General features: G+C 62.6%; 45 protein-coding genes and 1 pseudogene (1 of these 46 running past the window's edge). 27 read left to right on the forward strand and 19 right to left on the reverse strand.

Features of this window, described 5'->3' with window-relative positions:
- The 3 genes in view from rfbB to rfbA are tightly spaced (at most 19 nt apart) and all read left to right on the forward strand, a layout consistent with a single transcriptional unit that may run on beyond the window.
- Positions 1-416 carry the final stretch of a dTDP-glucose 4,6-dehydratase gene (gene rfbB / locus ASG25_RS15425; RefSeq protein ID WP_062475541.1) on the forward strand. The gene continues 649 nt to the left of window position 1, outside the view, so the window shows 416 of its 1,065 coding nt (coding positions 650-1,065); the start codon falls outside the window, past its left edge; the stop codon is at positions 414-416.
- Between the two features lie 5 nt (positions 417-421).
- Positions 422-1,306 (forward strand): dTDP-4-dehydrorhamnose reductase, encoded by an 885-nt coding sequence (gene rfbD / locus ASG25_RS15430; RefSeq protein ID WP_156379874.1) that lies wholly within the window; start codon positions 422-424, stop codon positions 1,304-1,306.
- 19 nt (positions 1,307-1,325) lie between these two features.
- On the forward strand, positions 1,326-2,201 hold the full coding sequence (gene rfbA / locus ASG25_RS15435; RefSeq protein ID WP_062475547.1) for a glucose-1-phosphate thymidylyltransferase RfbA: 876 nt from the start codon (positions 1,326-1,328) through the stop codon (positions 2,199-2,201).
- Between the two features lie 99 nt (positions 2,202-2,300).
- Here rfbA and ASG25_RS15440 read toward each other — a convergent pair whose 3' ends face one another.
- A complete protein-coding gene (locus ASG25_RS15440) occupies positions 2,301-2,822 on the reverse strand; it encodes a DNA starvation/stationary phase protection protein (RefSeq protein ID WP_062475550.1) in 522 nt (173 codons plus the stop codon).
- A gap of 386 nt (positions 2,823-3,208) precedes the next feature.
- On the opposite strand from ASG25_RS15440, the gene ASG25_RS15445 reads away from it, so the two are divergent.
- The 13 genes and pseudogenes from ASG25_RS15445 to ASG25_RS15500 all read left to right on the forward strand — a co-directional run bounded on the left by ASG25_RS15445 (position 3,209) and on the right by ASG25_RS15500 (position 24,300).
- Positions 3,209-3,448, forward strand: a complete 240-nt coding sequence (locus tag ASG25_RS15445; RefSeq protein WP_062475554.1) for a hypothetical protein — start codon at positions 3,209-3,211, stop codon at positions 3,446-3,448.
- Positions 3,449-3,456: 8 nt separating this feature from the next.
- Positions 3,457-3,639 carry a hypothetical protein gene (locus ASG25_RS15450; RefSeq protein ID WP_062475557.1) on the forward strand — a complete coding sequence of 61 codons (183 nt, stop codon included), beginning with the start codon at positions 3,457-3,459 and terminating at the stop codon, positions 3,637-3,639.
- Positions 3,640-3,739: 100 nt separating this feature from the next.
- Positions 3,740-4,252, forward strand: coding sequence for a ferritin-like domain-containing protein (locus ASG25_RS15455; protein ID WP_062475560.1), 513 nt, complete (start codon positions 3,740-3,742; stop codon positions 4,250-4,252).
- A gap of 184 nt (positions 4,253-4,436) precedes the next feature.
- A complete protein-coding gene (malQ, locus tag ASG25_RS15460; RefSeq protein ID WP_062475562.1) occupies positions 4,437-6,293 on the forward strand; it encodes a 4-alpha-glucanotransferase in 1,857 nt (618 codons plus the stop codon).
- A gap of 107 nt (positions 6,294-6,400) precedes the next feature.
- Positions 6,401-9,649 carry a maltotransferase domain-containing protein gene (locus ASG25_RS15465; RefSeq protein ID WP_062475565.1) on the forward strand — a complete coding sequence of 1,083 codons (3,249 nt, stop codon included), beginning with the start codon at positions 6,401-6,403 and terminating at the stop codon, positions 9,647-9,649.
- Positions 9,650-9,682: 33 nt separating this feature from the next.
- Complete coding sequence (treS, locus tag ASG25_RS15470) at positions 9,683-12,997, forward strand: maltose alpha-D-glucosyltransferase (RefSeq protein ID WP_062475869.1); 3,315 nt, start codon at positions 9,683-9,685, stop codon at positions 12,995-12,997.
- Complete coding sequence (glgB, locus tag ASG25_RS15475) at positions 12,994-15,204, forward strand: 1,4-alpha-glucan branching protein GlgB (protein ID WP_062475568.1); 2,211 nt, start codon at positions 12,994-12,996, stop codon at positions 15,202-15,204. Before treS ends, glgB begins: the two co-directional genes overlap by 4 nt.
- Positions 15,205-15,295: 91 nt before the next feature.
- Complete coding sequence (locus ASG25_RS22820) at positions 15,296-15,436, forward strand: hypothetical protein (protein ID WP_156379868.1); 141 nt, start codon at positions 15,296-15,298, stop codon at positions 15,434-15,436.
- A 179-nt stretch (positions 15,437-15,615) separates the two neighbouring features.
- On the forward strand, positions 15,616-16,236 hold the full coding sequence (locus ASG25_RS15480; protein ID WP_062475571.1) for a BA14K family protein: 621 nt from the start codon (positions 15,616-15,618) through the stop codon (positions 16,234-16,236).
- Between the two features lie 45 nt (positions 16,237-16,281).
- Positions 16,282-17,424, forward strand: coding sequence for a glycosyltransferase (locus ASG25_RS15485; RefSeq protein WP_082480233.1), 1,143 nt, complete (start codon positions 16,282-16,284; stop codon positions 17,422-17,424).
- A gap of 72 nt (positions 17,425-17,496) precedes the next feature.
- A pseudogene (locus ASG25_RS15490) lies at positions 17,497-18,609 on the forward strand (glycosyltransferase family 1 protein); the annotation flags it as partial.
- 109 nt (positions 18,610-18,718) lie between these two features.
- A complete protein-coding gene (locus ASG25_RS15495; RefSeq protein WP_062475574.1) occupies positions 18,719-21,973 on the forward strand; it encodes a glycosyltransferase in 3,255 nt (1,084 codons plus the stop codon).
- Positions 21,974-22,011: 38 nt separating this feature from the next.
- The gene (locus ASG25_RS15500; protein ID WP_244479419.1) at positions 22,012-24,300 is read left to right on the forward strand and encodes a glycosyltransferase family 4 protein; all 2,289 of its coding nucleotides are present in this window, start codon (positions 22,012-22,014) and stop codon (positions 24,298-24,300) included.
- A 106-nt stretch (positions 24,301-24,406) separates the two neighbouring features.
- Here the strand turns inward: ASG25_RS15500 and ASG25_RS15505 are convergent, their stop codons facing one another.
- From ASG25_RS15505 to ASG25_RS15530, 6 genes are all read right to left on the reverse strand, one after another.
- Complete coding sequence (locus tag ASG25_RS15505) at positions 24,407-24,718, reverse strand: Dabb family protein (RefSeq protein ID WP_062475577.1); 312 nt, start codon at positions 24,716-24,718, stop codon at positions 24,407-24,409.
- Positions 24,719-24,834: 116 nt separating this feature from the next.
- On the reverse strand, positions 24,835-27,033 hold the full coding sequence (gene paoC, locus ASG25_RS15510) for an aldehyde oxidoreductase molybdenum-binding subunit PaoC (protein ID WP_062475583.1): 2,199 nt from the start codon (positions 27,031-27,033) through the stop codon (positions 24,835-24,837).
- A 4-nt stretch (positions 27,034-27,037) separates the two neighbouring features.
- Positions 27,038-27,988 carry a xanthine dehydrogenase family protein subunit M gene (locus tag ASG25_RS15515; RefSeq protein ID WP_062475588.1) on the reverse strand — a complete coding sequence of 317 codons (951 nt, stop codon included), beginning with the start codon at positions 27,986-27,988 and terminating at the stop codon, positions 27,038-27,040.
- Positions 27,985-28,656, reverse strand: a complete 672-nt coding sequence (gene paoA / locus ASG25_RS15520) for an aldehyde dehydrogenase iron-sulfur subunit PaoA (RefSeq protein ID WP_200942815.1) — start codon at positions 28,654-28,656, stop codon at positions 27,985-27,987. Before paoA ends, ASG25_RS15515 begins: the two co-directional genes overlap by 4 nt.
- A 135-nt stretch (positions 28,657-28,791) precedes the next feature.
- Positions 28,792-29,736, reverse strand: a complete 945-nt coding sequence (locus tag ASG25_RS15525; RefSeq protein ID WP_062475881.1) for a DMT family transporter — start codon at positions 29,734-29,736, stop codon at positions 28,792-28,794.
- A gap of 91 nt (positions 29,737-29,827) precedes the next feature.
- Complete coding sequence (locus ASG25_RS15530) at positions 29,828-30,406, reverse strand: TetR/AcrR family transcriptional regulator (protein ID WP_062475591.1); 579 nt, start codon at positions 30,404-30,406, stop codon at positions 29,828-29,830.
- A 218-nt stretch (positions 30,407-30,624) separates the two neighbouring features.
- On the opposite strand from ASG25_RS15530, the gene ASG25_RS15535 reads away from it, so the two are divergent.
- The 3 genes from ASG25_RS15535 to ASG25_RS15545 are packed head-to-tail and all read left to right on the forward strand — an operon-like array spanning position 30,625 to position 34,482.
- Complete coding sequence (locus ASG25_RS15535) at positions 30,625-31,152, forward strand: (2Fe-2S)-binding protein (RefSeq protein WP_062475594.1); 528 nt, start codon at positions 30,625-30,627, stop codon at positions 31,150-31,152.
- Entirely contained in the window at positions 31,149-32,219 is a 1,071-nt protein-coding gene (locus ASG25_RS15540; RefSeq protein ID WP_062475598.1) for a xanthine dehydrogenase family protein subunit M, read from the forward strand. Before ASG25_RS15535 ends, ASG25_RS15540 begins: the two co-directional genes overlap by 4 nt.
- Complete coding sequence (locus ASG25_RS15545) at positions 32,209-34,482, forward strand: xanthine dehydrogenase family protein molybdopterin-binding subunit (RefSeq protein WP_062475602.1); 2,274 nt, start codon at positions 32,209-32,211, stop codon at positions 34,480-34,482. The genes ASG25_RS15540 and ASG25_RS15545 overlap by 11 nt, the downstream gene beginning before the upstream one ends.
- Before the next feature lie 190 nt (positions 34,483-34,672).
- On the opposite strand, the gene ASG25_RS15550 is transcribed toward ASG25_RS15545, so the two are convergent.
- Positions 34,673-35,176, reverse strand: coding sequence for a cytochrome b/b6 domain-containing protein (locus ASG25_RS15550; protein ID WP_062475604.1), 504 nt, complete (start codon positions 35,174-35,176; stop codon positions 34,673-34,675).
- 364 nt (positions 35,177-35,540) lie between these two features.
- Here ASG25_RS15550 and ASG25_RS15555 point away from each other — a divergent pair, with 364 nt between their 5' ends.
- Both ASG25_RS15555 and ASG25_RS15560 read left to right on the forward strand, forming a co-directional pair.
- Positions 35,541-36,002, forward strand: a complete 462-nt coding sequence (locus tag ASG25_RS15555; protein ID WP_062475606.1) for a hypothetical protein — start codon at positions 35,541-35,543, stop codon at positions 36,000-36,002.
- 87 nt (positions 36,003-36,089) lie between these two features.
- Positions 36,090-36,560 (forward strand): hypothetical protein, encoded by a 471-nt coding sequence (locus ASG25_RS15560; protein WP_062475608.1) that lies wholly within the window; start codon positions 36,090-36,092, stop codon positions 36,558-36,560.
- A gap of 81 nt (positions 36,561-36,641) precedes the next feature.
- Here ASG25_RS15560 and ASG25_RS15565 read toward each other — a convergent pair whose 3' ends face one another.
- Together ASG25_RS15565 and ASG25_RS15570 are read right to left on the reverse strand one after the other, a co-directional pair.
- Complete coding sequence (locus ASG25_RS15565) at positions 36,642-37,310, reverse strand: response regulator transcription factor (protein ID WP_062475610.1); 669 nt, start codon at positions 37,308-37,310, stop codon at positions 36,642-36,644.
- On the reverse strand, positions 37,307-38,707 hold the full coding sequence (locus tag ASG25_RS15570) for a sensor histidine kinase (RefSeq protein ID WP_062475612.1): 1,401 nt from the start codon (positions 38,705-38,707) through the stop codon (positions 37,307-37,309). Before ASG25_RS15570 ends, ASG25_RS15565 begins: the two co-directional genes overlap by 4 nt.
- Positions 38,708-39,038: 331 nt before the next feature.
- On the opposite strand from ASG25_RS15570, the gene ASG25_RS15580 reads away from it, so the two are divergent.
- On the forward strand, positions 39,039-39,896 hold the full coding sequence (locus tag ASG25_RS15580; RefSeq protein WP_062475618.1) for an AraC family transcriptional regulator: 858 nt from the start codon (positions 39,039-39,041) through the stop codon (positions 39,894-39,896).
- Positions 39,897-40,119: 223 nt separating this feature from the next.
- Positions 40,120-40,533, forward strand: a complete 414-nt coding sequence (locus ASG25_RS15585) for a helix-turn-helix transcriptional regulator (RefSeq protein ID WP_062475622.1) — start codon at positions 40,120-40,122, stop codon at positions 40,531-40,533.
- Between the two features lie 328 nt (positions 40,534-40,861).
- On the opposite strand, the gene lhgO is transcribed toward ASG25_RS15585, so the two are convergent.
- Positions 40,862-42,103 (reverse strand): L-2-hydroxyglutarate oxidase, encoded by a 1,242-nt coding sequence (gene lhgO / locus ASG25_RS15590; protein WP_062475625.1) that lies wholly within the window; start codon positions 42,101-42,103, stop codon positions 40,862-40,864.
- A 301-nt stretch (positions 42,104-42,404) separates the two neighbouring features.
- Between lhgO and gmd the strand changes: the two genes are divergently transcribed.
- The 3 genes from gmd to ASG25_RS15605 all read left to right on the forward strand — a co-directional run bounded on the left by gmd (position 42,405) and on the right by ASG25_RS15605 (position 46,957).
- A complete protein-coding gene (gene gmd, locus ASG25_RS15595; protein ID WP_062475629.1) occupies positions 42,405-43,475 on the forward strand; it encodes a GDP-mannose 4,6-dehydratase in 1,071 nt (356 codons plus the stop codon).
- Complete coding sequence (locus tag ASG25_RS15600; RefSeq protein ID WP_062475632.1) at positions 43,462-44,433, forward strand: GDP-L-fucose synthase; 972 nt, start codon at positions 43,462-43,464, stop codon at positions 44,431-44,433. The genes gmd and ASG25_RS15600 overlap by 14 nt, the downstream gene beginning before the upstream one ends.
- Before the next feature lie 73 nt (positions 44,434-44,506).
- Positions 44,507-46,957 carry a glycosyl hydrolase family 28-related protein gene (locus tag ASG25_RS15605; protein ID WP_244479420.1) on the forward strand — a complete coding sequence of 817 codons (2,451 nt, stop codon included), beginning with the start codon at positions 44,507-44,509 and terminating at the stop codon, positions 46,955-46,957.
- A gap of 91 nt (positions 46,958-47,048) precedes the next feature.
- Here ASG25_RS15605 and ASG25_RS15610 read toward each other — a convergent pair whose 3' ends face one another.
- The 6 genes from ASG25_RS15610 to ASG25_RS15635 form a co-directional block, all read right to left on the reverse strand.
- A complete protein-coding gene (locus tag ASG25_RS15610; RefSeq protein ID WP_062475636.1) occupies positions 47,049-48,329 on the reverse strand; it encodes a polysaccharide biosynthesis/export family protein in 1,281 nt (426 codons plus the stop codon).
- Positions 48,330-48,331: 2 nt separating this feature from the next.
- The gene (locus tag ASG25_RS15615; protein WP_062475639.1) at positions 48,332-50,482 is read right to left on the reverse strand and encodes a polysaccharide biosynthesis tyrosine autokinase; all 2,151 of its coding nucleotides are present in this window, start codon (positions 50,480-50,482) and stop codon (positions 48,332-48,334) included.
- Positions 50,483-50,520: 38 nt separating this feature from the next.
- Positions 50,521-51,285, reverse strand: coding sequence for a response regulator transcription factor (locus ASG25_RS15620; protein ID WP_082475644.1), 765 nt, complete (start codon positions 51,283-51,285; stop codon positions 50,521-50,523).
- 69 nt (positions 51,286-51,354) lie between these two features.
- Positions 51,355-52,008, reverse strand: a complete 654-nt coding sequence (locus ASG25_RS15625) for a PIG-L deacetylase family protein (protein ID WP_062475642.1) — start codon at positions 52,006-52,008, stop codon at positions 51,355-51,357.
- Positions 52,005-52,817, reverse strand: a complete 813-nt coding sequence (locus tag ASG25_RS15630; protein ID WP_062475644.1) for a glucose-1-phosphate cytidylyltransferase — start codon at positions 52,815-52,817, stop codon at positions 52,005-52,007. Before ASG25_RS15630 ends, ASG25_RS15625 begins: the two co-directional genes overlap by 4 nt.
- Positions 52,814-54,106, reverse strand: coding sequence for a class I SAM-dependent methyltransferase (locus ASG25_RS15635; protein WP_062475648.1), 1,293 nt, complete (start codon positions 54,104-54,106; stop codon positions 52,814-52,816). The genes ASG25_RS15630 and ASG25_RS15635 overlap by 4 nt, the downstream gene beginning before the upstream one ends.
- A gap of 319 nt (positions 54,107-54,425) precedes the next feature.
- Here ASG25_RS15635 and rfbC point away from each other — a divergent pair, with 319 nt between their 5' ends.
- Entirely contained in the window at positions 54,426-54,983 is a 558-nt protein-coding gene (rfbC, locus tag ASG25_RS15640; protein WP_062475651.1) for a dTDP-4-dehydrorhamnose 3,5-epimerase, read from the forward strand.
- Here rfbC and ASG25_RS15645 read toward each other — a convergent pair.
- A complete protein-coding gene (locus ASG25_RS15645) occupies positions 54,963-56,300 on the reverse strand; it encodes a DUF4910 domain-containing protein (protein ID WP_062475656.1) in 1,338 nt (445 codons plus the stop codon). The genes rfbC and ASG25_RS15645 overlap by 21 nt on opposite strands.
- Positions 56,301-56,303: 3 nt before the next feature.
- On the reverse strand, positions 56,304-57,371 hold the full coding sequence (locus tag ASG25_RS15650) for an SDR family oxidoreductase (RefSeq protein ID WP_062475659.1): 1,068 nt from the start codon (positions 57,369-57,371) through the stop codon (positions 56,304-56,306).
- Positions 57,372-57,671: the final 300 nt, after the last annotated feature.

Consider the following 57,671-nt stretch of genomic DNA (forward strand, 5'->3'; position numbering starts at 1 on the left):
GCGGCGCCAATATCCGCGACTGGCTGTATGTGGAGGATCACGCCCGCGCGCTGGATCTGATCGCCGAACGCGGCCAGGTCGGCGAGACCTACAATGTCGGCGGCCGGAACGAGCGGCGCAACATTGACGTCGTGCATCGCGTTTGCGAACTCATGGACACGCTACGTCCGCAGGGCGCGCCGCACGCCAAGCTGATCGAGCACGTCACCGACCGTCCGGGACACGACGCCCGCTATGCGATCGATGCGACGCGCCTGGAAACGGAGTTGGGCTGGAAGGCCCTCGAAAACTTCGACACCGGAATCGAGAAGACCGTGCGCTGGTATCTGGAAAACGAGTGGTGGTGGAAGCCGCTGCGCGATGGCTATGACGGCGGCCGTCTCGGTCTCATCCAGACGCAGACGAAGGCCTCCTGATGGCCCTGACCTATCTCGTTACCGGCAAGGAAGGGCAGGTCGTCCGCTCGATCATCGAGCGGGCCGCCGATCGTCCCGATATCGCCATCGTCACGTTCGGACGGCCGGAGGTAGACTTCGGTGCCCCCGAGACCCTCGGCGCCGCGATTGCCGCCATCCGACCGGACATCATCATCTCCGCGGCCGCCTATACGGCCGTGGACCAGGCAGAGACCGAGGAAGACCTGGCGACAAAGGTCAATGGCGAGGCTCCAGGCGCGCTGGCACGGGCGGCCGCCGGCCTTGACATTCCGATCGTTCACATCTCGACCGATTATGTCTTTGATGGCACCAAGACAGGCGCCTATGTCGAGACGGATCCAGTCGCGCCGATCGGCGCCTATGGCCGCTCGAAGCTCGCCGGCGAAAAGGCTGTTGCGTCTGCAACGCCGAACCACGCCATTCTGCGCACCGCGTGGGTTCACAGCCCCTATGGCAAAAACTTCGTGAAGACGATGCTGCGTCTGGCGGTCGACCGCGACGAACTGAACGTGGTTGCCGACCAGGTCGGTTGCCCGACATCTGCACTCGATATCGCGGACGCCGTGCTCAAGGTCGCCGACAACCTACTGAAGAGCAAGGATGCAGCCCTGCGCGGCACGTTCCACCTGACCAATGCCGGTCAGGCCAACTGGGCGGAGTTCGCAACCGAAATCTTCCGCCTATCGGCGGAACGCGATGGCCCATCCGCGACGGTCAATCCCATCCCGTCCAGCGCCTATCCGACGCCGGCGAAACGTCCTGCCAATTCACAGCTCGACGGCACCAAGCTGTCATCCATCCATGGCGTCGTCCTTCAGGATTGGCGCCCGGCAACCGAAATCGTCGTCGCCCGCATCCTCGAGGCATGATTTTATCAGGAGTAATTCGATGAAGGGTATCATTCTCGCCGGCGGCAGCGGCACGCGACTGCATCCGATGACGCTCGTCACATCCAAGCAGCTGATGCCGGTCTACGACAAGCCGATGATCTACTATCCGCTGTCCACGCTGATGCTGGCCGGCATCAGGGACATCCTGATCATCTCGACACCCGTCGACCTGCCGAACTTCCAGCGCCTTCTGGGCGACGGCAGCGCCTGGGGCATCAACCTGACCTATGCCGAACAACCGTCTCCCGACGGTCTCGCGCAGGCCTACATCATCGGCGCGGATTTCGTCGGGTCCGATCCATCCTGCCTCATCCTCGGCGACAACATCTTCTACGGTCACGGTATCACCGACCTTTTCGCCCGCGCCAGCGCGCGTACCAAGGGGGCCACCGTCTTCGCCTATCACGTCGCCGACCCGGAACGCTATGGCGTGGTCGAGTTCGACAAGGGCATGAAGGCGCTCTCGATCGAAGAGAAGCCCGAGGCGGCGAAGTCCAACTGGGCCGTCACCGGCCTCTATTTCTATGACAGCGACGTCATCGACATCGCCGCCAATCTCAAGCCTTCGCCGCGCGGCGAGCTGGAGATCACCGACGTCAACAAGGCGTATCTCGAACGCGGTGACCTGAACGTTGAACTCATGGGCCGCGGCTATGCATGGCTCGATACGGGAACGCCCGACAGCCTGCTGGATGCCGGTGACTTCGTCGCGACGCTGGAACGTCGCCAAGGGTTCAAGATCGCCTGCCCGGAAGAAATTGCCTATCTCAGCGGCTTCATCGATGCCAACCAGCTGGAAGTTCTTGGCAAGAAGCTCGGCAAGAGCACCTATGGCAAGTATCTCCTGTCGCGCCTGAAGGACGGCAGGATCTGAGGGCTACGCCCCAGCCTTGCCGGCGATAACGCCGGATCATACGAAAAAGGCGCAGGCTGAACGGCCTGCGCCTTTTTAAGTTTTTGGCTCAACGGCCTCTTAACGCGCGTTGGTGCCCCGAAGGATCTCGAACAGGAACCAGACCCGCTTCTCCCCTTCATCGATCCAGTTTTCCAGCAGACTTGCCGTTGCAACATCACCATGTTCGTCACAGGTATCGTGCAGCTCCCGCATGCTCTGGACCAAGGCGCCATTGTCGTCGCGCAATTCGGCCAGCATCTCGTGCGGATGAACGAAATCGGCGTCGTTGTCCTTGATGCGCTGCTGGCGGGAGATATCGCCGATCGACTTCAGGGTCGAGCCACCCAATTTGCGGACGCGTTCAGCCAGAGGGTCGGTCATCGCCAGCAGTTCCGCACCGTGGTCGTCGAGCAGCAGATGATAGTCCCGGAAATTTGCGCCGGACATGTGCCAGTGAAAGTTTTTCGTCTTGAGATACAGGGCAAAGACATCGGCAAGCAGGGCCGAAGCACCGCCCGAGATATCTTTCACGCCCTCCTGCGAAAGGCCCGTTGGGGTTTTCAGGTCAGCCTTGCGGCGCGATTTTACGGACTGGTCCATTTGTCCTGTTCCTTGTCTGTGTATTGAGAGGATCTGAGCTTGGTCCATCGAGATGTCCTGTCGATCGACCGATGTCAGGGATCGGCAGATGTGATCCTTTTCGACGGCACGGCGCAGTGCTCGGGACATGACAGCCTTCACACTCTGCCAAGGCGCGCTGGCTGAGGTCGGTAAGACGCTCACGCGGTAACAGATTTCCGCTGCAAAAGTTCCCAGGCGCGAGAGGAATCTTTGTTCTGGTTTTTTGCGGTCTGGCACGCTGCCGCCGCAGCCGAAAGGTTCATGCTTCAACTTCCGAACAGCAACATGGAGGAGGCGTCGAAAGAGATCATTTGACTTTCGCGCCAAAACAGAACATACAGAGAACAAATCAGGAGATGATCGAGATGGCAACAGCAGAGAAGTTCATCGTCATGCCCTTCAAGAAGGTTCGCGGCGGCGTCGCTCCCGGCGAAATGCGACAGGCATCGAACGCTGTCAGTGCGGAGAAGATCGCCACCTCCATGTCCGCGCGCTTCCCCGGCGTAGCGGCCTATGCGGTCAAGGTGGACGAAGAATCGGGGGATATGAGCGAGCCCCGTTTGATCATCCAGTTCGGCGAGGTTGCCGATCTTGCAGCAGCATGAGGTATGCGATGGATAAGCAGATCGAATTGCGGGAAAGTGTGCGGATTCTGATTGCGCAAGGCGAAGCTGCCCGTCAGCGTGCAGAAGCCCACCGCGAACAAACCCGTATCAAGGTCGCCGCCATGGCCTCTCGTCCCGGCGAGAAATATCTGGCCGCAATGCGCCAGGCCAAGGCGGCAACCAGCCATTAAGCTCTCACTCTGACGTAGCGGACGGCTTTCCCGTGTCATCTGCGGGAACTTACCGCGTGTCCCACGGTTCGGCGGCTCTTTATTCGAGAAGGAGCACGGCATGGCCGACACCGATATCCGTACAATTTTCGTCACGGGCCTTAAGAATGCCCATGCGATGGAGAACCAGGCGCTCTCCATCATGAAACCCCAGGTCTCCCGGATCGAAAACTATCCTCAGGTCGCCGATCGGCTTCAACAGCACATCCGCGAAACGGAAGGTCAGATCACTCGGATCGAGACCCTTCTCGACGAGCTTGCCGAAAGCCATTCGGCTCTGAAAGACATGGCGCTTTCCTTCACGGGCGCGATGGCAGCTCTTGGCCATTCGGTTGCCGGCGACGAGATCCTGAAGAATTCCTTTGCCAACTTTGCCTTCGAGAATTTTGAGATTGCAGCCTACAAGTCGCTCATTACGGTAGCGGAGCTTGGCGGCTTCCCCAATGCGGTCCCGGCATTGCGCAGCAATCTTGACGAAGAAATTGCGATGGCTGGCTGGCTCGATGCCAATCTGCGCGAGGTCACCGTCACCTTCGCCTCTCTGAAAGAGTCCGGGCAATCCGCAAAGATCTGATCGCGACCAACGGGAAAGGGCCTGCCGACGCGCGAACACGCGGTTTGCGCAGGCTCTGTCCTTGCGACGGAAATACAGCGGACACGTTGGCACGAAACAGCGGAACACCGTTTGCCATCCGGCGGGACCGCCTTAGGTCTCCTTCACACCCTACCAGGTCCACCGCGAGAGGCAGCGACATCCCATGAAGCCCGAGACCATCGACGAACTCGCACGCCAGTACGGTATCGGCGAGACGCGACCGAGCCCCGAAAAGAAGGACGTCGCCGTCTCGACCGAGACCAAAATCAAGATCCTCGCTGCACTGAACGTCGACATCGATGCTCTCGGGCAACCGGAGGTATCCCCACCCACGCAAACGTCGACAACACCAAAGAACCTCCCTGCGTCCTATCTACCCGCTTTCCTGGAGAGCACGCGCGTCTGGGGGATCACCCTGGAACCCTACAGCCTGCGTTCGTCGCGAAACTGGGGCATTGGGGACTTTCAGGACCTCTGTGATATCGCGGCCATCTTCGGACCGCTTGGCGCCGACTTTATCGGACTGACCCCGCTCCACGCGCCATTCCTCGCCGATCCCGAACGCTGCAGCCCCTATGAACCCTCCAGCCGTCAGCGACTCAATCCTCTCTATATCGCCGTTGACCAGGTTCCGGGCTATAAAGCCGATCCCGACATCGAGCGCATGGCAGCGGGCCTTAGGGACAAGGCCCACGTCGACTATGCCGGCGTCTGCCGCCTGAAACTGGAGGCCTTACGCAAGATCTGGGCCGATTGGACGCCGGACAGGAACGGGCAGGCAAAAGCGGAGGACTTCGAGACGTTCGTCGAGCGGGAGGGGGCCCCGCTCCGCCTTCATGCCCTTTTCGAGGCCTTGTCGTTCACCATGGCGGATCGTGGCATCGGCGCCGGATGGCATTCCTGGCCCGACAGCTACAAGAACCCCGAAAACCCTGATGTTGTCGCCTTCGCAGACACGCATGAGCACGAGATCCGCTTTCATATGTGGCTGCAATGGCTGGCACATTGCCAGCTTCATGTGGCGGCAAAAGCCGCCGAAGCCGCAGGCATGCGGGTCGGTCTGTATCTCGATCTCGCTGTTGGCGAAGCGCTTGATGGGTCGGCCACCTGGGGCGAGCGTGACCTCTACATCTCGACCGCCACCGTCGGAAGCCCACCAGATCCCTTCGCTGCGGATGGACAGGATTGGCGCCTCGCCGCATTCCAGCCTGCCGCCATGACCCAAGGCGATCCGTCGCCCTACCAACGCATGGTCGTCGCGGCCATGCGTTATGCAGGCGCCATTCGCATCGATCACGCCGCAGCGCTCCGCCGTCTGTTTCTGGTTCCGGTTGATCTCAAGCCGGATGGCGGAGCCTATGTCACCTATCCGGAGCGGGACCTTCTCGACATTCTGGCGAAGCAATCCCGCCGTCACGCGTGTCTCGTCATCGGCGAGGATCTCGGCGTGCTTCCAGACGGGCTGCAGGATGATCTCGCCGAAGCACGCATCCTCTCCTACCGCATTCTCTCCTATGAGCGCACGGAAGATGGCTTCAAACCGGCGGAGGCGTATCCAGCGCTGTCACTTGCCTGCATCTCCACCCATGATCACCAGACAATGGCGGGCTGGTGGCGCGGCGCCGATATTGCCACCCGTGCCGATCATGGCATCTTGTCGGCGGATATCACCCAGGCGCATCATGAAGAGCGGAAAGAAGAGCGCAAAGACCTCGTTCGCGCGCTGGACGAAGCCGGCATCGAGCAGCCGGCGCGCTTGCCATCGGATGCGGCACCCGATCAGGCCCTGACAGGACTTGTGGTCGATGCCCACCGTTTCATTGCCAGGACCGGATCGGCACTGGCAGCGGTGCGCCTTGCCGACATGACCGGCGAGAAGAAACCGACGAATGTTCCGGGAACGAGCGACAGCTATCCGAACTGGAAGCCCAAGCTGTCCGTCGCACTCGAAGCCCTGTCCCAGGCGCCCCTTCTTGTCGCGATTTCGGCCGTCATGCAGGAGGAACGTCCGCGCTCCTAGCGTCCGTTCGGCATAGGAAAGGCGCTGCGTTTCGCCATGTTCGGCAAGACGACGTGGAACAAGCTTAGGGCTTGCAAGGTTCTCGATGAAACAACGCGAGACAGCCCATGAATGTTCATTCGCTTGCCGAAGCACGCACATCTGTCGTCACCCCGCCGCGGATCTACTACGTCCACCCCCTGCATATGCGCGGGGCGGAGGCGTGGGACGCGGTCTTTGCCCATGCGGCAGACCTCGGTTTTGACACCGTTCTTTCGGCTCCTCTCTTCCAAAAGGGCGAAGCGACAAGCGTTTTCATGACCGCAAGCTACGAAGCTCTGAACCCGGAGCTCGGATTCGGCAACAGCGTCGCTGACGGTGTGTCCACTCTGGTCAAAGCGGCACGACGACATGGTCTGTCCCTGATGTTGGATATTGTCGTCGGGCACGACGCGGAACCGCATCCGGCACCCGGCGCCCCGGTCGATCCGCGCATCTCGCCAACCGTCTTCGGCGGCCGTCTGACGGGCACACAGGATGAGCATACGGAAGCGGCGCTGGTTGCGACATGGACGGATCGTCTTCTGGCGCTCGCCGAAGCTGGGATCGAGGGTTTCCGCTGCGTCGGAATAGCAGCCCTGTCGAAAGAAGCGTGGGCACAGCTTATCGCGAATGTCCATCAGCGCCAGTCGCAGGTCCGCTTTCTTGCCTGGACGCCGGGAACGTCGTTTGGGGACCGCAAGGGCCTCTCCGAAGCAGGTTTCGAAGGCGTTTTCTCGTCGCTGGCATGGTGGAACCTGCAGGATCGCTGGCTTCTCGACGAATACGAGTTGCAGCGCGACTTCGCCTATCAGATCGCCTTTCCGGAAGCCCCGTTCGCCAAGCGTATCGCACATGGTACGGAAAGCAGCGAGGTCCTGAAACGTCGGGCGATACGAACGCTTGCGCTCTCTGCCACCGTCGGCCGCGGCATCCTCATCCCCATGGGCTTTGAGTTCGGGGCAGCCACGCCCCTCGACCCGATGCATGGCCACGGGAGCGGCCTTCATGGCATGAAAGCCCAGGGCGCTTTCGACATGTCCTCCCATATTCGTGCCATCAACGAGGAACTGGCGGCGTCGACATTGTCGCGCACCACGCCAATGACGCTCATTTCCGGCAGCGCCACCCCTGTGAGTGCCCTCGTGCAAGGGGACCACGCAGACCTCCGCCAAGCGGAGAAGGTGCGCGTGATCGTCTGCAATCGCGATCTCCGTCGCAGCGCCACCGTTCCCTTCCATGCAATCCGGGAGGCGGCGTCCGCCTTTTTGCCGCTTTGCGACGTGGCGCGACCCGAACGCGCGCTCGATGCCGACATGCGGCTCGCGCCCGGCGAGCTCCGCATCTTCGAAGGCTCCGTGTCAAACCCGATTCTGATGCCGGGCGCCGCAATGGACGCGCGGGCGGCGGCAGCGACGGCGCGGCTGGCGATCGAAAAGGTTGTCCCCGCGGTCGACGAAGGCCGCTTCCCGGTGAAGCGCGTCGTCGGCGATATCGTGAAAGTGGAAGCCGACATCTTTGGCGACGGCCACGATCCCTTGGCAGCCGTTCTTCTCTGGCGTCCGGTCGACACGCAGGAGTGGACCGAAGTCCCGATGCAGTTCGTGGTCAACGACCGCTGGAAGGCGGAATTTACGCTGAAGCGGATGGGTCGGCACGAATATGTCCTGGAAGCCTGGCGCAATCCCTATGCAATCTTCCGCTACGAGCTCGGCAAGAAGCACGAGGTCAACCTCGATCTGACGCTCGAGATCCAGGAAGGCATCAACCTGATCAAGGCAGCGGCCGAAAACGGGCCGCAGCGGGTCCAACCGGAATTGAAAACGCTTCTGGCGACGCTTGCCGGAAGCGATGCTGAACAGAAGACACAGCTGCTGCTGTCGCCGGAGACCTTCGCGCTTCTGGCACGCGCCGATCGGCGGCCCTTCAGCGTTCGTTCCGCCGTTATCCCGGTGGACGCCGAACGCAAGGCTGCAGGCTTTGCCAGCTGGTTCCAGGTGTTTCCACGCTCGCAGAGCGGTGATGCCAATCGTCACGGCACGTTCGACGACGTCATCGGCCGGCTTCCCGCCATCCGCGACATGGGTTTCGACGTTCTCTATTTTCCGCCCATCCACCCGATCGGCACGACGAACCGCAAGGGTCGCAACAACACCCTGACACCCGGCCCGAACGATCCCGGAAGCCCCTACGCCATCGGATCCCCGGAGGGTGGCCATGACGCCATTCACCCGGAACTCGGCACTTTCGAGGATTTTCGGCGGCTTGTTTCGGCTGCGGCCGATCACGGCCTCGAAATCGCGCTCGACCTGGCGATCCAGGCCTCGCCGGACCATCCTTGGCTGAAGGGCCACCCCGGCTGGTTCGACTGGCGACCCGACGGCACCATCCGCTACGCCGAAAATCCTCCGAAGAAGTACGAGGATATCGTCAACGTCGATTTCTACGCGAAGGACGCGGTCCCTGCGCTATGGGAGACGTTGCGCGACGTGGTTCAGGTGTGGGTCGACCAGGGCGTCAAGCTCTTCCGCGTCGACAACCCCCACACGAAGCCGTTTCCGTTCTGGGAGTGGATGATCGCCGACATTCGCGGACGCCATCCGGACGTCGTTTTCCTTTCGGAAGCCTTTACCAAGCCCAAGGTCATGTACCGGCTGGCCAAGGTCGGTTTCTCGCAATCCTACACCTACTTCACCTGGCGAAACGCGAAGTGGGAACTCGAAGAATACATGCGGGAGATCACGACCGAGGCGCCGAAGGACTTCTTCCGTCCCCACTTCTTCGTCAACACGCACGATATCAACCCGGACTTCCTGCAGAACGCACCGCGTTCGGCCTATCTCATCCGCGCGGCGCTTGCCGCAACGCTGTCCGGTCTCTGGGGTGTGTATAACGGTTTCGAGCTCTGTGAAGGCCGGCCGGACGCCAAGCGCAAGGAATATGCCGACAGCGAGAAATACGAGATCCGCGCGTGGGATTATGACCGTCCGGGCCATATCAAGAACGAAATTGCCCTTCTGAACCGCATCCGCCGCGAAAACACGGCCTTGCACTCGCATCTTGGCCTGACGCTCCTGCCAGCTTTGAACGACAATATCCTGTTCTTCGAGAAAGCCAGCGCAGGCAGGGAAAACGTCCTTCTCGTCGCCATCAGCCTCGATCCCCACAATGTGCAGGAAGCCGATTGCGAGGTTCCCCTCTGGTCATGGAACCTTCCGGACAACGGATCGCTTCCCATGGAAGACGTCATCGCCAACCGGGCGTTCACCTGGACCGGCAAGATACAACGCATCCGTCTCGACCCCTCCATGCCGTTCGGCATTTGGCGCGTCCGATAGGGAGGAACGGCTATGGATATGCTGACAGATCAAATGCAAGACGAGGATGGCACCCGTCCGCAGACGCATGCCGAGAGCGGCTCCTCTGATCCGCTCTGGTATAAGGACGCGATCATCTACCAGCTGCATATCAAGTCGTTTCACGATGGAAACGGCGATGGTATCGGCGACTTCAAGGGCCTTCAGGAGAAGCTTGACCATATCGCGACGCTCGGCGTCACCGCGATCTGGCTTCTGCCGTTCTTCCCCTCCCCGCGTCGCGACGACGGCTATGACATCGCCGACTATGGCGACGTCAGTCCCGACTATGGGACAATGGAGGAATTCCGCGCCTTCGTGGACGCCGCCCACGAGCGGGGCATCCGCGTCATCATCGAACTGGTCATCAACCATACGTCCGACCAGCATCCGTGGTTTCAGCGCGCCCGCAACGCGCCGGTCGGTTCGCCCGAGCGCGACTTCTATGTCTGGTCCGACACGGACCAGAAATTCCCGGAAACCCGCATCATCTTTCTCGACACCGAGAAGTCCAACTGGACCTGGGATCCAGTCGCCGGCGCCTATTACTGGCACCGCTTCTATTCTCACCAGCCGGATCTGAATTTCGACAATCCCAAGGTCATGGAAGAGCTGCTGTCCGTCATGCGGTTCTGGCTGGAGACCGGCATCGACGGCTTCCGCCTGGATGCCATTCCCTATCTGATCGAGCGGGAGGGAACGAACAACGAGAACCTGCCGGAAACGCACGACATCCTGAAGCGCATCCGGGCCGCGCTCGATGCCAGCCACCCCGGCCGCATGCTTCTGGCCGAGGCCAACCAGTGGCCCGAGGATACCAACGAATATTTCGGCAGCGGCGATGAATGCCATATGGCGTTCCATTTCCCGTTGATGCCACGCATGTACATGGCGATCGCCAAGGAAGATCGATTCCCGATCACCGACATCATGCGCCAGACGCCGGACATTCCGGAAAATTGCCAGTGGGCCATCTTCCTTCGCAACCATGACGAACTGACGCTCGAAATGGTGACGGATGCAGAGCGGGATTATCTCTGGAACACCTACGCCGCGGACCGGCGAGCCCGCATCAATCTCGGCATCCGTCGTCGTCTCGCACCGCTGATGGAGCGCGATCGTCGCCGTGTCGAACTGATGAACGCGCTTCTTCTCTCCATGCCCGGAACACCCGTCATCTATTACGGCGACGAGATCGGCATGGGGGACAACATCTATCTCGGCGATCGCGATGGCGTGAGAACGCCGATGCAGTGGTCGCCGGATCGGAATGGCGGCTTTTCGCGCGCCGACCCCGCCCGTCTCGTTCTGCCGCCGGTCATGGACCCGCTCTATGGCTACGAGGCCGTGAACGTCGAGGCGCAAGCGGCCGATGCCCATTCGCTGCTGAACTGGACCCGGCACATGCTGGCGCTTCGCCGGCGCCACATTGCGTTCGGTCGCGGCACGCAACGTTTCCTGAAGCCGGGCAACCGCAAGATTCTCGCCTATCTTCGCGAGTATGAAGGCGACACGATCCTCTGCGTCTTCAATCTCTCGCGCCTGCCGCAGGCAGTGGAGCTTGATCTGTCCGAATTCGAGAACCGGGTACCGATCGAGATGACCGGCATGTCGCCGTTTCCGCCGATCGGCCAGCTGACATATCTTCTCACGCTACCGCCGTACGGGTTCTTTTGGTTCCAGCTCGTGGCCGAAGTCGATGGACCGATCTGGCGCAACGATCCGCCGGAGCAGTTGCCGGACTTTGCAACGATGGTTCTTCGTCGCGACCTCCTGGAGGTGGTGGACGAGCCGCGTTTGGCGCGCATTCTGTCGCGCGATGTGCTGCCATCCTATCTCGCTAAACGCCGTTGGTTCGGCTCGAAGGGCGAAACGCTGCACGGCGCAACGATCGTCAGCGCGATTCCCATGGGATTCCCGCACGATATCCTGCTTGGCGAACTTGAGGCCGAGCTTGAAGGGCACACCGAAACCTACATGCTGCCGCTCGCGATTTCCTGGGATGACACGAATCCGTCGGCCCTTGCCCAGCAACTGGCGCTGACACGCATTCGCCAGGGACGCCGCGTCGGCTTCCTGACCGACGGCTTTGCGGTCGACGCCTTTGCCCGCGGGGTTCTCAAGGGGCTGAGCGAGCGCACACAGATCTCCGGGCGCAGCGGCACATTGGAGTTTATCGGGTCCGACGAGCTTGACGGCATCGACGTTCCCGACGACCTGCCGATCCACTGGCTGTCGGCCGAGCAATCGAACAGCTCCCTGATCGTCGGGGATGTCGCGATGATCAAGCTCATCCGCCATATCTTCCCGGGCATCCACCCCGAAGTGGAAATGACGCGGTACCTGACCAGCGTCGGCTATGCAAACACGGCGCCCCTGCTCGGCGAAATCGCCCGTATCGCGCCCGATGGCGAGCGTTCGACGCTCATCATTATTCAGGGCGCCATCCGCAACCAGGGCGACGCCTGGAACTGGATGCTCGACACCTTGCGCCGCACGCTCGATGACGCCTTGGCCTCGACACCGGAAAGCGCTGGCACCGACGGTCAGGACGGCCTGTTCCTCCCGCTGATGGATTTCGTCAGCAATGTTGGCACGCGTCTTGGTGAACTTCACGTCGCCCTGGCGACGCCCACAGAGGATGAAGCCTTCTCGCCGCTTCATGCTGCAAAGACCGATGTCGAAGCTTTGCGGCACCAGGTGGTCGGCCAGATTTCCGAAGGTCTCGCCATCCTCGATCGTGCACGCGGCGATGTCGATCCGTCGCTCGGCGGCGACATCACGACGCTGGTCGATGGAAGGGAAACGCTGCTTGCCTCCATCGGGGCCCTTGCGGATGCCGCAGCGGACACGCTGATGATCCGCAATCATGGCGATTTCCACCTCGGTCAAATTCTGGTCGCGGATTCGGATGCCTTTATCATCGACTTCGAAGGAGAGCCGGCCCGCGGTCTCGACGAGCGCCGTGCGAAGACCAATCCTCTTCGCGACGTTGCAGGCTTGTTGCGATCCTTGAGCTATCTCGCCGCAACGGCGGAACGCGACCACAACGGCGCCTCCGACCAGAATGGCGATCGACGAACCCTGCTCATTCGGGCCTTCATCGAAAAGGCGGAGGACGCCTTCCTGTCGAGCTACTTCGCTGTCACCAAGATGTCCGACGATCTGCGCATGCCCGACACCGTCAGCACGCGCGTCCTCGACCTTTTCCTCCTGGAAAAGGCCGCCTACGAAATCGCCTACGAAGCTCGTAACCGGCCGAAATGGCTGCCCATCCCGCTCGCTGGCTTCTCGGCCATCGTCCGCAGACTTTCGGAAAGTAATTCCTGATGCTGGAACGCCTCGATCTTCTTCAGGGCATCGATCATGATGCCGTTACCGCTCTCGTCGAGGGCCGCCACGGCGACCCTTTCGCCGTGCTCGGCGCTCACCCCCACGCGGACCGAACCATCGTGCGTGTCTTGATGCCGGGTGCCGTCGGGATCGATCTCCTCGATCCGTCCAGCGGCGCGGTGACAGCCCACCTTGACCTGGTCCATCCCGGCGGACTTTTCGCTGTCTTGACCGACCAGCCCCGCTATCGCTTGCGGATCACCTGGCCAGACGCCGTGCAGGAAACCGAGGACCCATACGCCTTCGGTCCGCTGCTCGGGGATCTCGATCTGCATCTTTTCTCGCAGGGCACACACTACAGCCTTGGCCGGACCTTTGGCGCACGGGTCACCGAGGTCGACGGCATTCAGGGTGTGCGGTTTGCCGTCTGGGCGCCGAACGCGCGACGCGTCTCGGTCGTCGGCGATTTCAACGCTTGGGACGGTCGCCGCAATCCGATGCGGCTCCGCCCATCCGCCGGTGTCTGGGAAATCTTCATTCCGCGCCTCGGCAAGGGCGAACGTTACAAGTTCGAGATCATCGATGCGTCTGGCCATCTTCTGCCGCAGAAGGCGGACCCGGTGGCACGAGCAAGCGAGGCAGCCCCTGCCACCGCCTCCATCGTCGCCTCCGCCTCGCCCTATCCCTGGACCGACGACGACTGGATGCGCCGCAAGGCGGAAACACGCGATGGGGAAGCCGCCATATCGGTCTATGAGGTCCATCTGGAGTCCTGGCTCCGGATTGCCGAGGATGGAAACCGCTCGCTGGACTGGATCGAATTCAGCCAGCGCCTGATACCCTATGCCGCACGCCTGGGCTTCACCCATATCGAACTTCTGCCCATCATGGAGTATCCCTTCGGTGGATCCTGGGGCTATCAGCCGCTTGGCCTTTTCGCTCCGACAGGGCGCTATGGCACGCCGGAGGATTTTGCGTATTTCGTCGATCGATGCCACGCATCCGGGATCGGCGTCATCCTCGACTGGGTGCCGGCGCATTTCCCGACAGACGTCTGGGGCCTCGCCCGTTTTGACGGTACGGCGCTTTACGAGCACGAGGATCCCCGCGAAGGCTTCCACAAGGATTGGAACACGCTGATCTACAATTTCGGGCGCAATGAGGTAAAAGGCTTCCTGATCGCCAGCGCGCTCGAATGGCTGGAGGAGTATCACGTCGATGCCCTGCGCGTGGATGCCGTCGCCTCCATGCTCTACCGCGACTACAGCCGCGAGGCAGGCGAGTGGATCCCCAACCAGTATGGCGGGCGCGAGAACCTGGAAGCCGTCGAATTCTTCAAGCACCTCAACAGCATCGTCCATCAACGGTGCCCGAACGTGCTCATGATCGCCGAGGAATCAACCGCATGGCCGGGCGTGACGCAGCCTGTCGAACAGGGTGGCCTCGGATTCGATTTCAAATGGAACATGGGCTGGATGCACGACACGCTGCACTACGTGCAGGATGACCCCGTCTATCGTCGCTACAATCATGGGCAGATGACGTTCGGAATGGTCTACGCCTATTCCGAAAGGTTCATGCTCCCGCTCTCTCATGATGAAGTGGTTCACGGCAAGGGCTCGTTGCTCGGCAAGATGCCGGGCGACGCTTGGCAGAAACTCGCCAATCTTCGCGCCTACTTCGGCTTCATGTGGGCCCACCCAGGCAAGAAGCTTCTCTTCATGGGCGGGGAGATCGCGCAGGAGACCGAATGGAACCATGATGGTTCGATTGTCTGGGATTTGCTGGACCGGCCGGAGCATGCCGGCATTCAGCGGCTTGTCGGCGACCTGAACCGTCTGTACGCGGCAGAGCCGGCGCTCCAATACGGTGACCTGCATCCGCAAGGCTTCGACTGGGCGGTGTCGGATGATGCCGAGCACTCGGTCTTCGGCATGCTGCGTCTCAACGAAGACCGGACGTCCATGATCCTCGCCGTTTCCAACATGACGCCAGTGCCGCGTCATGGCTACAGGATCGGCGTCCCAGTCGACGGCTCTTGGGAAGAGGTCTTCAACAGCGATGCCGGGGTCTACGGAGGCTCCAACCTCGGGAATATCGAGGTCTGGACGGAGCCGCACCCCGCCCATGGCAAGCCGCAGTCCCTGTCGCTGACCCTTCCCCCGCTGTCGACAATCCTACTGCGCTGGCGATCGAAGGCCTGAACCGAGACCGGATGCGATGCGCCAATCGGTCGCGACACCAAGAGACCACCTGCCATTGACGGCAGGTGGCAAGACCGGCAAGAAGAGCGGCATGCCCCATCAAGATCTCGATCACGACGCTCCGCCCTCCCGCCGGGCGAAAATCATCTTCGGCATTCTTATCTGCATCGTCGTGCTTGCAACGGTGAGCAGCATGGCGACATCGGTCATCCTGTATCTGAAGAGCGTCTGACCTTCTGCACATGAACATCCAGCAGCGCATGCCGGCGCGACGACACTAGCAGATATGGCATACCACTAACATTTGATGTTTTCGGCACGCGAAAGCTGCGGAACTCTCCGCCACAACATGCGTTGACGGGCAGATTCCTTAACAGGACAGCACGTTTCTCGCATGTCAGGAGCATCATCATGAAAGCCACGGCCACGCTCGCTTTCTTCCTCACCGTCGCCATGACGCTCTTTATTGCCGGTTTTCTCAGTGCCTCAGCCCTGATGGCAAAGCCCGCAACCGAAGCGCTGGCCAATATCAATGCGCCTGATCTTTGGACCTCCGAGCCGAAGCGTGTCGAGGCAGCGGACCGCGGATTCGATCGTGCCCCTTCGGCGCCGCCTGTCGATCTCGCATCGTCGGAAACGCTCGCCGTTGCCCAACCGGTCGTGGCGGCAGACAACGCGTCCGCCGAAATCGACCAGACCCAGCCTGGCACACCCGTTGCCGATACGCAGAGCGCGATGGCCGAAAATCAAGCCGTGAGCAATCCCGAACGCCAAGCCTGGTGCGCGAGCCGGTACCGCTCCTACAGCGCCGACGACAACAGCTACAGCGCCTATAGCGGCGAGCGGAAGGCCTGTGTATCGCCTTACATGGATGTCGCCTCCACCGATGACATCGGCCGGATGTCGCCGTCCTCCGATCTCCAGACCAGCGACCACGTCCGCAAGTGTCAGGAGCGGTACTCCTCCTATCGGATTTCGGACAACACCTACCAGCCCTATGGCGGACCGCGACGCGCCTGCGTCATGAACTGACGCGATACCGGACCGGAACAGAAGTTGGAAAGATCGTCCTCGTTCATGACAGGCAGACGCATCGTCGTTATCAGCGACTTTCAAGATGGACAGCCCGACGACGGCCTTTTGCCAACGATCGAGGACGCATACCAAGACTGGATGTCGGGACGACGCGGGCAGGCCCCGGAGGTGGTTTCGGACCGCGAGACCGTCGCTGTCGATGGCGGCTACATCGAGCGTTTGCCGCTTGCCTGCTTGAGATCGGGCCTCGTCGACAGCGCCGAAATCTGGACGCACTGGCGCGGTAGCCACCCGCCGGAACCGCCTTATAGAGGGAGCCCGCACCTGAAACGCCGGGCGTTCCGCATGAACGGCCCGCACGCCCCCTTCGCCTCCAACGACATGCTCGGCCATATCGCAGCCTTCAGTGCGCCGGATATCCTCTGCGTCTGGGGTCTTGGCGTTAGCGAGGACATTCTTCTTGCCTGTCGCGACAGCTTCAAGATCTACAATTCCATCGACGCGCCAGCCCTGCGCATACCGCCCGAGGTCAGTCGGCATTTCGATCTCGTCCTGACCGGTGCAGAGTGGCAGTCGGACGTCGTGCGCGCGCGTCATCCGAATATGCTGACAGCCATTCTGCCGGTCGGCCCTGAGTTTGCTTCGGACACGACATTCTATCCGCTGGATCTGCCCAAAACCTACGACATCATCTATGTCGCCGCCGCCCAGGGCTACAAGCGCCACGACATCCTGTTTGACGCCATGGCCAGGCTACCGCGCTCTCTGCGCGCACTCTGCGTCTGTGGTTACGGCGACATGGTCGACGAGTTCCGGCATCAGATCGCGCAAAGGGACATCTCCGTCGACATCATCGACCCGCCCGGCGTCCCGTTCGAGGAGGTCAACCGCCTGATGAACACGGCGCGTCTCGGTGTCGTCTGCGGCGTCGATGACGGAGCGCCGGCTATCCTCACGGAATACATGCTGGCTGGGCTCCCGGTTCTGGCCAACAGTGCACTTTCCTGCGGTCGCCAGTACATCACGCCGGAAACCGGCCGGACGGCGACAGCGGAAAACTTCCATCTTGCCATCGCCGACATCCTGGAGAACCTGTCGGCGTTCACGCCGCGCCCGGTCGTTCGCGCCAACTGGACCTGGCCACATTCGGTCCAGAAACTGGAATCCCTGATGTCGAAGCCTTAAAAAAAGCGCACCGCACGACGGAACCTAGAGAGGCCCGCACAGTTCCCTGCAAGCTTGAAGGAAGGGAGCTCTATGAATCTACTGGGTGCGTTTTCGAAGGTTTCGGAGGGCATGTATTGCACCGACGCACCGATCGTCTGTTTTTCCCACCTGCGCTGGGACTTCGTTCTTCAGCGTCCGCAGCATCTGATGCAGCGGTTCTCTGCCGATCGGCAGGTCTTCTTCTTCGAGGAATACATCCCGACCGACCACCACTTGGCCTATCTCGAGATACATCCGTTTGCCGGCACCACCGTCAAGGCCATTCGCCCACGCGTGCCGCACGGATGGAGCGAACCGCAGCGGGAAGAGGCGCTGGCCCATCTGCTGGATGATCTCCTGGCGCTGCACGGCGGCCGACAGCCGATCCTCTGGTTCTACACGCCCCTGATGTTCGCCTTTGCGCGCCATGTGGACGCGGCAGCCGTCGTCTACGACTGCATGGACGAGCTTGCGAATTTCAAGTTTGCGCCGCCGCAATTGAAGGCCATGGAACAAGCCCTTCTCGACCGGGCCGATGTCGTCTTTACCGGCGGCTACAGTCTCTACGAGGCCAAGCGGGGCCGCCACGACAATCTGCATGCCTTCCCCTCGAGCGTGGACGCCCACCATTTCCGCACAGCCCGCAACGGGCATGCCTCACCCTCCGACCAGGCCGACATCCCGGGTCCGCGACTGGGCTACTACGGCGTTATCGACGAGCGGCTGGATCTGGGCCTCATCCGCGATATCGCTGCAGCACGTCCGGATTGGTCGTTCATCTTCCTCGGTCCCGTGGTGAAGATCTCGCACGACGAGCTGCCCCGTGCGCCGAACATCCATTATCTCGGACAGAAGAGCTACGCCGAGCTTCCGTCCTACTTGTCCGGCTGGGATGTCGCTCTGATGCCCTTTGCGCTGAACGAAGCGACGCGGTTCATCAGCCCCACCAAGACGCCGGAATATCTCGCCGCTGGCCGGCCGGTCGTCAGTACCCCCATCACCGACGTGGTTCGCAGCTATGGGGACGTTCCCGGTGTCTTCATTGGCGAAGATGCGGCACGCTTCGTCGACGCCTGCGCCGCGGCCCTTGCTCTGCAGCATGCCGCCGGCTCCTGGCTCGACACGGTGGATGCGCTTCTGGGTCGCTCCTCCTGGGACGACACGGCCCGGGAGATGCGCATGCTCATCGAGCATACCATGGGCGGGCCTGCGCCTTTTCCAGCCGAAGTCGCCGGGCAGCGAGCGGCACGGGCACAGGGTCAACCGACGCCTCATGCCTGAAAAACCCGCAAGACGCCCGCGCATCGTCCTCGCAACGGACAGCCGCGACCCATCGGGCCTGGGCGAACACATGCTGGCGCTTGCGCGCGGCCTGTCTGCTGATCATGAGGTCATTCTGCTTGCCGATCCAGCCAGCGCCGGTCCGTTTCTGGCCCGGGCCGCAAGACTGCGGCTCGCCGTCAAGGACATGCCGCTGGACGAAGATCTGGCAGCATGGCTCCAGCGCGCCAATATCGATCTGCTTCATGTCCACGCCGGCATTGGCTGGGAAGGACACGCGCTTGCAGCTGCGGGGATTGCCAGCGGCATTCCCGTGATCCGCACCGAACACCTGCCCTATCTCCTGACCGATGCGGCCCAGCAGACGCAGTACCGGACGGAAACCTCCCGTCTGTCCCATCATATCGTCGTCTCGGAAGCGTCTCGAAAGACATATGCCTGCGGTCATGTCGACCCGTCGCGCTTGACCGTCGTTCGAAACGGCATTTTCCCCTTGGAACCCGCCGCAGCGCCCGATCAGACCCGGGCCGCCCTTGGTCTTTCCGGCCGGACGGTTCTCCTCTCCGTCGCCCGCTTTTCCGCCCAAAAGGATCACGCCTCCCTTATCCGCGCCATGCCGGCGATCCTGCGCCAACATCCGTCCGCCATGCTTCTTCTGGTCGGCTCGGGGGAGGAGCGGCAGCGGGTCGAGGCTCTCGCGGCTGAGACAGGCGTTGCGGGCTCCGTGTGCTTTCTCGGCCAACGCGACGACGTGGCGGACCTCATGGCGATCGCCGATCTCTTCGTGCTCTCCTCCTTGTTCGAGGGCCTGCCGCTCGCTGTGCTGGAGGCCATGTCGGTCGGGGTGCCGGTGGTCGCCACGCGAATTGGTGGCACGGTGGAAGCGCTTGGCGACGAACATCCTTATTTCGCCGAACCGGGGCAGCCTGCCTCGCTCGCCGAAGCCATCATCGGGGCACTTGACGATCCCGCCGGACGTGCAGCCATCGGAGAGGCGGGACGAGCCCAATTTCGTCGCCATTTCTCCGCCGCGCGGATGGCTTCGGAAACCGCCTCCGTTTACCGGCCCTTCATTGCGCTGAACTCATCCCTGACAAAGGACCGCTCCATGCAGAAGACACGCCTTGGCTTCATCGGCGTCGGTGGCATCGCCCACCGCCACCTCGACATTCTCGCAACGTTCGAGGACGTCGAACTGGTCGCCTTCGCGGATCCGGACGCGGCCCGTGCGGACGCGGCAGCCCGCCGCTTCGGCGCTACGTCCTTTACCAGTCATCGCGACATGCTGGAAAGCGCGACGGTCGACGCCGTCTATATCTGCGTCCCGCCCTTCGCGCACGGTGAGCCAGAGCGCGATCTGATCGCCAAGGAAATTCCTTTCTTCGTCGAAAAGCCGGTCTCGCTGGACATTGCCCTGGCCGAGGAAATCGCCGCGGGCGTCGCCGAAAAGAACCTCGTCACGGCTGTCGGCTATCACTGGCGCTATCTCGATACCGTTGAGGAAGCCCGCGCCCTGCTCGCCGATAATCCTGCACAGTTGCTTTCCGGGTATTGGCTGGACTCGACCCCGCCGCCGCAATGGTGGTGGAAGGAAGATAAGTCCGGCGGGCAGATGGTAGAGCAGACGACGCACCTGCTCGATCTCGCGCGCTTCCTGATCGGCGAGGTCACGGAGGTCTATGGTCGTGCGGGCCATGCGGAGCGGCAGGACTTCCCGGGCCTCGACGTGCCGACCGTCAGCACTGCAAGCCTCACTTTCCAGTCCGGGGTCGTCGCCAACATCGCCTCCACCTGCCTGCTCGGCTGGAGCCATCGCGTGGGCCTGCATATCTTTGCCGACAAGCTGGCGATCGAACTGACCGACCGCGACATCATGGTCGATGTCGGCCGTGGTCGGCCCGTCCGCCAAGCCGACGGCGATCCCGTCTGGCGTGAGGATCGTGACTTCATCGATGCCGTCCGCGGCAGCGAGAACCGGATTCGCTGCCCTTATGCCGATGCCGTCGCCACCCATCGACTGGCTCTTGCCGTGGTTGCGTCGTCCCGCAGCGGCGAAGCGGTGCATCTCGACCTCCCCGCCCTTACCCGTGCGCCGCTGGCACCGCTGCAGTTCCAGCCGCGACCGGAAGAAGCGCCTCGCGGCATGCCGCCGGGCCACCGGAAGATCCGCTCGCTCGGCATCGAGGGGCCAGGCCGCGCCTATGTGTTCGAATATGAGGAGGGGCCGCCCGCCGACGGACAGGTCCGGCTGGAGACCCTCTACACCGGTCTTTCCGCCGGCACCGAGCTGACCTTCCTGAAGAACACCAATCCGTATTTTCGTTCGCGGTTCGATGCGGGTCGGGGCGTCTTCATCGAAAACGAACCGGATCTGCACTATCCCGTGCCTTTCCTCGGCTACATGGAAGTCGCGCGTGTCTCGGAGTCCCGCACGGGCGGCTATGCCGAGGGCGACGTGATTGCCACCACCTATGCGCACAAGACCGGCCACACGGCGGATCCCTATCACGACGTGCTCGTGCCCATGCCGGCCGAGGTGGACCCGCTCCTTGGCGTCTTTGTCGCGCAGATGGGGCCGATCGCAGCGAACGGCATCCTCCACGCCGATGCAGAAGCGATGGGGACCCAGGTTGCGGCGCTTGGGGCCGGTGTCGCCGGCAGGCCTGTGCTTGTGATCGGCGCCGGTACGGTGGGCCTCATGACCGCCTTGTTCGCCCGCAAGCTCGGCGCATCCGATGTCGTCATCACCGACCCGTCCGACTTCCGTCGGGCCAAGGCCGAAGCCATGGGCTTGACCGCCATGACGGAGGATCAGGCCTGGCAGCATGCGAAAGCGCGTTGGCACGATGGCGGGCTCGGTCGGGGCGCCGATCTCGTCTTCCAAACGCGCGCACATTCCGGCAGCCTGCAGACCGCCCTCAAGGCCTTGCGTCCTCAGGGCACGGTGATCGACCTTGCCTTTTATCAAGGCGGGGCAGATGCACTTCGTCTCGGCGAGGAGTTTCACCATAACGGCCTCAACATTCGCTGCGCGCAGATCAACCGCGTGCCGCGCGGCCTTTCGGCGATCTGGAACCGGCAGCGCCTTGCACGGGAAACGGTCGATCTCCTGCGCCACGACGGCGCGACGATCCGCGAGCACATGGTGACCCATGTCGTGCCGTTCGAGGACGGCCCTGCCTTCCTTCAGGATCTCGTGAAGCATCGCCCCGACTTCCTGCAGGTCGTCTTCAAGGTCGGCGCATGATGCCGGCGGCGGACACGGTTGCATTGCGAGAGCCGCCCATGCGGATCCTCTTCGTCTTCGCCTGGCTGGTGGTCGGCGGAGAAGAGACGGAGGTCCGGCTGCTGGCGAAGGCGCTGGATACCGATCGCTACCAGATCGACGTGGTCGCCTGCTTCCGCAAGCCCGGGATGCCCGAGCAGACCCATGAACAACTGAGGGCGCTGGGCGTATCGGTGGATACCGCGCCCTACGCCATGTCGTTCGAGGATACGGTGTCCTACCTTGCAGGCAAGGTTCCCGGCTACGACGTTGTGGTCTCGTGTCAGAATGTTGCCGATATCTATCCGGCACTGGAGCGTCTGAGCCTTTGTCCGCCATTGATCGAACATGGCGGGCTTGTTTCCGAAGCCCTGGCGGGCCCGAAGCATCTCACCACCCGCTATGTCGGTGTCTGCCGATCCATCCGGGACGCAGCGGCATCCCGCATGCCGGGCCGTGAGGACGATGCGATCGAGATCCCCTCCATGGTGGATCTTTCCGCATTCGACCCGTCGCGGCGGGAAGACATGCGGGCCGAACTCGGATTGTCCGCTCGACACACCGTGATCGGATGGGTCGGGAGGCTCGATCCCAAGAAGAATGTAGAGCACGTCATCGCCGCCGCATCGCTTCTCCATGCCGAGAACCCCGACGTGCGCGTCGTCATCGTCGGCGGTCCCGATGCCTTCATGCCGGACTACGCCGCCGATCTTCGGGAACGTGTCGCTGCTCTCGGCCTCGCGGACGTTGTGCAGTTTCTGGGGGACCGCAAGGACATTCCGGATCTGCTTCAGGCCTTTGACGTCTTCGTCTGGGTGTCACGTGGCGAAGGCATGCCGCATGTCATCGCAGAAGCCGGCGCGGCCCGTCTTCCGGTCATTTCGACGCCGGACAACGGCGCGCTGCAGCAGATCGAGGACGGCACGACCGGGCTGATCGTGCCCTATGACGATCCGCCCTCGATCGCTGCGGCGGCCGGCCGACTGATTTCCGATCCGGCTCTTCGCAGACTGCTGGGAGACGCTCTGCGCCAGAAGGTCGAACGCCTCTACGCCGTCGAGGCCGTCGTGCCGCAGTGGGAGCAATTGTTGAACGCCGTTGTTTCGCGGCGGGTTGCCCGCGGCCCGACCGGTCTCTTCCGGTCGTTCATCCAAGGCGGGTTCGAGTGCTCGACACATCGGCTGCGCCCGATGCCGGAGGAGCCGCTCGGGCCCCGGCTCGACATGATCGACGATATCGCCCACGACATCCATGCAGAGCGCGATTACCGGCAGCTGCAACGGTTCGGCATCCAGACGGTGCGCGATGGTTTTCGCTGGCACCGCATCGAAACCGCAGGCCGTTTCGAGTGGTCCAGCGTGCGGCCCATGCTGCAGGCGGCTGCCCGTTCGGGAACACAGGTCATCTGGGATGTGCTGCACTATGGCTGGCCGGACGACATCGACATCTGGACACCGCATTTCGTGGAGCGCTTTGCGCGGTTTGCCGGCGAATGCGCCCGCGTCGTGCGGGAGGAAAGCGACGACATTCCTTTTTATTGCCCGGTGAACGAGATTTCGTTCTTCTCATGGGGCGCAGGCGATGCCGGCTATCTGAACCCCTTTGCGAACGGCCGGGGATTCGAGCTCAAGGTCCAACTGGCCCGTGCAGCGATCGCCGGCATGGATGCGATCCTCGCCGTCGATCCCCGGGCACGCTTCGTGCATTGCGACCCGGTCATCAATGTCATCACCGATCCGTCCCGGCCGTGGGAAGCACCGGTTGCGGAAGGTCACCGGCAATCCCAGTTTCAGGGATGGGACTTGATTTCAGGCCGTATGTGGCCGCAGATCGGTGGCGCCGAACGCTATCTGGACGTCATCGGCGTCAACTACTACTTCAACAACCAGTGGATTCATGGCGGCCCGCCGATCGATATCGGCCACCCGCTCTACAAGCCGCTTCGCACGATTTTGATCGAAACCTATGCCCGCTATGGCAAGCCGATGATGATCGCCGAAACCGGCATCGAGGACGACCGTCGCGCGGCCTGGTTCACCTATGTGGCGCAGGAAGCCCTGGCCGCCATGAAGGCTGGTGTTCCGCTGGAAGGCCTTTGTCTCTACCCGATCGTCAACCATGCCGGCTGGGACGACAAGCGCCCTTGCCAGAACGGCCTCCTGTCCGCCGCCATGCCGGCCGAAGGTCGGCGGGTCTACACGCCGTTGTCCGAGGCGATCGCGACCTTTCTGCAGAAGAACGGCGAACGGGTGCAAGGCACGGGAGCGGAGAAGAGAGACGGGAACCTGAAGCGCGCAAGAGGCCTTTGACCTTCCGTCGATCCTTATCGACGGTCGCACCCTGGCGACATCGCGGAAACCTTGCATCTTTTCCTCTGGCAGGGCAAGCCTTGCCCTGCCGGAGGAATGTCCAGAATCAGAATTCGAGATCGACGACGATCACGCCATCGGGCCCACCCCTGGTATGGGCCACGATCCGCGCACCGGCCGCCTGATGGTGTGGATGGACAAGGTAGGCATCGCGAACGGCCGCGCTCTTGAAATCGAACCAGAACGCATCGGTGAAGCCGCGCATCATGTCCATTTCGACGCTGACATTGGGGCCCGCATGAAAGCCGCGGATGCCGTCGATCTGCCCCTTGAGCGCCTCGAGCTCGTGGTAGATCGACTGCTTGTCGGCCTCCGATACGCTATCCTTGAACTTCAAAAGCACGATATGCCGGATCATCGGTCATCTCCTGTCATTCCGTATCGCCCTGCACAGGGCGGAGGGACCGGGGCTGCGCGAACGAGCGCCAACCCCGGTTCCCAATTTTACGCTAGCAGCCGGCGCCCGGCCTGCCGTCAGCTCAGTTGGGGCAGCGCGCCAATCAGCTTGTCGAGCGTCACGGGATAGTTTCTCACGCGAATTCCCGTTGCATTGTAGACGGCGTTGTTGATCGCCGCTGCCACCCCGCACAATCCCAGTTCACCGACACCCTTCGCCTTCATCGGCGAGGACATCGGATCGGTCTCGTCCATGAAGATGACCTCCTGATGGGGAATGTCGGCGTGAACGGGCACTTCATATCCCGCCAGATCGTGGTTGACGAAGAAGCCGCGCTTCTTATCCACGGCGAGCTCCTCCGAAAGTGCCCCGCCGACGCCCATCGTCATCGCGCCGATGACCTGACTGCGGGCTGTCATCGGGTTGAGAATCCGGCCTGCGGCGCAGACGGCAAGCATCCGCCGTATCCGCGGTTCGCCGGTCGCGATGTTCACGCCGACCTCCACGAAGTGGGCGCCGAAGGTCGACTGCTGCTTTTCCTCGGAGATATCGCCGTACTCGATCGTATCCTCCACGACCAGGGGCTTATCCTTGACGGCCTCAGCGAGCGGCACGCGGCGATCGCCCGAGATCACCATGCCATCCGCAAAGTCGATGTTCTCCGCATTGAATCCGAGCGCCGCGGCGATGGCCTCCCGCATCTTGACGCAGGCAGCGTAGACCCCCGCCGTGGCGCTGTTGCCGCCCCACTGCCCGCCCGAGCCGGACGAGACCGGAAAGCGCGAGTCGCCAAGATTGACGGCAACGCGGTCGATCGGCAGACCCAGCATCTCCGCCGCGGTCTGGGCGATGATGGTATAGCTGCCGGTGCCGATGTCGGTCATATCCGTCTCGACGGTCAGGACACCCTCGCGATCGAGCCGAGCTCGGGCACCGGACGGCATGACCATGTTGTTGCGGAACGCCGCGGCAACGCCCATGCCCACCAACCAGTCGCCGTCCTGAACAGTACCAGGCCGCGCATTGCGCTTGTCCCAGCCGAACCGTTCGGCCCCGAGCTTCATGCAGCCGACGAGATCACGATGGGAAAAAGCCTTTTCCGGCTTTTCCGGATCAACCTGCGTATCATTGAGGATCCGGAAGGCCACCGGATCCTGACCGAGCTTTTCCGCCATTTCATCCATGGCGACTTCGAGCGCCATCAGGCCGGGAGCTTCGCCCGGCGCACGCATGGCATTGCCTTCGGGAAGGTCGAGCACGGCAAGCCGCGTTGCCGTCATCCGGTTGGCGCCGGCATAAAGCAGCCGCGTCTGCTGGACCGCCACCTCCGGGCCGCCGCCTTCAAGGTCGCCAGACCAGCTCTCATGTGCGATGGCGGTGATCTTGCCATCCTGTCCGGCACCGATCCGGATCCGCTGGATGGTGGCCGGGCGGTGTGTCGTGTTGTTCATGAGAAACGGCCGGGGCAGCGCGACCTTTACCGGCCGGCCCGCCTCGCGGGACGCGAGTGCGGCGAGAACCGCATCGGAGCGCAGGAACAGCTTGGACCCGAACCCGCCGCCGATGAACGGCGACATGATGTGGATCTTCTCCTTGTCCATATCGAGCGCGGTGGCGAGATCCGACCGCCACCAGTCGACCATCTGGCTCGACGTCCACACCGTCAGCGCATCCCCATCCCAGGCGGCGATGGACGCGTGCGGCTCCATCATCGCATGGGACTGGTCGGGGGTGGTATAGGTCTGGTCCAGCTGGACCGTGGCTGTCTCGAAGGCCGGCGCAAAATCGCCCGCCGCGGAATCCGGTTCTCCGTCCTTCGGCTTGATGGCAGCGTCCATGGAGGCCTCGAGGTCGAACGCCCCTTTGGACTCCTCATAGTCCACCTTGATCAGGTGCGCCGCTGCCCGCGCCTGTTCGAAGGTTTCGGCAACGACGACGGCCACGGCCTGATGATAATGATGGATGTCGACACCGCCGAAGAGTTTGGCCGTATTGCGCTTGGCCTTCTTCAGGTCCGGCATGCTGTCGCTGGTGACGATCTTGATGACGCCCGGAGCACGGCTGGCTGCCGTCACGTCCATTGCCCGGATACGGCCCTTGGCGATCGCGGCGCCGAGCGGGTAGCCGTAGGCATAGGGCACGGCATCATCGTGCCACTCGTAGGCGTACTTGGCGCGACCCGTCGTCTTCATCTGCCCATCGATGCGCTCGATCGGCTTGCCGACGACCGTCATGCGGTCGATCGGGTTCTGTGTTGCAGGTGTGTCGAATTTCATGATCTCAACCCTTCGCTTCTGCAAGGACAGCGCCAAGCGTCCGCTCGACAAGCTTTACCTTGTAGGCATTGTGTTCCGTCGGCTGGGCATCGAGCAGGAGACGACGCGTTACCCGGCCGGCACCGCTCGGCAACTCAGCGTCCGCCGTATCAAGACGCCACGGCTTGTGCGCGACGCCGCCAACGGCGACACGACCGGTCCCGTCCGGAAGGATCACGGCACCAACCGAAATCAGCGCGAACGCGTAGGATGCGCGATCGCGAACCTTCCGGTAGATATGCTTGCCGCCGATCGGCTTCGGAAGCACGACGGCCGTGATGACCTCGCCTTTCTTCAGCTCGGTTTCGATATGCGGCGTGTCGCCCGGCAGCCGGTGGAAGTCGGCGATCGGGATGCTGCGCTTGGCGCCATCCGCCCCGACGGTCTCGATCACGGCATCGAGCGCGCGCATGGCAATCGCCATGTCGCTCGGATGCGTCGCAATGCAGGAGTCGCTGACGCCGACAATGCCGAGCTGACGGCTGAAGCCGTCAATGGCGGAACAGCCGCTGCCGGGCTGGCGCTTGTTGCAGGGCTGGTTGGTGTCGTAGAAATAGGGACAGCGCGTGCGCTGCAGGAGATTGCCCGCCGTGGTCGCCTTGTTGCGAAGCTGCCCTGACGCCCCTGCCAGAAGCGCGCGGGAGAGGAGGCCGTAGTCGCGCCGAACCCGCTCGTCGGCAGCGAGCTCGGTGTTGCGCACCAGCGCTCCGATCCGCAAGCCGCCTTCGGGCGTTGCCTCGATCGTGTCGAGCCCCAGCGAATTGACATCGATCAGATGCGTCGGCGTCTCGATTTCAAGCTTCATCAGGTCGAGAAGATTGGTGCCGCCGGCGATGAACCGGGCTGCATCATGGCTGGCTGCCGCCTTGGCAGCGGCTTCCACGGAGGTCGCGCGTTCGTAGGTAAAGGATTTCATGCCGGCCTCCCTGCGACGTCCGCAATGGCATCGACAATGTTGGAGTAGGCCCCGCATCGACAGATATTGCCGCTCATCCGCTCGCGAACCTCTTCCAGGCTGAACGCGGCCTTGGCCGTCAGATCGCCCGTCACGTGGCTTGGGATGCCCGCCTTGATCTCTTCGAGCACGGCGATCGACGAACAGATCTGGCCGGGCGTGCAGTAGCCGCACTGGTAACCGTCATGCTTCACGAAGGCCGCCTGCATCGGATGCAGCTTGCCAGGCTCGCCGAGCCCCTCGATCGTCACCACCTCGTCGCCTTCATGCATGATGGCGAGCGACAGGCAGGAATTGATCCGTCGTCCATCCACCATCACCGTGCAGGCGCCGCACTGTCCGTGATCGCAGCCTTTCTTGGTGCCTGTCAGGTGCAGATGCTCCCGCAGCGCATCGAGAAGCGTCGTCCGGTTATCGACCGTCAGCGTCTGATCCTGACCGTTTACCTTGAACGACACGCTGGAGGTTTCACCGACCGGCATGCTGCCCGGTTTTTCCCCCGCCGGGGCCTGAGCCTGCGCCCGTGCTGTCGAGGCAACGCCGCTGACGGCAACGGTCGCAGCGGAAGCCATCAGAAGGTCCCTTCGAGAGAGATCGAGGTCGCCTTGGTTTAGCATGTCCTGCTCCATGTTCTGGTGAGAGTTCCGCGACATGGGATTGCGCGGATCCGTACGCTGGAGCTAGGGCGCGTTGTAAGGCAAACCAGACCCAGTGCCGATCACTGGCGCCGGACGGCGATCACAAAGCCGACAGTGGGAGAAACATCAGCTTCTGGCATCTTCCGGTTCGGCTGTTGCCAGCGAAGCCTGAGCATCGGGTGAAACGACAGCGGACGGCAGCGGCGTCCCGCGCTTGCGCTCGCGCACGAGGGTGAGCAGTCCGGAAAAGATGATGAGCGCGATACCGCCCGCCATCGGCAGGTCGACCGTGTCATCGAAGATGAAATAACCGAACAGGATGGCCCAGATCATCTGGCTGTATTGCGGCGGCGCCACAAGATTTGCCGGCGCCAGGCGGGCCGCCGTCATCAGCAGCGCATTTCCGGCCGCCCCGAGGATGCCGTAGCTGGCGATGAAGGCCCATTCCATCGGCGTTGGCATGGCGATGTCCGAAAGCATGAGAAGCCCGCTGACGACCAGCGTGCCGAGAAGACCGGCGCCGTAGAGCGACATCCGCTTTTCCGTCGGCCCCATCCCTCTGAGGACGACGATGGCGATCGCGGCGCTCAGTCCGCCGATAGCCGCGGCAAGGTGCCCAACCGACAACTCCCGGAACCCGGGCCTGAGCACAATGAGCACGCCGACGAACCCGACGACGACAGCCGTCCAGCGCTGCCAGCGCACATCCTCCTTGAGAAAGATGACGGAGAGGATCGTGACGAAGGACGGGAGAAGAAAGAGGAGACAGAAGGCTTCCGCCATCGGCAGTTTCGTAAACGTGATGATCGACGCGATGGAGCCGATCGCACCGCAGGCAAAACGCAGCAGCCAGAGCGTGCGATTGGACGTTCGGAAGAGGTCGAGCCAGGCGTCGTCCCGCGCCTTGATGAGCGGCAGGATGACGAGGCCGAAGACGGCACCCGCAAAGGCGACCTGATAGGCAGGAACGGCGCCGTCGACGAGTTTGACCGACGCATCGCTGAAGGCAAAAACGGCATAGGCGATGAATGCGATGACGACACCGCGAAGGGGAGACTGTGAGACGGGCATGATGTCGAATCGCAAAGGAGGAGGGTCCGGCTGGAATAGCCCGAAAGACGAACGGCGGACAGATGCCGATCGCAGGCGAACCGGCGCCTGATCAGCGTTTTTGCAACCCGTCGACGAACACGTCGACCATGCGAAGGGCCGTTGGTTGCCAGTCCGTCGGCCCCTGGGTGTAGAAGATCCCGAGAAGGGTTCGCAGGAGCTCGTCCGCGGAGACATCGTCCCGGATCCTGTCCGCGGCGATCGCTCGGTCGAGAAGAAGGCCGATGGCGCTGACCATGCGCTCGTAGGAATAGGCCTTGAGTTCGCTCGAGCCGACGACGGCAAGCTGAAGCCCCTCGATCATTCCCTTCTTGGTCGCGACGAGGCGCACATTGGCTTGCAGCCAGGCCTTCAGCGCCACGACGGGATCGGTATCGGCCGCCAGCTTCTGGGCCAGATCGGCAAGGAGATCGACCTCGTGCCGGTAGACCGCATCGAACAGGGCTTCGCGCGTCGGGAAATGGCGATAGAGCGTTCCAATGCCGACGCCGGCCTCCTTGGCGACGGCCTCGAGGCTCGCCTGCGCGCCACCGAGCCGGAAGATGGCGGTCGCCGCCTCCAGAAGGCGCGCGCGATTGCGGGCCGCATCTGCCCGTGGCTTGCGCCTTGCTTTCGCATGGTTCTGGTCCATGTGTCTATTCGCCGATCAGCATTTACAAACTCGCCCTTGCTAAACGGAGGATCCCTCCGTATATTGCATCTCACATCGGGGCAGTGTCGACTGGAACACCCGACCCGCGATGCGCCGAGCCTCTTGAACGAGTTCAGCCCGTTTCCAGCGTTCTGTCAAAGCGTCTTCCGCGCCCGCGGTTCCCATTTCATACATCACAATCCTGACTGGAGCATCCTATGCCTTTCTCCATCAGCCTCACCGTCAATGGTCAGCCGAATAGCATCGCGCTTGACGATCCGCGCGTGACGCTTCTCGACCTTCTGCGCGAACGGCTCCACCTCACCGGCACGAAAAAGGGCTGCGATCGCGGCCAGTGCGGGGCCTGCACGGTTCTTCTCGACGGGCGGCGGATCAATGCCTGCCTGACGCTTGCCGCGAGTCTCGACGGGAGTACCGTCACCACCATCGAAGGGCTTGCCAACGGCAGCGAACTTCATCCGGTGCAGGCCGCGTTCATTGCCTGCGACGGCCTTCAATGCGGTTACTGCACGCCGGGCCAGATCATGAGCGCGGTGGGACTGCTGTCCGAAGGCCATGCGGGCGACGACCCGGAACGCGTTCGCGAACTGATGAGCGGCAATATCTGTCGATGCGGGGCCTATCAGGGCATCACCCAGGCAGTGCTGGAGGCAGGCCAGGCTATCTCTCAGCAAAACCGGCCGGTACCGGCCGAAGGATCGGAAAACGGGAGGAGTGCGGCGTGAACCGCTTCGATTTCATTCGTCCGACAAGCCTTGCTGATGCCGTCGCGGCCGGCACCTCGCCCGGATCGGTCTATCTCGCCGCCGGTACGAACCTTATTGACCTGATGAAGATCGGCGTGACGCGTCCGGAACGCGTCATCGATATCAGCCGGCTTCCGGGACTGGACAGGATCGAATGGCTGCCGGACGGCAGCGTGCGTATCGGCGCCTTGGTGCGCAATTCCGACCTCGCCTATGACAAGCGCTTCGCTGCCGCCTATCCCGCCGTTGCCGAAGCCCTGCTGTCCGGTGCCTCCGCCCAGTTGCGCAACGCCGCAACGGTCGGCGGCAATTTGCTGCAAAGAACGCGCTGCGCCTACTTCCAAGATACGGCGAGCGCCTGCAACCGGCGAGAGCCCGGCTCCGGCTGCGATGCGCTGCAGGGCGAGAACCGCCTTCATGCCGTACTCGGCTGGACCGAGCAGTGTATTGCCACCCATCCCTCGGATTTCTGCGTTCCTCTGGCAGCCCTCGACGCTATGGTCGAGATCGAAGGTCAGGATGGACGTCGAGAGCTTCCGATCGGGGCGCTCCACCGCCTTCCCGATGCACACGGCGCAACGGAGTCCGTTCTTGCACCCGGGGATCTCATCACCGGGCTCCGTCTTTCGGAGTCCACGGCGTTTGCTGCGCATGCCCGTTACGTAAAGCTCCGCGAACGCACATCCTATGCATTTGCGATCGTGTCCGCCGTCGCCCTTCTTTCCATGGATGGCGACAGGATCAAGGCATCACGCCTTGCGCTCGGCGGCGTTGCTGCCAAGCCTTGGCGCGCATCCGCCGCCGAGGCGGCGCTCGTTGGACAGCGCGCGACCCGGGAAGCCTTCGAGAGAGCCGCGACGGCGGCGCTCGGCGATGCCCGCCCCTCGGGCGACAACGCCTTCAAGATCACGCTCGCGCATCGCATCCTGGTGCGCGCGCTGACGCTGGCGCATCAGGGCACGCCGAAGGTCCTGCCTGCCCTTCCCGCATCGCCGTTCCCGGACCCGCATAGCCCCGCCCCGAAGGGAGATCTTCATGTCGCCTGAGATATCGTCGCATCAAGCAGCACCATCCGAAACGAAGGCGGCAGCCAACCGTTACGGCTCCAATGCCGGTCAGCCGCTGACCCGTCGTGACGGGCTCCTGAAAGTCACCGGCCGTGCCACCTACGCTGCCGACAATCATCCCGAAGGCCTGGTCTTTGCCGTAACGGCCGTGAGCCGGATTGCGCGAGGGCGCGTGCGCGCCATGAACATCGATGCCGCCAAGGCACATCCCGGCGTGATCGACGTGCTGACGCCGGCCAACCGCCCGCCGCTGTCCCACGATCCCGACGAGAAGATGCCGCCCTTCGGCTTCCGCGTCGAAGTGCTGCAGGACGATGGCGTGCGCTACGCCAATCAGCCGATCGCTCTCGTCATTGCCGAAACCCTGGAGGCCGCAACGGAAGGGGCGGTCCTGCTCGATCCGCAATATGACGTCGAGCCAGCGCGCGTCGACCGTGCCACAGGCCTGCGCTTCGATCCGCCGGGCGTTGGGGTGGGTGGCGACCCGTCGACGGCTTACGGCGACCTCGATGCCGGTTTCTCGCAGGCCGCCGTCACCCTGGAGGGCGAGTACGAAACGCCCCCGCAGTATCACAATGCCATGGAGCCGCATGCCGTCGTGGCCGAATGGGACGGCGACCGCGTGACCCTGGACATGCCCAACCAGGCCCTGGCCATGAGTTGCGCCAGCTATGCCGCCTTCTTCGGCATTCCCGTTGAGAACGTGACGATCCGCTCGCCGTTCCTCGGCGGGGGCTTCGGCTCGAAGGCCATCATCAACGGGCCACAAATTCTCGCGATCCTGGCCGCCCGGATGCTGAAGCGTCCGGTGAAGCTGGTGCTGACCCGCGCCCAGATGTATGGCCCGGTCGGCCATCGTGGCCAGACATGGCAGAAGTTGCGCCTTGGCATGGACAGCGATGGACAATTGACCGCCCTGCATCACCGATCGATGTCTGCCACATCGGCGTTCGAGGACTTTCTCGAACCGGCGGCCAACGCATCCCTGCCGCTCTATGCGAGCCCCGCCATCTTGGTCGAGCACGAAGGGCTGCGGCTCGACACCGGCACGCCAGGCCCGATGCGGGCACCAGGCGAAGCATCAGGCTCAGCGGCTCTGGAGGTCGCGATCGACGAAGCGGCGGAAGCCTGCGGCATGGACCCGCTTGCGTTCCGGCTGAAGAATTACGCGGAAACGGAGCCCGGGACGGGCAAGCCGTTCTCGTCAAAGGCACTGCGGACCTGCTACGCGCAGGGCGCCGCCCGTTTCGGCTGGTCGCGCCGGCCGCTTTCACCCGGCCAGATGCGGGACGAGAACGGCCTGCTCGTCGGCTGGGGGATGGGCACGGCGGTTTTCCACTGTCCGCATTTTCCGGCTGAAGCACGGGCGACGCTGCGCGCCGACGGCACGGCATTGGTGGAGACAGGGGCAGCCGATATGGGCCAGGGGGCCTGGACCGCGCTTGCGCAGATCGCAGCCGAAGCGCTCGGCCTCGATGCCGATCAGGTCGAATTCCACGCGGGACTGTCGACGCTGCCGGATGCAGGCGTCGCCGGCGGATCGGCCCACACGGCGAGCGCCGGACTTGCCCTCCACCAGGCCGGGGGCGATGCCATCGCGCGGCTGACCGACCTTGCCGTCAACGATCCGCAGTCGCCGCTTTTCGGTGCCGGAAACATCGGGGTCATCGCACGCCGCGGACGGCTCTATCGTCGGGACGACGAAGCGCGGCATGAAAGCTATGCCCAGATCCTCGCCCGCTCCGGCCAGAGCGAGATCATCGGGACCGCGAAATCTGCCCGCGACCCAGCCGTCGCCTCCGATCATGCGCTCTATTCCCACGGAGCCGTCTTTGCAGAGGTGAAGATCGACCCGGACCTCGGTCAGATACGCACGACACGCCTTGTCGGCGCCTTTGCGGCCGGTCGCGTGATCAACCCCCGACTGGTTCAGAGCCAGTATTTCGGCGGCATGATCTGGGGTCTTTCGTTCGCCCTTCATGAGGAGGCTGTGACGGACAAGCGGACGGGACGCATCATGAATGCCGATCTGGCCGAATACCGCGTGCCGGTGAACGCGGACATTCCGCCATTGGAAGCCATCCTCGTTGACGAGGAAGACGCCATCGTCAACCCGATCGGGGTGAAGGGCGTCGGCGAAATCGGGATAACGGGCACTGTCGGCGCCATTGCCAATGCCGTTTGGCATGCGACCGGCAAACGCATCCGCAAGTTCCCGATTCGCATCGAGGACATGCTCTGACCCTGACGGCGTGATCGTGACGCCGAGAAGCAGGACGCCGCCCAGGCGTCCTGCCGATGCCAGCACTTTCTTGTGGAAGATCGTCGAGCGCTTGGCACAACGGGCCTCCCGACGCGCCGTGTCGAGCCAGTCGCATGACGCCAGCCCAACGCTTTCAGACTGCAGGCTTCCGAAAAGACGCGCGTTATGATCAACCCCGGACCATCCGTCGCAGGACGTCCGTCTTCCAGTAGAAGTGATGGGCGAGCGCGCCGAGCACGTGACCGCCAATCAAAACCCAGAGCACGACCTTCAGTATGTCGGCATGGACGTCGCCTGCCACATGCGAGCCGAAGTAATAGGCGGCGATGCCGCTCAGCGGCATGGCAAGCAAGAGCGCGTAGAGCAGGCCATGGGCGTATGCCGAGAGCCTTTGAAAAAGACGAGGCTCTTGCGCGGGTGAAGACGGGACGCCGTGCGTCATCCGCAGAATCAAACGCAGAAGCACGATGGCGACGATGGCCAAGCCGACATAGGCGTGCAGGTTTGCGCTTGCCACCTGATCGGCCGTCGCCGATCCCGTCCGTTTCATGCTGCGGTTCCAGGCCTCCATTCCGTCCGGGAGCAGGAGGTTGAAGAAGACGAGCGCGGCGGTCGCCCAGTGCAGCCATCTTTGCATCCGGGAAAACGATGCTGGCGGGGTGTGGGAGGGCATGGTCAGATCCTCTTCGTACAACGTAGGTGGCGGCGCGTCACGTCGGGCAGACCGCCCGGAGACGGCCTTTTCGGACCCTCACCGTGACCCGTCGAAGCCGTTGATCCGTGTCGCGCTGTTGAAGCTGCTTCCTAAGATGACCGGACTGTCCGCCCGCTGCCTGCGCCCACGCGCAATCGTCGGCGCCGCTGTCAGCGACCGGACCAGCCGTTACCGGACCTTTCGGGACCAAGGTCCGGGACCCCGACGTATTGGTCTGCGGGACGTTTCTCATCCACCGCAACCGAGGCAATCTCGGTGTGTCGAATGTCGGGGATGTCCCCCGGCCAGGCTCCACGGAACGGGGCCAACGAGGAGAGAAACGATGACTTTGCGACAGATCATGATCGGCGGGACGGCAGCGCTCGGTGCGACGCTTTTCGCCATGTCGGCCCAGGCCGCCCTCAACAGCGATATCGATGGCGTCGGCATCACAGCACCTGCCGGCCAGGCTTATGACCTTCTGGCGAGGAAAGGTGCCGACGACGGGAAGAAGGACGATCGGCGCGGCAAGGGCCGAGGACGGGATGACGGTCGCAACCATGCCGGCATCGTGAAGCTGGATGACATCCAGATGGCACGTCGCGGCGCTGACGACGCACCGGGTCACATTCGCAAGGGACGCGGACGCGATGACGTCCCCGGCGATGACCGTGGCGGCGATGATCGTGGCAACCATGACGGTAGCGGCCATGACATGAACGATGACCATGGTGGACGCGGTGGACATAAGTCCGACGACCACGGCACCCATGGCCGGCATGGCGGCTCCAGAAGCCGGGCCTGACAGCTGGTTCGTCTCGATGCCGAAACGACGACATGGCAGGGAACGACGACGCGCTGCAGGGCGCGTCGTTTCTTCAAGGACACGCACATGAAAACACGCACCATCATCCGCCTTCTGGCCTGCAACGTTCTGCTCTCAGCGACCCTCTGCCACCCCTTGGTCGCCTGGGCTGACAAGGGCGGTGGTCACGGCGGCGGTGGTCACGGCAGCGGTGATCACGGTGGAGGTGGCGGCGGTCAGGGTCATGGCTCCGATGGTGATCATGGCGGCGGATCCGGCTCTGGCAGCGACGATCATGGTGGATCGAGCGGCGATCGCAGCGGCGGATCCAACTCCGGGCAGGGACATGGTACCGAGACCGACGAAAACGACGGTCGAGAAGACGACAACGATAGCGGCAAGCCGGACAAGGGTGCCGGCCGAAGGGGCGATGAAAGCCGTTTCTACACGGGCGGCTGGCGCGAGCAGATCCGCAACGGTCGCTACGAGGTTTTCGACCCGGCCGGACGACTCGTTATCCGTCGAGAGGCTGTGCCCGCGGATTATCTCCGCTTCTGAGCGCGGTTGTCCTCGCGCGTGATCCGACGACGCCGTTAAGGACGAACGCCTTGACGTCCCGGCATCCCGACATGTCCCACCTTACCGTTTTTGCGCATCCTTGAGGACCATGGCCGCTTCGACCCGGTTGCGAACCTTGAGCTTGTGCAAGATCCGCGTCATGTGATGCTTGATGGTTTTCTCCTGCAGGTCGATCTGCCGCGCGACCTCCTTGTTGCTGTTGCCATCCGCCACCAGACGCAGGATTTCTTCTTCGCGGCGCGTCAGGGTGGACAGGGGATCTGCGGCCTCGGGCGTCGGCCCTTCCTGTCGTGCACGCGCTCCGGGGCGCAACTCCGCCAGAATGCGCGCGGCCAGCGACGGCGAAACGTAGCTCTCGCCGCTGACGACGCCTCGGACGATCTCCACGAGCATTGCAGCGCTGACACCTTTCAACACATATCCTCGCGCGCCGGCCCGCAGCGCGCTAAGAACGTCATCGTCCTCTTCAGAGGCTGTCAGAACGAGGACCCGTGCGTCCGGCGATTGCGCGAGAATGGCAGACAGCGCAGTGTGCCCGCCGCCCGGCATGGACAGGTCGAGCAGCATGACATCCGGTTTCAACACCCGGTCGAGCTCGACGGCATTGTCGGCCGAGGCGCCTTCGCCGCAGACCTCGATACCCGGTTCTCCCGAAAGACTGCGGGCCACGCCGTCACGAAACATCGGATGATCGTCGACGATGACAATACGGATGGTTTTCTCGGTCATTCTGTCTTTCCCGGCAGGTTCATGGTCAGTCTCGTTCCCCGGTTCGGCGCAGACTCGACGTGAAGCTTGCCCCCAAGGCTGGCGATCCGCTCCTCCAGTCCGACAAGCCCCAGCCCTTCGTGGGATGCGGCACGGTCAAAGCCGGGGCCGTCGTCCGACACGGTGAGCGAGAAGCCATCCGGCCCGACCTTGACGACGACGCGCTGGCCCTTCGCGCCGGCATGGCGGGCGGCATTATTGAGGGTTTCCTGCAGGAAGCGATAGACGCAGATCTTTTCGGCCTGGGACAAGGCAGGCAGGGTCGCGGCGCGTTCCAGCATGACCTCCGTCCCGGTGCGACTTTCATGCGCCGACACCGCACGATTGATCACGTCGACGGGCGACAAGGTCTCGAGTTCGGGAAGGGTCAGCCCACGGCAGATGTTGCGGATTTCCCGCATCGCCTCGTCGAGGGCATCCTTCACCCGTCTCGCCTCGTCGCCGTCCGTCGTTCCCTCTTTCACGGACGGAAACCGCAGGGACGCGAAGGCAAGCAGCTGTGCCGGACCGTCGTGAAGCTCTGCGGAGATCCGTCGCAGGTAACGCTCGTTGAGGTTGGCCGAGCGCCGCGCCGCCTGCTCGACGCGGCGATGCAGGACGGCATTCTGCGTCAGAAGACGCGACAGGGTCTCGACCTTCTCGTTCAACGCGGAGCGTTGTGAGACGATCAGTCGGCTGCCGCGGGCGACGATGCCGTAGAGCAGGCCGAGCATGCAGAGCGTGACGACCGCGACAACCAACCAGCTCTGCAACTGCGCAATGTTGAGCTCGTGCCGCAGGTCTTGCGCCGCCTCGTAGAATTCTGCGATCGCGATGATCTTGCCCGACCAGGGTTCGCGGATGGGACTGTAGATTTCGAGGAGCGGGATCCCGCTTGCGCTCTCCAGCGCGTTCTCCGCCTCGCCAAGATGCTCGAACTCCGCATGGATACGGCCGGCCCTGGCTTCCGACAGTCCTTCGGTCATGCCGAAGCGCTTGCCGATCAGGCTGTCTTCATTGCTGAAGACGATCTTGCCGTCCGGAGTCCAGATCTTGAAGGAGAACATCTTCTGGCTGAGCACGCCCTGGCTCAGGGTTTCCTTGAGCGCCAGCTTCGCCCCTTCGGTCAAGGTTCCCGAATCCGCCATGTCCTGCGTCAGGGGTGCGATGATGCTGTCGACATAGAGAGCCGTGGCGGCCGCGGCATTATGCGTCACCGCCTCCTCGATCCGGCTGCTGACCCACAGCCCGATGGTCCCCATGCCGAAAATAAGCACGACGGCCGCCGCCAGCACGAATTGCCGCGAAAGGCTGGGCTCGGACTGGCCTCTCGGAATACTGCCCGAAAGAACCCCCGCGATCTGACGTGCTTCTGCCATATGTCGTCATAGCCGAACATAGGATTTCGAGGAAGATGGCCGATGGTCGGGCCAGGTCTGACAGACGGCTGATGGACAGCGGGAGACACGTGTTGGACCACAAAGAGCCTCAGCGCGTATTCGACTTAGTGATTGGGTGCGATTGTAAACTGGCGTGTCGCCAGGGCCGGATCGAATTGCCGCTGTCCGCCGATCACGTCGGAGCGTCCGCTCACGAGTTCTGTTGCAGCGCCGTCGCCTCTATGCTTTTCTAACAGCGAGAACGCCCGCGAGAGCAGGGCTTGAAGCGGAGTGGAATGTGGGTTCGCAGTTCCCGCCTCAAGGACCTGTCTTGAAACTGAATTTCAAGGCAGACCATCGTCCGGATGTCCAGAAGATCGTGAGATGGAAGGGCATCTCGCTTGACTATGTCCGTGTGACGCCAAGCGCGGAATATGCCTACTCCTGGAGTGGCGGAAACCATTACCTCGCGACACACGACATCGTCATGACCGACGGAGAGATGTCGGTCGCCGGAGGCGCCGGCATACAGGCGACGGACATCCGCAACAAGATGACCTTTCTGCCCGCCGAGTGCCCGGTCGCGGGATGGTCTAAAACGGTGCCCCGACAGAACACGTTTACGGTCCTTTGCTTTGACCGAACGTTTCTGACCGAGGAAACGGAGCGTTCGGCCATGCGCATCGGTGAACGCGAACTGATCTACTTCGAGAACGCCGCGCTGCAGTCCACGATGGCCAAGCTTGAGACGATCATGCAGGACGAGGCATCTGACGGAGGCCTCTACGCCGAAACCCTTGCCCTTCTTGCCGTTATCGAACTCGGTCGGACAAGCGTTGCGGACCTGGAGGAACGTCGGACAGGCAAGTTCTCGATGGCACAGGAGCGGTTGCTCGTCAGCTTCATCGAGGAAAATCTCGGGACCGCCTTTTCGCTCGAGGATTTGGCAAAGGTGGCAGGCCTGAGCCGATATCACTTCACCAGAACGTTCAAACACACGTTCGGAAGTCCGCCCCATCGCTACGTCATGGCGAAACGGATGGCGGCCGCGAAAACGTTGCTGACGCGGCCCGGGCTGACGATCGCCGAGATCGCTCCGCAGGTCGGGTTCGGGACCGCGGGCCATTTCGTCAGGGCTTTCAAGGACACCGAGGGCATGACGCCGCGCGACTTTCGTAAGCGTTGCTAATCGTCCGTCGTAAGGCTTGGCTTTCTCTGACACTGGACTCATTGCGCGGATTGTGCTTAGTTGCAGCGGATGTTGCGGGGGCAAGATCCACCGATCCAACGAGCATCTTGCCGTCGACCTTTCGTGTCGGCGCCACCTCCCCGTCGCTGAGGCGAGCGTCGACCATATTGTCGTCGATCAGCATCTATACTTTATCCGCTGTTACATATTCGGGAGGGCTATCATGTACTTAATGTCAGAAGCCGATAAACGGGTGATCCCGCCACCCTCGTCCAAACTCGCTGAACTCCTTCGAACGATTGCAGATGATCTGGACGCAGGAACGATCTACAGTGACTCACTTCCCATGCTGCTGTCGCCGAAAGATACCAACGATACATTTGACGTCGCTGTTGTCCTGGTCCCGCCATCCCGAATAAAAGCGTCGGAACGCGCCAACCAACTTCTATCGACGCTCACTCCAAGACAACAAGACGTCCTGAAATTGTTACTCGGCGGCATGCAAGCCAAGCTTATCGCTCTCACTCTAGGCGTTTCACAAAGAACCGTAGAAAAACATGTCTCGTCCATCTTTCGAAAGACGATGACGAATAAAATACACGGGTTGCTCGAAATCGCTCATACCAGATTATACTAAATATATATTTCAAAATCCTTTCATTACTTTGTATCCTGCAAGAAGCCTCATGGTCAGGCGCCACCAGCAAAAGCAGACGGTTTCCCGATGATGCGTGCTGGACGCGACAGAACGATTGCAACGAATAAAGGTGGATCTCTCGAAGCCTGACAGAGTGCCCTTACGGGGGATTTGGTCAGACGGCGTGAGCGATCATTCGCGACGGATTGCCTGATTACGCCTGCATGCGCTGCACCCTTTGCTGCGTCATCACGATGCTGTGGCGAGGTGATCGGACATGGCTTCCTAGTCACCGGAGGTGATGTAAGCTTACCTTGGCGGACTGGCGCTATCGCGCACGGACATCCCGGCTGAACGCGGCGTTTGCGCGTCTCAGAGCGAAGGTCTGCGCAGCAAGCGCCGTGATGTGATCGGCAATCGGAATGGCCGAGGTGGCGGCGGGAGACGGCGCGTTACAGACATGGATCGTTCGGGCTGTGGTGCGGATCAGGAAGTCATGCACCATCCGCCCGTCGCGCATGACGGCCTGCGCCCTGATCCCGGCAGGATGCGGCTTCAGATCGTCCCGCTCGATCGTCGGCATGTATTTTCGGCAGGCATCGAGATACACGCCGCGAAGGGCCGAATTGGCGATTTCCCGCAAGGCGGGGCGCAGGTGCCGGACGCAGGTTCGCCAGAACCCGGGAAATGTGAGCATGGCTTTGAGATCCTTCGGATCCAGGCCGAGCTTTGCATAGTTTTCCCGGGCCATGGAAAGAACGGCATTCGGTCCGACAGTGACATATCCGCCGATTGCGCGGGTCAGATGAATGCCGAGGAATGGCAGGGCCGGGTCCGGAATAGGGTAGATCAGATGCCTCACGGCATCGTCGTGGCGCGCGGCCAGCCGGAAATATTCTCCCTTGAAGGGGATGATGGCAAAGTCGCCGCCGACACCGCACATGCTCGCCAGACGGTCGGCCTGCAGTCCGCCGCACACGATGAGGTTTCGCGCTTCCAGGCAGTGGCCGTTCGACAGGACCACCGTCACGCGCGTGCCGTCCTCCCTGAGATCGTGAACGTCGGTCGATGTGAGAACGGACCCGCCGTCGGCAATGAAGAGCTCCGCCATCTTCCTGACGATCGCGGCATAATCGACGATGCTCGTCGAGGTGCTGAGGATCGCGCCGCGTCCCACGATGTTCGGCTCGCGCTCCCGCAGGGATGCCGCGTCGAGCTTGAGAAGATGAAGGCCGTTGTCAGCCGCGCGCCGGTGGAGCGCGTCCATCATCGTCACCTCATGCGGCGTCGTCGCGACCAGCAGCTTGCCGCATTGGTCGAAGGGCAGATGATGATCCTTGCAGAACGCAATCGTCTCGGTCAGCCCCCGACGTGAGAAGGTCGCTTTCAAGCTGCCGGGCGCATAGTAGATGCCTGCATGGACAACACCGCTGTTGCGCCCGGTCTGATGCGCGGAAAGCCTGTCTTCCTTTTCGACGACCGCAATCCCGATGCCCGGATAAGCCGCCTGCAGGCGCCACGCAGTCGCGATCCCGACAATCCCGCCGCCGATGATGATGATGTCGAGCATCGCGTCCTCCCGCTCTCACCTCTCTCTGTTCTCACGGATCGAATGCGCCGTCGCCAAATCCTTTCGGCGAATGACCTATGCTTTCGTCGAAAACCCGCAGAGGCGGGGCGAGCCTTAACCGGCAGGCGCCCCGAGGCGGGCCGAGCGATGTCCGGTGACGGTAAGCGGCCGCCTACGCCTAATGAAGGAGCGTCGGCGACCGGCCATAACACTTTGGGCAAGCTGCCGCGCGACGCGGCCCCCCTATAATCGACGTGGGGCTCAGGAGCTGAGCCGATCATCCAGCGGCGAGAGCGGACACATGGCGGACAAGACAGCCTTGATCATCGGCGTGACGGGACAAGACGGCGCGTATCTCAGCGAGTTGCTGTTGTCCAAAGGCTACATCGTCCACGGACTAAAGCGGCGGTCCTCGTCGTTCAACACGGCTCGGATCGATCATCTCTACGGAGATCCCCACCGACCGGACACGCGCTTCCATCTTCATTTCGGCGATCTGACCGACGCGACCAATCTCTGTCGGGTCATCCAGGACGTTCGTCCGGACGAAATATACAATCTCGGGGCGCAAAGCCATGTGCAGGTCAGTTTCGAAACACCCGAGTATACGGCCAATTCCGACGCGCTCGGGACGTTGCGTGTGCTCGAGGCCATGCGCATTCTCGGGCTGGGAAAAAGCTGCCGGTTCTACCAGGCTTCGACGTCGGAACTGTTCGGCGGCATGGGCGAGACGGCGCAGCACGAGAAGACCGCGTTCTATCCCCGCAGCCCCTACGCGGCCGCCAAGCTCTATGCCTACTGGATGACGGTCAATTATCGCGAAGCCTACGGTTTCCACGCCTCCAACGGCATTCTCTTCAACCATGAAAGCCCCTTGCGGGGCGAAACCTTCGTCACCCGAAAGATCACCCGGGGCGTTGCGTCGATCGAGCACGGCCTTGCCGAAAAACTGTATCTCGGCAATCTCGATGTGAAGCGGGACTGGGGACACGCGCGCGATTACGTCGACGGAATGTGGCGCATCGTCCAGCAGGACGAACCTGAGGATTATGTGCTGGCAACGGGGGTGGCGCATACGGTTCGCGACTTTGCGGAGCGCGCGTTCGGCGCCGTCGACCGAAAAATCGAATGGGAAGGCAAGGGTGTGGACGAGGTCGGGATCGACGCGAAAAGCGGAAAGACTCTGATCGAGATCGATCCCACCTACTTCCGTCCGACCGAGGTCGATTTCCTGATGGGCGATCCCAGCAAGGCGCGTCGTCAACTCGACTGGCATCACACGACCTCGTTCGAGGATCTGGTTGCGGACATGGTGCAGTCCGACCTGCGCCTCATCAGCCGTCAGGAAGGGCGCAACGATGTCTTTGCCTGAAACAACAGAAGCAACGTTCCGCCTCGAAGAGAAGCGCGTCTGGGTTGCCGGCCATACCGGCATGGTCGGTTCGGCGCTGGTTCGCCGGCTGGCGCAGGAGAACTGCAAGGTGCTGACCGTTCGCCGCCGCGAGGTCGACCTGACGCGCCAGGCGGAGACCGAACAGTGGATCGACCACGCGCGCCCCCAGGTCATCCTGATGGCCGCCGCAAAGGTCGGAGGAATCGTTGCCAACGCAACGTACCCCGCCGAATTTCTCTACGACAACACGATGATTGCCATGAACGTGATGAAGGCGGCGGCCGCCGTCGGCGTCGAGCGGCTGCTCTGGATGGGATCGAGCTGCATCTATCCCAAGCATGCCSCCCAGCCGATGCGCGAGGAAGACCTCCTGACGGGACCCCTGGAGCCGACGAACGAAGCCTACGCGATCGCCAAGATCGCCTCGCTCAAACTGGCCGAGGCCTATGCCCGGCAGTACGGCATCCCCTCCATTTCTGTGATGCCGACAAACCTCTACGGACAGGACGACAATTTCGACCTGCAATCGTCCCATGTCATCCCCGGAATGATCCGCAGGCTGCATGAGGCCAAGAGACGCCAGGCACCGAGCGTGACGCTGTGGGGCAGCGGCATGCCGTTGCGCGAATTCCTGCATGCCGATGATCTTGCGGATGCCTGTGTCTTCCTCCTGAAGCGGGAAGTGCAGGCCTCGCTCATCAATATCGGATCCGGACTGGAGCTTTCCATCGCCGATCTGGCCCGTCTCATCGCGGGAATTGTCGGGTATGACGGCCGTATCGTCTTTGATCGCGACAAGCCGGACGGGGCACCGCGAAAGCTTCTCGACAGCTCCCGCCTCGCAGCCATGGGCTGGACGCCGAGCGTCGGCCTGAAAAGCGGTATCGAGGACCTTTATCGCCGCTGGCAGGGCGAAGCTCAGATCGCCGCCGAGTAACCCGTTTCGATGACGGATATCATGCACAGCCGCCTCCAACCGGACCCGCCGTAAGAGGCCGAAAGAACGCACGATGAAATTTCGGCTCGGACAAGGTCTGTTCATCGCCCTTTTCCTGCTTGCCTCACCTCTCTCGGGCGACGGGGGCGGGCCGTTTCCGCGCCAGGACGACAGCAAAGATCTTGCGATGTCGGAGCCGGGGTGGTCGCCATTCGCCTTTCCGGTGCCTGTTCCAGAACCGGCCCTCCCCCCCGGCGTCGACCGCTTCGACCCTCCTCTTTCCCCGGCCGGCAGCACGGCTCCCGCCATCGCCGAGATATCGCGCACCGCGGATCATGGCGAAGTCGTTTCCATGACCGGGGTGGATCTCGACGGCGCGACGACATTCGACGTATTTTCCCAGGTGCCGACGGCAATGCGGGGCGCGATCACCGAGATCGGGCCTCTTTCGGCCGATACCACGGCCGCGACTTTGGCGTTGCCGGAGGGCATTCCGGCTGGAACCATGGTCATGCTCTGGCCGAAGCGCGGCAAGGATCGCGGCGCGCCGGTCGCGATCAATCGGACGGAAGCCTGGTGGGTGGGGCCCGACAATGGCGCGCCCGGCGAGCGCATTTCGATCTACGGTCGAAATCTCGCCACCTCGACCGGAACCCTGTCGAGCCTTGTCTATCTGAAGCCCGCTGGCAGGGCCGGCTGGTATGTCACGCCGGTCGCAGTCAATCCGTTCAAGGTGGACATCGATATCCCCGAACTCGCTGCAGGACGGTACGAGGTCTGGATGCACAACGGCCATGGGGGCAAGTACGGCTGGAGCGGCCCTCTGTCGCTCGACGTCGTCCTGCGATCCCGCTGGGCACGTCAGGCCGACACGGTCGTCAACGTCCAAAGTTACGGCGCGGTCGCGGACGGCAAGGCGGATGATACGGAGGCGATCGCGCTCGCCCTCGAAGCGGCCCGGTCGGTGGCGCCGTCGACGCTTGTTTTCCCGGCCGGAACGTACCTTGTCTCGCAGACGCTGGTCGCGCCCGACAATGTGACATGGCGCGGCGCAGGTAGTGACAAGACCGAGATCCGGCTTCAGACGCCGCTGGCAGCCAGCATGATTGCCGCCACCGGTCGCAACGTTCAGTTCCAGCATCTCACGCTGAACGCAGCGCGCAACACCGGCAAGAACCCGCTCCTGTTCCTAGGGTCGGCCCGCAACATCCGGCTCGACCACGTGAAGCTCGACGCGTGGGGCACTGCGGCTATCGAGGCTCAAGACGTGGAGGGCCTCGCGATCCTATCCTCCGAACTCATCGAAGACGGTTCCTTTTACGGAAACAGCCGGCAGGTCTTCCTGTCCGGGAACCGTTTCAGGATGACGGGCGACGGCGAATCCGTGGCAGCTCTCTGGGGTGGACGAGACTTTTCGATGACCGACAACACGCTGACCAACGCCGACGAGGCGCAAGAGGACGGAAACGGCATCGGCCGCTTCTTCGTCGCCCAGACCCACCGAGGCAGCATGCGGAATCTTTATTGGGGCGGCAATGTCTCGCACAATGCCGGACCCCGCGATTGCGCCAAAGTCGATTGCAACAAGGGCGAACAGATCTGCTTCGAGATCTATGGCAGCCGGATGTTGCAGACGGACGTCGTCGCCGCATCCGCCGGAGAGGTTACCTTCCAGTCGCTGGATGCCATGCCGCAGGACGTGCCCGGCGGCCGGGATCTGGTCATCGTCGGCGGGCGTGGGGCCGGGCAACATCGCCACATCCTGTCGCATTCGGGCGCGACGGTCGTTCTGGATGCGCCGTGGGTCGTCGTTCCGGACAGGACGAGCCGGTTCGCCCTCGCGGCGGTCGCGGATCGCGCTGCCATTTACGACAACCGTTTCGAGGGTCGGTCGAGCTACAGCCTGCACGATTCCGACACGACCGGCGTGCTGCTTTACGGCAATGTCTACGACGTCGTGGTCGACAGCAATCGCATCTCCCGGATGCGGCACGGCATGATGACCGTCGCGCTCGGCTCCGCCGCCGGCCTCAGCCCCTATTTCCTGCAATACTCCAATAACTGGGTTACCGACAGCAACAGCGGCCTCTATGTCGGGACAACATTTGCCGAAACGGGTGTGCCGGGCATCTGGGGCGGGCTTGGCAATGTCTATCGGAAGAACAGGTTTGAAAACATCGCGCATATCGGCGTCGAGTACGACACATGGGATGCGGATGGTTCGGATTTCAACGGGACGGTTTTCGATAGAAACAGCTTTGCCGGTGTCCGCTACGGCTTCGTTGACGGCTACAAGCTGATGTGGACGCCTGACGGGTCCTTCAAGGCGGCCCCGGGGCCCCATCCGCAGCGCATCGGGACAGTGCTCCATCACAACCGGTTCGACGGCACGGGCGTCGACGGGGACGGCAGCCGCGGCTTCGTGACGATGCACGCCGACAACAGCTGGGTGGATATTGGGTCGACCTGGACCGGTTTCGACATGGACAATGAGGGACCCGCCGTCGGCGCCCGGACGAGATAACGATCGCAACGCCTCCGGAATGGCGGAGATGCCTCGCAGGTCGGCGCCGAAGGTCTGTCGACGCCATCCCGTTGTTGCCGTCCGGAACGGATCAGCGCAGCGCTTGTCGCGTCGGCGATGCGGCGGAACGCGCTCCGGGCCGATGTGCAACGAGGCGAACGCGAATGACATCGCCGGACTGGAGGGCCGTATGCTCGTCAATCGCGGTCTCCTGGTAGGCTCCGTTGACCAGCCGCACGAGGGCGAACGCGGTTTCGACAGTGTCCTCGATCGCATTGACGCGCTTGGCCGTCAGGCCGATTTCGGCCATGGTCTGGCCGCTGAAGGTCATTTTCTGCCGCAGGCGCAGTATCTCGAGCCGGATGTCCCGGAGCTCCGTGGCCGCGGTGTTGTGGCGGATGCTTGAAAGCTCCGCGATCCGCCTCTCCACCTCGTTCTTGTTCTGCTGGGCCCGCGCCAGATAGGATCCGAATTCCAGAAGCTGCTGGTTCATCGCCAGAAGGTCACGCTTTCTCTCGCGCAGGGCCGACTGCGTGGATGCGCCCTTGGTCACGAGTTCCTGCGCAGCATCCACATCCTGGCGGAGCAATTCGAACTGTTGATTGCGCAAGGCGCCCGTCTTCGTCAGCGTCTCGATCTCTTCCGCATAATTCCGGCTCTGGATCTCCAGATTGTCGCGTTCGTTTTTCAGCGCGGCGAGACGCAGGTTGAAGATACCGGCCTCCGCATGCGCCATCTGCTGCACGACAAGCGGATCGCGGCCGGACAGGCTGATCGCCTTCTCATCGAAAGGCGTATCGTTCAGTTCCGCTTCCAGCCGGGACTGCTTGACCTCCATCCCGAGCAGCTGGAGCGCCATGTCCTCGTAGTCCTGCTGGGCCGCGATGAGTTGCACGCCCGATACATCCGTCCGCGTGGCGACGTCCCGAAGTCCGCCGCCGAGCGCGAAGAGTTCCAGAGCGATCATTCCCGGGCGGAACTCGTATTTTCCGGGCTTCTGGATCTCTCCGACGATAAAGACGGGCGCGTACTCCTTCACGGTCACCGCTACGGACAGATTCGGTACATGCTCGGCAAGGGCCTTCCCGAGAGCATCCCCGATCTCGACTGTGGTCTTGTCGGCAACCGGGATGTTTCCGAGGATGGGATAGCCGATCATGCCATCCTCGCCGACAGGAAAAGCGCCGGTGAGACCGGTATCGCCATAGACCCAGATCATCAGGACATCGCCGGCCATCACGCGATGGACGCCCGCAGCCTGCGCCGGGGCAGCACCAGTGAGCACCACCGTCCAGAACACGACAGCCGCGTGCAGCATCGGTTTCAGACGTGCCTTCGGCACTGGCAAGCGGGACCGCAAATCGACCTGCATCGCTATTCTCCTGCCAAGAGCGCGGACCGGGGTCCGGGCTTCATCTGCCGGCTGCCGGCCGGATCGAGGATCACGGGGCCCGCGCGGTTGCGTGATCGAGGTTTGCGCCGGCGGACACCGTTCAGCACCATCCCCAGCACCTGGTCGCCCTTGGCACGCAGACGATCCGCGGCCGCCTGGAGAACCAGGCTGTCGGCCCGTTCCGGATCGACCACGAACGCGACCGCATCCACCATGCAGGCGATCCTCGCGAGGTCGAGCTCGAAGGTGCAGGACGGGCAGTCGATCAGCACGAGGTCGTATCGCGTCCGCATCTCTGCGATGAGAAGCTTGAAGTTCACGGCACCGAGAATGAAGTCGGGCGGCGTGGCCTGCCGTTCCGCCACGATGACATCGACCGGAGACAAGGGGTCGCGGTGGAGGACGTCGTCGAATGCGAGGTTTCCCTTGACCGCGCGCGCCAGATGGTAGGCGCTGAAGACGCCGAAGGCTTCGCCGATCGAAGGATCCCGCAGATTGGCGTCGATCACCAGCACCTTCAGCCCGCTCGAAGCCAATGACCGCGCAAGGTGGGTGACGATGAAGGTCTTGCCTTCGCCTTGAGCCGACGATGTGAGCGCGAAGACCTGACTTTTGCCCTGCTGCGTTGTTTGCGCAAGCTGGATGGACGTCCGGATCTCGGCGACCGCACAGTGGAAGTCGTTGGCCTTTCCGCTGAACATCGCGGGGCCCACCTGAATCTCGCCCGGCCGCATCCGCGGAACGCGGCCGAAAACGGAAAGGCCCGTTTTCTGCTGGAGCGTTGCAACAGACCCGATAGATCGGCAGTTGAGACCTCTCAGCCAGACAGCCCCGAGACCGCATGCTGTGCCGGCAAGCAGCGCGCCCAGGGCCCACAGCACCTTGTCCGGGCTGGCCGGCTTGGCGCGCGGCATGGCCCGGGTGATGATCCGCGCCTCGGCGGTGGCAATGCCGTCCTGCTCGATCATCTGCTTGTAGCGGGCAAGATAGGTCTCATAGATCGAGCGGTTGGCATTGGCCTCGCGTTCGAGCTGGGCGGCCTGGACCGTCGCCATGCTGGCGACCGACATGACATGCTGCACATCCTGAAGATTGCGATAGACCTCGCTCTGCTGTCTCTGATTGACTTCGATCTCGTTGCGCAGGCTTGACACGATCTCCAGAACCTCCTGGTGAATCTGGCTCTTGAGAGAGGCAAGCTGGGACTCGAGCTGAGGACGTTGCGGGTTCATCCGTGCGCCGCTCTGGTCGATGTCGGCAATACCCCGGACCACCCGCGCCTGCTCTGCCCGCAACAGCTGGATCGCCGGCGACGATAGGACCTCTGTCAGGCCAACCCCCTCCCCCTTCTGCAGCACGTCGGTGGCCGTTGCCAGTCGAGCTCTGACTTCGGCAAGCCGAGCCTGGAGCGTCGTCAGCTCGGTGTTCAATCCGGACAGCTGCTGCGCCTGGAGGTTGGTGCCCCCCACGCCGACGAGCCCCTCCTTCTGGCGGAAAGCGGCGGCGCTTTGCTCGGACACTTCGAGCTTCTTCTGCAGGCTGACCAGTCGTTCGCCGAGCCATTCGCTGACCCGCCGCGTCGCCGTCGTCTGGAGGTCGATCTGGTAGTCGATATAGGCCGTGGCGAATGCATTCGCGACGGTCGCGGCGAAGACGGGGTCTCGCGCCGTGTAGGAGATATAGATCGTGTAGGAGCGGCCATCGTTCATGACGCGGACATTGTCCAGGAGCTCGTCGACGGACTTCGCGCGGCCATCCGCGTTGACCGCCGTTGCAAACCGGCTGTTCTTGCCGTTGATGTCGGCGGCGGGCTGGCCCAGCCCGAGATTGGCATAGACACGCTCGGCCATCGACCGGGATCCGATGATGTCGATCTCCGTGCGAAGAACCGGGCTTTCCTGAGGAAGGGGAGCCATGACGGATTCACTGGGAAGGGCCTGGAGTTTGCGAACATCGAGCGCGACCACCGTTTCCGAATGATAGCGCTTGGGTGCGCGCATATAACCCATAGCAGCAACGAGCCCGCTGAGGAGAAGGCAAGCCGTGAAGAGGAAGCGATGCTGCCAGACGAGGCCGGCAAGACGCGACAGACCTCCGCGCGCTTGGGAAGACGGTTCGGTGTTCCTGATCATGCGTTTTCCCGCCTTGAGCTCTGATGGTGACGTCTGCCCTATCTCTGGATCGCGATGGAGCCGATCTTGCAGGCAACTTCCGTTCGGTTGGTCGCACCCAGTTTCTTCATGATGTTCCGGATGTGAACCTTGATCGTGCTCTCGCATAGGTTGAGTTCGCTGGCGATGGCCTTGTTCGCCTTCCCGCACCGCAAGGCTTCGGCGACGGCCGACTGACGGTCCGTGAACGAGAGAGGTGGCGCCGATTGCTGCGTGGAGATGCCGAGCAGGTCGCGAACGCTGAGGAGACTGCTGGCGGGGATAAACCGACCGCCTGCAATGGCGAGGCTTATGGCCTGGATACAGACGTCGATGGACACGCTGCTCGGGATGCATCCCCGCACGCCAACTCCGATGAAGTTCAAAATGACGTTGATATCGTGATTGTCGGACAGGATGACCACGGCGGCAGGTGCCATCGCATCGACCAGTTCGGCAATCTCGGCGACAAGCTGCTGCGGGGCGACGGCCGAATTGCCGGCGTTGAACAGAACGGCGGACGGAGCGCCGATCGTGCGGCTTGCCGTTCTCCATTCGGCAAGGTCGGAGAATGTCAGGATCTTCCGGTCGATCCGGTGAAATTCCAGACTATGCGCGAGGCATTCTCGTTCCAGCATGCGCTTGTCGATCAGCGCGACATAGCCTTCATCGTCGTCGAGAGGGGCGTAGGGTCCGCCATTGCCGCTTCGGGCGACAAGGGGCGCATCGTCCTGATGCCGACCCAAGGGGGGTATAAAGTGAGAACGGGCGATATCGACACTCATTTGAATGCACTCCTAAAAGCGATCAGACTGAATGGATTTCGGCGATGGTCTGCCAGATCGGGCAAGTTATTAGGTAAGCGTCATCTTTCTAACCGTGAAAGCCTCGGCAAAACGTGCCGGGGCTCGGCATTCGACACCCCGCAGGCGCGCAAGTCCGCGGAACGTCTCGGCGTCGAACCAGTCCTTCGACCGCTGCGTCCCGAAATGATCGAGCAGGAGGGCGACCTTCCTGTCGAGGGCATAGTCGCTGAGGGGGACGTAGATATTCGGCCTCGAAAAATCCCCGTCCCATTTGGGTATCTCGTATTCCAGGATGAGGTGGTCTCGGAAAACGTTTCCCGTCAGCCGGCTGATTTCCCGATGATCCTGATGCGCATCTCCGCGGGCATGGGTGAAAATGAGATCCGGGCTGCATTCATCGCGCAGATCAGTCAGCCAGGCCTTGATCGCCCGGCTCTGGCTGGGGAAGAAACTGTCGTCGAAGCCGGCTACCCGCACGCTTGCGGACGCCGCGCCTTTCAGAAACGCCGTGGCGGACTCCTGGGCTTCCGCAACGCGCTGGTTCCCGGCGCTCAGAACACACCATGTTACGTCGAGGAGGACGCCCTTCGAGATCAGGTCCAGGATCGTTCCACCCGCGCCGATTTCGATGTCGTCGGAATGGGCGCCGAGGCAAAGGATCGACAGGCGCTCGCCCGGTGAAGCCATGAAGAGCGGCTTCATGGTTGAGCGACCGATGTGGTGACGCTCGAGCCGGTCGGGGCGACACGAGACAGCCAGGGCATGTCGCCGCGCTCCACCATCGCTTCCAGCGTCTGCCAGTCACGCAGCGTATCCATCGACCGCCAGAAGCCCTCATGTTTGTAGGCCATCAGCTTGTCGTCGGCGATCAGCCTTGCGAAGGGTTCGAGGACAAGTTCCTCGCCCTCGCGCATATAGTCGAAGATCGCGTTGCGCATGATGAAGAAGCCGGCATTGATCCACATGTCGGATGTCTCGGACGACCGGAATTCCAGCACGCGGCCGGAGGCGTCGATATCGGCCAGATGGTAGGTCAGCGGCGGCCGCACGGCGAGGAAGCAAGCCAGCTTGTCGCTGGCCCGGAACCGCTCGATCATGTCTTCGAGATCGACGTCGGTCAGGCCGTCGCTGTAGTTGGCCAGGAAAATCTCCTCGCCCCGGACCTGATCGCGCACGGCCCAGAGCCGCTCGCCGATATTGCGCCAGATGCCGGTATCGATCAGCGCCACCCGCCAATCCGGTGTCGGCGCCGCCATCATTTCCACCCGGCCGGAACCGGAGACGACGCAATCGGCATAGGTCTCGGGCTTGCTGTTGAGGAAGAAGTCCTTGATGACATTGGCCTTGTAGCCGAGGCACAGAATGAAGTCCTCATGACCGTAGCCGGCGTAATACTGCATGACGTGACGCAGGATCGGCTGGGATCCGAGGGGGATCAGGGGCTTCGGCACGCTCTCGGAATATTCCCGTATCCGGGTACCGCGGCCGCCGCAGAAGAGAACGACTTTCATGACACGAGCTCCTTCGGATCGATTTCCGCAACCTGCGGGATCGGGACGATGAATTTGCCGCCCCAGTCGCCGATCGATTTCATCTGCGCGACGATCTCCGCCTTGAGGTTCCAGGGCAGGATGAGGACGTAGTCGGGCCGCGCCTGGGCGAGCGCCTCGACCGGCCTGATCGGGATATGCATGCCGGGCGTAAAGCGACCGTGCTTGTAGGGGTTGCGGTCGACGGCGAAGTCGATGAAATCGGTGCCGATCGCGCAGTAGTTCAGCAGCGTGTTGCCCTTGCCGGGCGCGCCATAGGCGCAGATCGATTTGCCCGCGTTCTTGAGCGCGATGAGCAAGGAGAGCAGATCCTTCTTGCTCTTGCGGGCCGCCAGGCAGAAGGCCGTGTAGGTCTCGAGAACGCCGAGACCGGCGGCGCGTTCCTGATCGCGCAACTGATCGACGCTCGGCTCGCAGGCGACGGGATTGCCGACATGGGCAAGATAGACCCGCAGCGATCCCCCATGGGTCGGCAGCTGATCGACGTCGAAGACCTTCAGTCCGTGCCGCGCCGCCAGGATCTCGATCGTCAGCAGCGAGAAGTAGGAAAAGTGCTCGTGGTAGATGGTATCGTACTGGCCCTCCGCGATCAGCTTGGCGATGTGCGGAAATTCCAAGGTGATGACGCCGTATGGCTTGAGCAGCAGCGCCATACCGGCCACGAAGTCGTTGAGATCGGGCACCTGCGCAAGGACGTTGTTTCCGATGATCAGATCGGCCTGGTCCCCGTTCGAAACCATCTCCCGTGCCAAAGGCGACCCGAAGAACTGGGTGATCGTCGGAATGCCCTTGTCGATGGCGGTCTGCGCGACATTGAGCGCAGGCTCGACCCCGAGGATCGGAATGCCGTCCGCCAGGAGATGCTGCAGCAGATAGCCGTCATTGCTGGCCAGCTCGACGACAAGGCTTGCGGGTCCGAGCGAAAAGCGCGGAACGACGGTATCGCAATAGCGCTTGGCGTGTGCGACCCAGCTGTCCGAGTAGGACGAGAAATAGGCATATTCCTCAAAAATGGTCTGCGGCGACACATGCTCCGGCAGTTGCACGAGAAAGCAGTCCTCGCAGACAAAGGCATGCAGCGGATAGTAGCTTTCCATATTGTCGAGCGTGTCGGCTGTCAGGAAGCTCTCGCACGGCGGGGACATCCCCAGATCGACGAATGTATGGTGAAGAGGCGCGGTGCAGAGCCGGCATCGGCGTTCCAGCACCGTCCTTGCACCGAATTGTCCAGAATCCGATCGCGCATCCATCAAAATTCCCCCGGTTTTATTCCTGCAGGAACGCCCGTCTGCAGTGTAAAAACGAGAATATGACGAAGACAGATCGGGCACGATGGGCCTCGTAGGCTTAGGCGGTCATCCAATAGTCGTACCCCGTGCGGTTCTCTGCGCCACGTCTACCTATGGTTCTACCTCCTTCGGCAACGGGAGGGCCGGCACCCGGCCCGCCTCATGTTTTCGGTGGAGACGATCAACCAATGTCGGTCTTTGCAAAGTGCTGCCGATCCGGGAATTCTTGCCCGACGTGAGACACCGAAACGGCCCGCGGGGCCGGAAGCGAGACCTGCAGATGCACTTCACCGAGACGCCTATTCGCGATCTCTGGATCGTCGAGCCGGAACGGATCGAGGACCATCGCGGATCCTTTGCCCGCACGTTCTGCGTCGACGACTTCGCACGCCGTGGCTTGCCGCACCGTTTCGTCCAGCACAGCGTCTCGCTGTCGACGCGGAAGCACACGTTGCGCGGCCTTCACTTCCAGGCTCATCCCCATCAGGAAACCAAGATCGTTTCCTGCATACGCGGTGCCATCTGGGACGTTGCGGTCGATCTGCGTCCGCTCTCCCCGACCTATCTCGGCTGGGTCTCGACAGTTCTCTCGCAGGAAAACGGAGCACAGTTTCTCATCCCGGAGGATTTTGCGCACGGATTCCTGTCCCTGACCGACGATGTCGCGGTCACGTACATGATCTCCACGCCGTACGTCGCCGGCAGCGCCCGCGGCCTACGCTACGACGATCCCGCCATCGGCATCGACTGGCTGGCGCCCCCTGCGGTGCTCTCGTCACGGGACCTTGCCTGGCCGCTCCTCGAGAAGGCCGGGCTGTTACAGCCGGACGAATCCTAGATTGCTCACAAGCCCGACGGTCCGGAGCGTGTCTGCGGCAGCCGCGATCTCGGAGAAAGGCATGCCGGATCGTTCGGATATATCGAGCAAAGTGTGGTCGCCATCCGCCAGATTGAGCACCCAGAGATAGGCCATGACGCGCTCGCTGTTGGCCTTGTGGCCTCCCATCGGGGAAAACAGGCCATACCGCCCGAGCTGCGGCTCGCCTTTCGGCGCGAGGTTGAGCGGTGTCCAGTTGGCCTCCAGGATCTGCAGCATGTCCTGAACCATCCGGAACGAGGCGCCGAGATGCCTTGGTCGGATGAAGTCGAGGTTGTCGGCGGAGGTGTGATATTGCGGGAACGTCCCGAAAGCGCTTCTTTGCAGCAGGCCGACCGGCAGGTTGAAGCCGGGCGAGCAGAACTGACGCTCATCGTAGCCATAGGGGATGAAATCAGAGAGAGCCGGAGAAACCTCCTCCGCACCGCATCGAACGCAGGCGGCCGCCCGATCGATCGTCGCGCGGCCCTGCCGGCTGCGCTTGTAGGTCGGCCCGCCGCCGTCCCCGACGCACGACAGCACGAGACCATGCTTGACCCTGTTCAACCTCTGCTCGTTCCGCTGCAGCCAGGCGAGCGAGCCGATCGTCCCCGGCGCAAAAATGAACCGATAGCTGTAGTAGGTCGACCTCTCCCGCATGCGTTCGGCAAGACAGGTCAGGAGGGCCACCCCCGAACAATTGTCGTTCGCCAGGCTCGGATGACAGATGTGGGCATAGAGGATCACTTCGTCCTCGACCTGCCCTCGATGCAGATAATCGGCGAAGGTGAGATGTCCCGACACCTTTTCGGTGTCGATGCAGACCTCGTAGGTGCCCTTTTCCAGCGCCAGGAACCGGTCGTGCCGCATGCAAAAGCCCCAGGCGTCCGTGTAATAGGCTGTCTTGTAGGGGATGACGTCCGGCTGTTCCGGCAGCGTATGGAGATGTGGCTTCAGCTCGTCGAGGGACAATCGCGCCCGCACGGGCGTGCTGTAGTTGACGAGGTGAAGCGTGTGATCGGCGAAATCGACGATTGTTCGGCCGCATGGCCCCTTGAGGCTTGCGCCGCGCACGATCCATTCGGGAGGAACGGTCCAGCCGAACACCGGCGTCCCCGTGGCGACGCGGTGCACGTTGAGGTCGATATGCTCTCGGAGAATGTCGAGCGTATCGAGAACGCCCTGCCCCGTGATGCTGCGGCATATCGGATAGAGCCGTGCGGCGAGCGCGTAGATGGCCGCGCCGTCCGGGTCGTCCGCGGCGTCAGCCGGACAAAACGCGCCGGTCGTCAGATCCATGGATCACACCGCCGCCTGCAGCTGCCGGGCCCCTTCCGCCCGGGGTACCCGCCGCAGCGACGGATCAATGTCGCCATTCGCAATAAGGTCTTGGAGTTGGCCGATCCGCTGGTATCGGGGTCCTTCGAACTCGGCCATCACGAGGCTGGCGCTGGTGTAGGCGCGGTAGAGTTCCTTGGCACCGTCCCGGGCGCTGTGGACCGGTCGAAAGGCCGGCAGAGCTCTGGCGATCTTGGAAAAATCCACCCGATAAGACCGCGTGTCCGGGCTGGCATCCGCTGCATACGTCAGCTGGCAGTCGAGCACCGTCTCTGCGACGATCTGAGCGATATCGCGGATCTGGTAGTTGTGCGTTTCCTGGCCGACATTGAAGGCCTGATTGTGAACCACATCGACGGGGGCTTCCAAGGCCGCGAGAAAAGCACGGGAGATGTCCGCGATATGGACGATCGGCCTCCAGGGCGTACCGTCGGATTTCAGGCGGATCGCCCCTTCCGCCACCGCCCAGGCAGTGAGATTGTTGAGGACGATGTCGAAGCGGTGCATCGGCGACAGGCCGAACGCCGTCGCCGGACGCAGGTAGACGGGACAGAATTTGCCGTCGGCGAGGCGGCCAATGTCGTGCTCGGCGAGAACCTTGGAACGGCCATAGTCGGTTACCGGGTTGAGCGTGGCTGTTTCGTCGACAAGCCCCGATCCCGCCGCGCCGTAATTGCTGCAGGATGATGCAAAGAGGAAGCGCCGCACGCCCGCCTTCTTGGCCGCTGCCGCGACGCGGACGCTTGCGTGGTGGTTGATCGCATAGGTGTTTTCGGGATTGAGGTTGCTCAGAGGATCGTTGGAGAGAGCGGCCAGGTGAATGACGGCGTCGAAGCCCTTGAGATCGGTTTCGGTGATATCGCGCACGTCCTGGCAGAGACCGGGGACTTCCGGCAGTGGGCCTCCCGGCGCATAGGTGCAGCGACGGTAGAGTTCGCAATCGTAACCGTATACCTCGTGGCCGGCGTCCCTGATGATGGGCACCATGACCGAGCCGATATAGCCGCGATGACCGGTAATCATGACCTTCATTGCCGTCTCCTCTCGATTTACGGGACAGGCAAGCCTACCGCTGGGACGCGGGGGCCGGACATTGCCGCATACGGCGTCGCTCGGCATGCCATGGTCGCACGTGCGTCGGGATCTACGTCTTTTGGCCCATCCGCCCCGCCAGACCGGTAACACCTGCAATGCTTGCGGCGACACCCGCTTCCACATCGGTTTGCATGTCGGCTCCCCACCCGGTTCTCAAGCCTATTCCCAGCCCGGTCCCCAGGCCGACACTTGCCCCGGCAACGTCTGAACCCGGAGCGTCATGGTGTGGCGGCAGTC

The organism is Rhizobium sp. Leaf384, assembly GCF_001424065.1.
In the GTDB taxonomy this organism is placed as follows: domain Bacteria; phylum Pseudomonadota; class Alphaproteobacteria; order Rhizobiales; family Rhizobiaceae; genus Ferranicluibacter.

Coding starts and splice junctions, on each gene's coding strand:
- ASG25_RS15630 (WP_062475644.1), bottom strand. CDS start 52,817: ATGAAAGTCGTTCTCTTCTGCGGCGGCCGCGGTACCCGGATACGGGAA.
- rfbA (WP_062475547.1), top strand. CDS start 1,326: ATGAAGGGTATCATTCTCGCCGGCGGCAGCGGCACGCGACTGCATCCG.
- gmd (WP_062475629.1), top strand. CDS start 42,405: ATGGCGGACAAGACAGCCTTGATCATCGGCGTGACGGGACAAGACGGC.
- ASG25_RS15445 (WP_062475554.1), top strand. CDS start 3,209: ATGGCAACAGCAGAGAAGTTCATCGTCATGCCCTTCAAGAAGGTTCGC.
- ASG25_RS15550 (WP_062475604.1), bottom strand. CDS start 35,176: ATGCCCTCCCACACCCCGCCAGCATCGTTTTCCCGGATGCAAAGATGG.
- ASG25_RS15585 (WP_062475622.1), top strand. CDS start 40,120: ATGTACTTAATGTCAGAAGCCGATAAACGGGTGATCCCGCCACCCTCG.
- ASG25_RS15620 (WP_082475644.1), bottom strand. CDS start 51,285: ATGAGTGTCGATATCGCCCGTTCTCACTTTATACCCCCCTTGGGTCGG.
- ASG25_RS15480 (WP_062475571.1), top strand. CDS start 15,616: ATGAAAGCCACGGCCACGCTCGCTTTCTTCCTCACCGTCGCCATGACG.
- ASG25_RS15650 (WP_062475659.1), bottom strand. CDS start 57,371: ATGAAGGTCATGATTACCGGTCATCGCGGCTATATCGGCTCGGTCATG.
- ASG25_RS15625 (WP_062475642.1), bottom strand. CDS start 52,008: ATGAAGCCGCTCTTCATGGCTTCACCGGGCGAGCGCCTGTCGATCCTT.
- ASG25_RS22820 (WP_156379868.1), top strand. CDS start 15,296: ATGCCCCATCAAGATCTCGATCACGACGCTCCGCCCTCCCGCCGGGCG.
- ASG25_RS15500 (WP_244479419.1), top strand. CDS start 22,012: ATGCGGATCCTCTTCGTCTTCGCCTGGCTGGTGGTCGGCGGAGAAGAG.
- ASG25_RS15440 (WP_062475550.1), bottom strand. CDS start 2,822: ATGGACCAGTCCGTAAAATCGCGCCGCAAGGCTGACCTGAAAACCCCA.
- ASG25_RS15545 (WP_062475602.1), top strand. CDS start 32,209: ATGTCGCCTGAGATATCGTCGCATCAAGCAGCACCATCCGAAACGAAG.
- ASG25_RS15560 (WP_062475608.1), top strand. CDS start 36,090: ATGAAAACACGCACCATCATCCGCCTTCTGGCCTGCAACGTTCTGCTC.
- ASG25_RS15635 (WP_062475648.1), bottom strand. CDS start 54,106: ATGGATGCGCGATCGGATTCTGGACAATTCGGTGCAAGGACGGTGCTG.
- paoA (WP_200942815.1), bottom strand. CDS start 28,656: ATGGAGCAGGACATGCTAAACCAAGGCGACCTCGATCTCTCTCGAAGG.
- ASG25_RS15530 (WP_062475591.1), bottom strand. CDS start 30,406: ATGGACCAGAACCATGCGAAAGCAAGGCGCAAGCCACGGGCAGATGCG.
- ASG25_RS15645 (WP_062475656.1), bottom strand. CDS start 56,300: ATGGATCTGACGACCGGCGCGTTTTGTCCGGCTGACGCCGCGGACGAC.
- ASG25_RS15610 (WP_062475636.1), bottom strand. CDS start 48,329: ATGCAGGTCGATTTGCGGTCCCGCTTGCCAGTGCCGAAGGCACGTCTG.
- ASG25_RS15615 (WP_062475639.1), bottom strand. CDS start 50,482: ATGATCAGGAACACCGAACCGTCTTCCCAAGCGCGCGGAGGTCTGTCG.
- ASG25_RS15535 (WP_062475594.1), top strand. CDS start 30,625: ATGCCTTTCTCCATCAGCCTCACCGTCAATGGTCAGCCGAATAGCATC.
- ASG25_RS15605 (WP_244479420.1), top strand. CDS start 44,507: ATGAAATTTCGGCTCGGACAAGGTCTGTTCATCGCCCTTTTCCTGCTT.
- ASG25_RS15525 (WP_062475881.1), bottom strand. CDS start 29,736: ATGCCCGTCTCACAGTCTCCCCTTCGCGGTGTCGTCATCGCATTCATC.
- malQ (WP_062475562.1), top strand. CDS start 4,437: ATGAAGCCCGAGACCATCGACGAACTCGCACGCCAGTACGGTATCGGC.
- ASG25_RS15515 (WP_062475588.1), bottom strand. CDS start 27,988: ATGAAATCCTTTACCTACGAACGCGCGACCTCCGTGGAAGCCGCTGCC.
- ASG25_RS15455 (WP_062475560.1), top strand. CDS start 3,740: ATGGCCGACACCGATATCCGTACAATTTTCGTCACGGGCCTTAAGAAT.
- ASG25_RS15555 (WP_062475606.1), top strand. CDS start 35,541: ATGACTTTGCGACAGATCATGATCGGCGGGACGGCAGCGCTCGGTGCG.
- paoC (WP_062475583.1), bottom strand. CDS start 27,033: ATGAAATTCGACACACCTGCAACACAGAACCCGATCGACCGCATGACG.
- ASG25_RS15485 (WP_082480233.1), top strand. CDS start 16,282: ATGACAGGCAGACGCATCGTCGTTATCAGCGACTTTCAAGATGGACAG.
- ASG25_RS15450 (WP_062475557.1), top strand. CDS start 3,457: ATGGATAAGCAGATCGAATTGCGGGAAAGTGTGCGGATTCTGATTGCG.
- ASG25_RS15465 (WP_062475565.1), top strand. CDS start 6,401: ATGAATGTTCATTCGCTTGCCGAAGCACGCACATCTGTCGTCACCCCG.
- ASG25_RS15570 (WP_062475612.1), bottom strand. CDS start 38,707: ATGGCAGAAGCACGTCAGATCGCGGGGGTTCTTTCGGGCAGTATTCCG.
- ASG25_RS15495 (WP_062475574.1), top strand. CDS start 18,719: ATGCCTGAAAAACCCGCAAGACGCCCGCGCATCGTCCTCGCAACGGAC.
- rfbC (WP_062475651.1), top strand. CDS start 54,426: ATGCACTTCACCGAGACGCCTATTCGCGATCTCTGGATCGTCGAGCCG.
- ASG25_RS15565 (WP_062475610.1), bottom strand. CDS start 37,310: ATGACCGAGAAAACCATCCGTATTGTCATCGTCGACGATCATCCGATG.
- lhgO (WP_062475625.1), bottom strand. CDS start 42,103: ATGCTCGACATCATCATCATCGGCGGCGGGATTGTCGGGATCGCGACT.
- treS (WP_062475869.1), top strand. CDS start 9,683: ATGCAAGACGAGGATGGCACCCGTCCGCAGACGCATGCCGAGAGCGGC.
- ASG25_RS15505 (WP_062475577.1), bottom strand. CDS start 24,718: ATGATCCGGCATATCGTGCTTTTGAAGTTCAAGGATAGCGTATCGGAG.